The sequence below is a fragment of the Deinococcus sp. Marseille-Q6407 genome (assembly GCF_946848805.1).
In the GTDB taxonomy this organism is placed as follows: domain Bacteria; phylum Deinococcota; class Deinococci; order Deinococcales; family Deinococcaceae; genus Deinococcus.
This window is the reverse complement of sequence record NZ_CAMPFU010000003.1, coordinates 342501-397366: the sequence shown is the minus strand read 5'-3', so window position 1 is coordinate 397366 and position 54866 is coordinate 342501. Positions and strand designations below refer to the sequence as shown.

The following is a 54866-nucleotide window of genomic DNA, read 5'->3' as shown; positions in this document are numbered from 1 at the left end:
ACCGCCTGATCAGCGCCATCAACCGGCTGCTGGTGCGAATTGACGCGCAGCAGACCCGCGAAAAGGCGCTGCTGGGCCAGATCGTGCATGAGCTGGGCGCCCCGCTGACGGTGCTCAAGGCCACCCTGGACCGCGCCGGCGAACGCAGCGGCGACCCCGAAATCCAGAAGGCGGCCCTGGTCACCGATGAGCTGACCTTCACCACCCAGGACCTGATGCAGCTGGCCCGAGGTGACCTGGACATGAAGCTGGTGTGGCACCTGATTCATGCCGGCACCCTACGCGACCGGCTGGAGCGGCTGGTGCCCGGCACCGAGTACGCCGGCGACTGGAGCGGCATGATTCTGTGCGACCCCGACCGCCTGACCCAGGCCCTGCGGAACCTGCTGGCCAACGCCCGCCGGGCCGCCGGGCCGGACGGCCGGGTCACCCTGACGCTGGAAGCGGTGGGGGATCAGTTGCAGTTCACGGTGAATGACAGCGGGCCCGGCCTACCGGACGACCTGGGCGAGAGTATTTTTGACCCGTTTGTCAGCGGCAGCGGGTCCAGCGGGCTGGGTCTGAGTGTGAGCCGGCAGATTGCGGCGCTGCACGGCGGGCAGCTGACTGGCGGCAATGGCCCGGCCGGAGGCGCCGAGTTCCGCCTCAGCATCCCTGACGCCCTGCTGGATAGTGGCGACGACGATGATGACTGGGCTGAGGACGACGAGCCCGAAGCCACCCCCGTTTCGGCGCTGCACTGACCGGCGCCGGCCTGGCGTGGCCGGCTGGCAGCGCACGCTTCTTTCTGTACCTACTTCCTCTATGCTGCGGGCGTGAGCCTGTTCGACTCTGGCCCTGTTCCTGGCCCGGCTGCCGCTGACCCCTTCGGTGCCGAACTGCTGGCGCTGCTGACCCTGCGCCTGACTCCCGGCCTGGGCCCGCGCCGGCTGGAAGCGGTGCGGCGGCACTTCGGCTCGGCGCAGCAGGCGCTGGCGGCACCCTCCGGCGCCCTGCGGGAGGTGGAAGGGCTGGACCGCCGCAGCGCTGCGGCCATCGGCACGGCGGTCCCAGCCGAAGCGGCCGAGCAGGAACTGGAGAAGGTGGCCGCCGCCCGGCAGCAGGGCAAGGACATCACGCTATTGGGGCGCGGTCTGCCGGGGTATCCGCCTGCGCTGGAAGCCCTGGGCGACCCGCCACCGGTGCTGTGGGTGCGCGGGACACTGCCAGAGCTGCCGGCTGTGCCGCCGTCGGTGGGGATAGTGGGCACCCGCAGCGCCAGCCCTCACGCCCTGAGCCTGACCCGCCAGATTGCCGCCGAGCTGGCTGGCGCCGGACTGGTGGTGGTCAGCGGTCTGGCCCGCGGCGTGGACACAGCGGCTCACAGCGCTGCGGTGGACGCTGGCGGCCTCAGCCTGGGCGTGGTGGGGCACGCGGTGGACCGGGTCTACCCGGCCGAGAACGTGGACCTGGCCCGCCGGCTCACGCTGATCAGCGAGTACCCGCTGGGCACCGGGCCCAAGGCACACCATTTCCCCCAGCGCAACCGCCTGATTGCGGCCCTCTCGGCCGGCGTGCTGGTGGTGGAAGGCGAGCTGAAGTCAGGGTCGCTGATTACTGCCACCCACGCGCTGGAGTGCGGGCGCACCGTGTTCGCGGTGCCGGGCCGCGCCGGCGACCTGCGGGCTGCTGGCCCCCACCGCCTGCTGCGCGAGGGCGCCGTGCTGACCGAAACCGCCGGCGACATCCTGACCGAGCTGGGCTGGTCAGTCGCTCAGCCTGTGGCCGCGGAGGCGCCTGACCTGCCCCCGGAACAGGCCGCCGTCTACGCCGCCCTCAGCGAACCGCGCACGCTGGACGACCTGGCTGCCCTGACTGGCCTGAGCCTGCCGGAACTGCAAACCGCCCTGATGATGCTGCAACTCTCCGGCCTGGCCGAGGAAAGCGGCGGCCGTTGGCTGCGGCGCTGAGTTTGTTTCCCTGGCCCAGCAGCCTTCAGCAGAACTGCGGCGCCGTCAGGAACAGCAGCAAGCTGGACCCCAGCAAGAACGGGGTCAGGATGGGATGAAAGGTGCGCCGCTGCGGCAGGTGCCGGCTGAGCAGCGGAGGCAGGCCGTCCACAAACAGCAACAAGCCTGACAGGAGCTGCAGGCTCTTGCAGCTGGGCAAAAAACGGGACAGCCAGGGGAGCAGATACAGTTCCAACAGCAGCAGCGCAAAAACGGCCAGGCCAGCCGCCACATACTCGGCCGTGCGGCTGTGCGGCTGCCTGGCTGCTCCGAGTCTTGTGCCATGGTTCAGCTCACCACTGGCGCTCAGCCCATCCGGTGCCGGTACACCAGCTGCCCGCCCAGCAGGCCGCCGGCCAGCGCCAGCCCCAGGCCCGCTCCGCTCAGCGCTTTGCCCAGGCCACGCTTGCCTTGCTTGCGGGCCAGCAGCGAGCCGGCACTCAGCAAAAAAGCGGTTTCGTTCAGGGCGCCGTGAATCAGGCCGGTGCGGCGGGCCTGGCCGCGGGCGGTGGCCCACTCAGTCCAGCCGGCCGCCACGGTGCCCACGGCACCCACGGTGCTCAGCAGCAGCACGGTGTCGGCCGCCTTCTCGTACTGCTCGCGTTCCTGTTCGTCCTGGGCCAGCGGGGCAAAGTCCAGCAGGGCTGTGATCATCCAGCCGCCCAGCGGCAGATGCACCAGCGCCGGGTGCAGCGGGTGGCCCAGCCACTCACCGCGCAGGGCGTCCACCACGCCCTCAGGCAGCAGGTCCAGGCCGCCGTTCAGCAGGTTCTGTAGTTCTACCGAGAGTTCGTTGACGGTCTGGTGTTCGGAAAGCATGTCTTCGATCTGGTTGCTGGGCTTGGGGTCTGCGAAGGACAGGTTCATGGTGTTCACCTCTGGAAAGGAAAGTGGGTAAAGAAAGCGGGAAAAAAGAAACTCGGCTGTGCCCGCAGTCTAGCCAGCCCCGCCTGAGAACGGACCCGGCCGCAGCTTGCCGGATGCTTTACACTCTGGGGTTGATGACGTTTCCTTCCTCCCGCCCCGCGCCCCACTCCGGGCAGGCGCCGCGCAGTCAGCCGCAGCCGGGCCACCGCTACGACGTGGCCGTGATTGGGGCCGGCCTGGCCGGCAGTGAACTGGCCCTGCGGCTGGCCCAGGCCGGGCAGGACGTGCTGCTGGTCACCCAGGCTCTTGACCATGTGGGCAACCTCTACGCGCCGACGCTGGCCGGCGCCGACCTGCCCCAGAGCAGCCGGCTGGGCCAGCTGGCCGCCGACCTGCCGGAAGACGCCGACAGCTGGACTTTTCACCGCCGCCTCAAGACCCTTCTGGAAAGTACTGACGGCCTGCACCTGCTGCAAAGCACTATTACGGCCCTGGATGAGGAAGAAGAAGACGGCCCGGACGGGGCAGGCAGCCTGATTCGGCTCAGCAGCTGGGAAGGTCCGGCCCTGACGGCCCACCGCGCCGTGCTGGCGGTGGGGGCTTTCCTGAAGGGACGTTTGCTGGTGGGCGACACCCTGGAAGATGCTGGCCGCCTCTCGGAAGTCGCCTACGATTTTCTGGCGGATGATCTGGCCCGCAGCGGAGTGTACCTGACCGGCGCGGCGCAGGAGGCTGCTGCCGTGGAAGGCGCGCCGCCTTACGAGGTGCGTTTTCTGACCCTGGCCGACAGTGAGCTGGACGGCTTCCGGGTAGAGCGTTTCAGCGGGGTGTATGCGCTGGGCCGCTGCACCGCACAGGGAGATTCCTACCGCCGGGTGCTGAAAGATGCGGCGCAGCTGGCCGCCGAGCTGACCGGGCAGCCCGGCCGGGCCTCGGCAGGGGAGAGCGCATGATTTACCGCCTGGGTGATTTTCAGTTTCCGTCGGCCCCCGAGCAACTGTATCCGGAGACACCGCAGCGGCCCTGGGTGCTGGAAGTGGGCTTCGGTGACGGCCGGTTCTGGCCGCACTACGCCCGCACCTTTGCCGAGGTGCCCAATTACCTGGGCGTGGAACTCAGCGGGGTGTCGCTGCTCAAGGCGAACCGCTGGCTCAAAGCGGCTGGCCTGACGAATGCCGTGCTGACCAAGCTGCCTGCCGAGGTGCTGGTGCGCGAGGTGATTCCCCACGGGGCGCTGGACGAGATCGTGGTGAATTTCCCCGACCCCTGGCCCAAGGCCGGCCACGAAGACCACCGGCTGCTGCGCGCTCCTTTTTTCCAGCTGGCCGCCAGCCGCCTGAAACCCGGCGGGGCCGTTCTGCTGACCACCGACCACGACGAATACTTCGAGTTTGCCTGCGAGCAGGCGGCGGCCAGCGGGGTGATGCGCACCGAGCTGACTCAGCCGCCGGCCGCTGCGCTGGAAACCAAATACGCCCTGAAGTGGCGCGACCTGGGCCTCAGCCCCCGGCACGCCCGCTTTGTGCCCACCGCCCACCCGGCCGTGCCCAGTAGCGGCTACGCGCCTTTCCCCGCCGACCCGGAGGACCCCGCCGTGCCCCACAGCATCGTTCAGCTGCCTGACAGCTTTGACCCCCAGACCTTCAGTAAGCACACGGCCGTTCACCCGCGCGGCGCCTGGACCGTGGTGCTGCTGGACCTGTACGCCAGCCTGCGCCGCAGCGACCACGGCCGCAGCTGGGTGGCGCTAGCCCACGTGGAGGAGGGCGGCCTGACCCAGGAAGTTCTGATTGATGTCACTGCCCGCGAGGACGGCAGCACCCTGGTGCGCCTGAGCCGCTTCAGTGGGCCGATCATCACGCCCGGCGTGAAAGCGGCTGTCGGCGTGCTGACCGATGTTCTGGCGGGCCTGGGCGCCGAGGTGAGGCACCGAGGCTACTAGAGCATTTGGCAAAAAGCTGGCACCGCTTTTTGGCGAGCGAAGCGAGTACAAAACAAAGAAGCAGAACGAACTTGCAAAGCTGCGGAGCAGAGAATGGAGTGGGTGGCGGCGCCCTTCCGACGCACGCATAATTTGGAGAACTGCTCTAGCCCCTGGCCAGCTTCTCTCAGGCTTGCCGGATGAGGTGCAGCTGCGGCGCCGCCGGCAGCCGGCTGAGGTCCAGCTCGGTCCAGTGGCTGTGCGCGGTGACCACCGGCACGCCCAACCGCGCGGCCATCGCCAGAGCGTACCGGTCGCCCAGCGAGAGGCCCGACTGTGGGCCTAGGCTGGCCAGCTGCGCGGCCCGCTCAGCGTCCTCGCCCTGGCCCACGTCGATATGAATGAGCTTTTTCAGGCGGGCGGCCACCAGGTCGGGTTCGTGAACATCGGCGCGGCGCGACAGCTGGGTGAGCATTTCGGTCCAGGTGACGGCGTGCATGGCCGAACTTTCCAGCAGTTCGGCCACACTGTCGGCGCCTTCCCGGTTGAGGATATAGCTGAGCAGCGAGCTGGCGTCCAGCACACAGCGGGTGGGTGTCATGTCCAGCATTGTAGACTGCCCGTCTGCCATGACTCTTTCAGCGACAGACCCTCGGTTCGGCCAGCAACCCATGAAGCTGCTGTTGCCGGCGCTGCGCCGCGCACTCCTGGCGGATGGAGAAGTCACCTGCCAGGTCCCCGACCCGGACCTGGGCGTGGGCCTGTACGCCGGCGAAAGCGGTCCAGTCGGGCGGCACCGGCCCTGGGGGGTCTGGACCGACCTGGCCGATGTGCTGGACGCACACCTGTTGATCGGTGAGCGGCAGCCTGGCGGGCAGCGGCACCTCACTTTTCGCCGCCGCGCCGGACGGCTGGAGACGGCACAGGACTACGGCGCAGAGAGTGAATTTGCCCGGGTAGACAAGCTGGAAGACCCGGTCTTTTTGCTGACTCTGGTCGAGGCGCTGCGGCGGGTGGGCCCCCCGGAGGCCGGCCGGGTGCTGGCGCTGGGCACCGGCAGCGGCCGCGAGCTGGACGCCTTGGCGCTGGCCTTTCCGGGCCGCCGGCTGGACGTGCTGGGGCTGGACCTGGACGCTTCGGCGCTGGCGGCCGCGCAGGCCCGGCACCCGGACTTCGCCTTTCTTCAGCAGGACATCGGCGCCCTGCCGCCGGAGCTGGGCCGCTTCGATCTGGTGCTGGCGCTCAGTGTGCTGCAAAGCCCCCGGGTAGGGTTGGACGCGGTACTGCGCTCGCTGCACCGCTCGCACCTGACCTCTGGCGGCGGGCTGGTGCTGGGTTTTCCCAACGCCCGCTACAGCGGCGGCGAACTCAGCTATGGCGCGCGGCTGCGCAATTTCGAGCGGCCTGACCTCAGCCTGCTGATGGCGGACGTGGCCCAGGCCCGGCGCTACCTGAACAAACACGGCTACAAGGTCTTCGTGACCGGCAAGTACGAGGTGCTGGTCACGGCCCTGCCGGCGGCAGCCCGCACCCCGACTGGGCTGGAACTGTAACGGCTGGAGCTGGCTTCAAAAGAACCAGGCCGCCGGGGTTTTCTTCCGGCAGCCTGGCAAATGCCCAGGGGGCTTACTGCTTGATGTCTTCCATGTTTTCCTGCAGCTCGTCCAGCTTCTTCTGCTGGTCGGCTTTGGGGTCCAGGCCGTTGGCGTCGGTTTCGCCGGTCGCGCCCTGCATGCCTTCGCTGATTTCCTTCTGCTGATCGGTATCGACGTAGCCGCTGGTGCTGGTCTCGTTGTCTTTGTTGGTCATGCTTCAGTCTGTGCCCTGAAGCGGCGCCGGTGCTGAGGAGCGGCCCAAACCGGCGTTAATGCTGCGCGCTGATGGCGGTAGCGGCGGCCGTAGCCGCTGTATGCTCGGCGTCGGCCCAGCCCACCTGCACCGCCTCGCCGGCCAGCCGCGCCATGATGGGCTGCTCGACCAGGGGATCACCCGTCACGAAATAGGTGACCTGTGGCGCACAGCCGCCGGCCTCTGCGGGTGCCAGCAGGCCGCGTTCCCGCAGCACCCGGGCAGTTTGCCGGGCTACGGCCTCGCCGCTGTCGATCAGGGTGAATTGCTCCTTGAATTCGCGGCGGATGCTGCCAGCCAGAAAAGGGTAATGGGTGCAGCCCAGCACCAGCTGGTCGGCGCCGGCCTCGGCCAGCGGGCGCAGCAGCAGCCGCAGCAGGGCGCGGGCGTCGGGGCTGTCGGCCTCGCCGCGTTCGACCAGTGGCACCAGTTCGGGGCTGGTGGTCAGCATGACCTGCACGCCGCGCGGCGCGGCCCACTCGGCCACCGACTGCTGCAGTTTGGAGCCGCGCAGGGTGGCGGGGGTCGCCATTACCCCGATCACGCCGCTTTGGGTATTCAGCGCCGCCGGTTTGACGGCTGGCACCAGCCCCACGATGGGCCAGTCGGGAAAGACATGACGCAGGTGCTGCAAACCGTAAGCCGAAGCGGTGTTGCAGGCCACCACCAGCGCCTTGCAGCCTTGGCCGTGCAGCCAGCGGGCCGCCGCCTCGGTCAGTATGCGGATGTCGTCGTCGCTGCGGGTGCCGTACGGCATGTGCGCGGTGTCGGCGAGGTAACAGAAACGCTCGTGTGGCAGGGCGCGGCGCAGTTCGGCCAGCACGCTTAGCCCGCCCACCCCGCTGTCGAATACCCCGATAGGCGCCGCCTCATTCACCGCGCCATCATAGCGCCCGGCCCCGGCCTGCTCCTGTGTCAACTGTGTCTGTGCTGTCACGGCCCTGGGTCAGGCGCCGTGAACCCGCGCCCGCTTCTCGGCTTCGATGGCCCGCTGCAGTTCTCCGATCTGCCGCAGCAGCTGCATCTGCTCGCCCGGCTGCGCAGCGGCCAGCTGGGACTTGAGCAGCTGCACCTCGCTGCGCAGCGACTCGATGCTGAGGCCCACCTGGATATCGTCTACGGCGGCGGCAGCGTAGGCCTGATGCTTGCTCTCGTACTCCTGGTGGCCGGCCCGCGAAATGTTGCCGCTCTGGCGCGTCTCGAACATCAGCCGGATCAGCTGCTGCTCTTCCGGCTGGCCCCGGAAGACGCTCATGATTTCCTCGGTGCTCTCGGCACCCTCGGCCGCCAGCATCACTTTGCGGACCAGTTCGTTGCGCCAGCCCAGGGTACCGTCCAGCTTGGCCAGCAGCCGGGGGTCCACCAGCAGCTGCCGCAGCAGTGCCAGCTCGCGGTCTTCCTCCTGCCCGCCCTGACTCATTCCGGCCAGGTGGGTGTCGGTCAGGGTGCGGCGCTTGGCCTTGGACCCGATCCAGTCGAGCAGCGCGGGTGGGCGAATCTCCAGCAGCTCGCAGACCCGCGCCCGCATCCGGTCGGCGCCCTCGTCTAAGGGGTCGAGGTTCTGCATGCGGGGCAGCAGTTCCAGCAGGATGCGGCGCTTGCCGTCGCGGCTGTCCAGGCCGTGCTTGTCCAGCGCTGCGTGGACGCGGTACTCGATCTCGTCCAGGCCGCCGCTCAGCGCCCGCTGCACGCTGGCCACGTCGCCCTCGCGCAGGGCGTCGGCGGGGTCCTTGCCGCTGGGCACTGAGGTGGCCCGCACCTGAAAGCGGGCACCGACCGTCTGGTCCAGCCCGGACAGGGTGGCCTTGAGCCCGGCCTCGTCGCGGTCGAACATCAGAATCAGCTCGCGGGCGCCCAGCCGTTCCAGCAGCGCGGCATGCTCGGCAGTCAGGGCCGTGCCCAGGCTGGCGACTGCCCCAGTGAAGCCATGCTGGTGCAGCGCAATCACGTCCATATACCCTTCGGCGACAATCAGGGGCTGACCGTCTTTCAGGACGCTGCGGGCACGCTGCAGGCCGTAAAGCAGTTCGCCTTTTTTGAAGGCGTCGGTTTCGGGGGTGTTGAGGTACTTGGGTTTGGAATCGTCCAGCACCCGGCCGCCAAAGCCCACCAGCCGCCCCAGATGGTCGCGGATGGGGAACATCACCCGGTTCCGGAAACGGTCGTAGACTCGGCCCTGCTCGTTGCGGCTCAGCAGGCCGGCGTCCAGCAGTTGCTGCTCGGTCAGGCCGTGGGTGCGGGCATGGCCCAGCAGCCCATCCCAGCCGTCCGGAGCGTAGCCCAGCTCGAATTCCTCAATCATCTGCTCGGTCAGCCCACGGCCCTGAAAATAGGCCAGGGCCGCGCCGTCCAGATGGCTGCGGAAATAATTCAGCGCGAAATCGTTGACGTCGTACAGGTCGCGGCTGACCCGCTCGCCGTAGCGCTGTTCCAGCTGCACGCCGGCCCGCTCGGCCAGCTTGCGCAGGGCGTCGCCGAAATTGAGGTGGTCCATCTCCTGCACGAACTTGAACACGTCGCCGCCGGCCTTGCAGCCAAAGCAGTAGTAATAGCCCTGCTCGGTATCCACCTGAAAGGAGGGGGTCTTCTCCTGGTGAAAAGGGCACAGGCCCTTCATCCGGCCCTTGCCGGCCGGGGTCAGGTTGACATATTCGCCGATCACGTCCGCGATATTCAGCCGCTCGCGCACGTCCTCCTTGGTTCCGATGGTCTGCTCACCTCCCTGGCCGGCAGCCCCGCCAGAGCGGAACCGGGCCGATTCAGCCGCAAAAAGCTCCTGAATGTAACTTCAGGGCCTTTTGCGGCTTGCTCCCTTACCTTACGCCCCGCGGGGCGCTGGGAACCGAAAGCTTGCCCACTTGACAGCCGGGCAGCCGGCGGTTTCCGGAGAGGCTAACCAGTTTCAAAAGAGCCTTGGCTAAATCTGGCAGCCGCATCACTACCCGGCTGAAGGGCTCATTCTTCGGCCCGCAGTCTTAAAAGCAGCTTTGCGCTGTCATCACCCCTTTCAGGAGCTGGAACGGCAAAATAATCCCCATGACGACTGCAAAACTGCAAGGCAAGAAAATCGCCATTCTGGCGGCCGATGGAGTGGAAGACATCGAGCTGGTCAGCCCCCGTCAGGCCATCGAAGAAGCCGGCGGCACCTGTGAACTGATCAGCCTCGAGAGCGGCGAAATTCAGAGCATGGACAGCGACATCACCCCCAAGGCCAAGTACAGCGTCGACAAGACGGTGGCCGATGCCAAGATCAGCGACTACCAGGGCCTGCTGCTGCCCGGCGGCACCGTGAACCCCGACAAGCTGCGCCTGGACAAGAACGCCATGCAGTTCGTGCGTGACGCTTATGACCAGGGTCTGCCGATTGCCGCCATCTGCCACGGCCCTTGGAGCCTCAGCGAAACCGGCATCGCCAAGGGCCTGAAGATGACTTCTTGGCCCAGCCTGCAGCACGAGCTGAAGCTGGAAGGCGCCAACTGGGTGGACGAAGAATGCGTCACCGACAAGGGCGTGGTGACCAGCCGCAACCCGGGTGACCTGCCCGCCTTCAACAAGAAGATTGTTGAAGAATTCGCCGAAGGCAACCACAGCGACCGCCGCTGAGCACCTCCCAGCCTGAACCGCAATCCGCCCCCGCCGGGGCGGGTTTTTTGTTGTGTGCTCTGGACGTCCGGAGCCTCTGGACGGGTCTCGCTCAGCCCCTATCCAGTTGGATACAGTGAGGGCCGTGGACAACCAAAACCTGAAACAGACGCCGCTGCACGCGGCGCACCTGCGGGCCGGCGCCCGGATGGTTCCGTTTGGCGGCTGGGACATGCCGGTGCAGTACGCGGGCCTGAAGGCCGAGCATCAGGCGGTGCGGGAAAACGTGGGCATGTTCGACGTGTCGCACATGGGCGAGTTCCGCTTTACCGGCCCCGGCGCGCTGGCTTTCCTGCAGTACGTGACGCCCAACGATGTCAGCAAGCTCCGGCCCGGCCGCGCCCAGTACAATTGGCTGCCCGGCGCCGAGGGCGGGCTGGTGGACGACATCTTTATCTACCAGGCTGGCGAGCAGGAGTACCTGATGGTGGTCAATGCCGGCAACATCGTCAAGGACTGGGCGCACCTGCAGGCGCTGGCCGGCGACTACGACGTGCAGATGACCGACGAGTCGGAGCAGTGGGTGCTGCTGGCGGTGCAGGGCCCCAAAGCGGCTGAGACGCTGAATGAGCTAACCGACGCCGACCTGCTGGCAGCCAAACGCAACTCCTTTTTCCCCGGACGGCTGCTGGACCATGACGTGTTCTTTGCCCGCACCGGCTACACCGGCGAGGACGGCTTTGAGGTGTTCGTGAAAGCGGCCGAAGGCGAAGCTGTCTGGGAAGCCCTGCTGGAACGGGGCGTCACGCCCGCCGGCCTGGGCGCCCGTGACACCCTGCGGCTGGAAGCCGGCTTCCCGCTCTACGGCCACGAGTTCAGTGACACCATTCACCCGCTGAGCAGCACCTACAGCTGGGTGGTCAAGGACAAACCCTATCTGGGCCGCGCTAACATGGATCAGGCTCCCCGCCAGAAACTGATCGGTCTGAAACTGGAAAAAATCCCCGTGCGGGAAGGCTACCCGGTCTACCAGGGTGATCGGCAGGTCGGTGTGGTAACCAGCGGCAGCACCAGTCCCACCCTGGGCCACCCCATCGCAATGGCCCTGGTGGACGCGGAGGCCGCCGGCGCCGAACAGTTCGAGGTGGAAGTGCGCGGCAAGCGCCATCCGGCCGAGCGCACCGAGCTTCCCTTTCACAAGGCCAAATAAGCTCCTCAAAAGACGCGCCCAGCCGGCCGGGCAGTACACCCGGCCAGCTCCTGGCGCAGAGATAGACCAGAATCTTTCCCGCCCCCCTTTTTTCCAAGGAGACCCTGACATGACCAACCCCACCGAACTGAAGTACGCTCCCTCGCACGAATGGCTGGCCCAGGATGGCAAGGTCGGCATCACCCAGCACGCTCAGGACCAGCTGGGCGACGTGGTGTACGTGGAACTGCCCGAAGTGGGCCGCGAAGTGGAAGCCGGCGAAGCCGTGGCCGTGGTGGAATCGGTCAAGACCGCTTCCGACATCTATGCTCCGGCCAGTGGCACCATCAAAGCCGTGAACGAAGAGCTAGAAGGCAGCCCTGAGCTGGTGAACGAGGCTCCCTTTGAAGGCGGCTGGCTGTTTCAGATCGAAGTGACGGCTGAAGGCGACAACCTGATGGACGCCGACGCCTACGCTGCCGAAAACGGCTGATTCCGCAGGCAGGACCTGGGGCCGCTCGCTGGCCCCGGCGCCTGTTTCGCTGGCCTCGCTGTGGGCTGAGCAGACACTTCTGCCTTTCTCCCTGGCATAATCTGCCGGCCCCACTTTCCCGCCCCCTCCTGCACGCTGCGCTGCGGCGGCGCAGGTGCTGAGGAGTCCCCATGATCCGACTGAATGACCTTCTCCAGACCGACGATTTTATCCGCCGTCATATCGGCCCGAGTGAAACCGAGCAGGCCGAGATGCTGGGTACGCTGGGCCTGTCCAGCCTGGACGAGCTGACCGACACCACCCTGCCCGATCCCATCAAGTTCAGCGGCGAGCTGCAGGTGGGCGAGCCGGTGCCTGAAGCTCAAGCTCTGGCCAACCTGAAAGCCGTGGCCGCCAAGAATAAGGTGTTCCGCTCCTACATCGGTATGGGGTACTTCGGCACGCACGTTCCGCCGGTGATTCTGCGCAACATGCTGGAAAACCCCGGCTGGTACACCGCCTACACGCCCTACCAGGCCGAGATTTCGCAGGGGCGGCTGGAAATGCTGCTCAACTTTCAGCAGACAGTGCAGGACATGACCGGGATGCCCATCAGCAACGCCTCGCTGCTGGACGAGGCCACCGCTGCCGCCGAAGCGATGACCCTGGCCAAGCGTCAGAGCAAGAACAAGGGCAGCAACGTCTTTTTCGTGGCCGACAACGTGCATCCGCAGACGCTGGACGTGGTGAAGACCCGCGCCGAGTACTTCGGGTTCGAGGTGCAGACGGGCGGCGCGGGCGCCATCCCCGAGGGAGCCTTCGGGGCGCTGGTGGGTTACCCCGGCACCCACGGCGAAGTCCTGAACCTCGCGCCGATTGCGGAGAAGGCCCACGCCCAGGGCGCGGCACTCATCGTCGCCACTGACCTGCTGGCCTGCGCCCTGCTGACCCCTCCCGGCGAGCAAGGCGCGGACATCGTGGTGGGCAGCGCCCAGCGTTTCGGCGTGCCGATGGGCTTCGGTGGGCCGCACGCGGCGTTCCTGGCCTGCCAGAAGGGCTTCGAGCGCTCTATGCCGGGCCGCGTCATCGGCGTGAGCAAGGACGCGCGCGGCAACACCGCCCTGCGGATGGCGATGCAGACCCGCGAGCAGCACATCCGCCGCGAGAAGGCCACCTCTAACATCTGCACCGCGCAGGCGCTGCTGGCGAACATGGCCGCCGCCTACGCCGTGTGGCACGGGCCAGAAGGCATCCGGACCATTGCCGAGCGCGTCCACCGCATGACTGGGATTCTGGCGAAGGCGCTGAACGACGCTGGCATCAAGACGAATGAGACGTTCTTCGATACGCTGAGTTTTGAAGTCAAATATTGGGAAGATGTCATCACACGCCAACAGGAAAAGAAAATCAATTTCCGCGTTCAAAAGACTGGTGACATCAAAGACCATACGCTCGGCTGGTTCTGTATCAGCCTCGACGAAACCGTCACTCCGCAAGACCTCGCCGACATCATCGAAGTGGTGACGGGCAAGCAAGTGGATGTGCAGAAGCTAGATGCCGACGCGGTGGACGGCATCCCCGCCCCCCTCAAGCGCCAGTCGGACTTCCTCACCCACCCGGTCTTCAACACGCACCACTCCGAGCACGCCATGTTGCGTTACCTCAAGGGGCTGGAGAACAAGGATTACAGCCTCACGCACGGCATGATTCCGCTGGGGAGCTGCACCATGAAGCTCAACGCCACCACCGAGATGATTCCGGTGACGTGGCCCGAGTTCGGCGGCCTGCACCCCTTCGCGCCCGAGTCGCAGACGCAGGGCTACGCCGAGATGCTGGCCGAGCTGGAGCGCTGGCTGGCCGACATCACCGGCTACGACGCCGTGTCCATGCAGCCCAACTCCGGGGCGCAGGGCGAGTACGCGGGCCTGCTGACCATCCGCAAGTATCAGGCGGCGCAGGGCCAGGGCCACCGCGACGTGTGCCTGATTCCGGCCAGCGCCCACGGCACCAACCCGGCCAGCGCCGCCATGATGGGCATGCGGGTGGTGGTGGTCAAAACCGACGAGCAGGGCAACATCGACTTTGAAGACCTGAAAGCCCAGGCTGAAAAGCACTCGGACAACCTCAGTGCCCTGATGATCACCTACCCCTCCACCCACGGCGTGTACGAGGACAATGTCCGCGACGTGTGCGGCCTGATTCACCAGCACGGCGGGCAGGTGTACCTCGACGGCGCCAACATGAACGCGATGGTCGGGGTCGCCAAGCCGGGTCTGATCGGCGGCGACGTGAGCCACCTCAACCTGCACAAGACCTTCGCCATTCCCCACGGCGGCGGCGGCCCTGGCATGGGCCCGATTGGGGTGAAGTCGCACCTGGCTCCTTATCTGCCCGGGCATGATGTGGCGCCCACCAGCGACAGCAAGACTGGTGCAGTGAGCGCGGCGCCCTACGGCAGTGCCTCGATCCTGCCGATCAGCTACCTGTATATCCGTCTGCTGGGCAGCCGTGGCCTGCGCCAGAGCACCCAGGTCGCCATTCTGAACGCCAACTACATCGCCAAGCGGCTGGAGGGCGCCTACCCGGTGCTGTACACCGGTAAGAATGGCCGGGTGGCCCACGAATGCATCATTGACATCCGTCCGCTGAAGGCCGATACCGGCGTGACCGAGGAAGACATCGCCAAGCGCCTGATGGACTACGGCTTCCACGCGCCCACCATGAGCTTCCCGGTGCCTGGTACCCTGATGATCGAGCCCACCGAGTCCGAGCCGAAAGCCGAGCTGGACCGTTTTGTGGACGCCATGCTGAACATCCGCCGCGAGATTCAGGAGATTCAGGACGGCACCATCAGCCACGGCGACAGCCCGCTGCACCACGCCCCGCACACCCAGAGCGACCTGATAGCCGACGAGTGGGACCGGGCCTACAGCCGCGCCACCGCCGCGTTCCCCAGCCGCTACCAGCGCCAGCAGAAGTTCTGGCCGGCCGTGAACCGGGTGGACAACGTGTTTGGTGACCGCAACTTCGTGTGCTCCTGCCCGCCCACCGAGGAATACGCCGAGTTCGAATTCAGCGAGTAAGGCCAAGGGATGTCAAGAGGAACGGGGCGCCGTGGAGGGCGCCCCGTTCGCTAGAGCGTCCTTTACGCTTCCTACTCTTATCTCTCCCTTGGCCGCTTTCTCATCTCCGCCTGACAGGCGGCGTCTAGGCTACAGGCATGACCAACAACGAAGCCGGACAGATTGACAACCGTATCCAGGAAGACCTCAAGACCCGCCTGCAGGAAAAAGGCGACCATATGCAGGTGCAGGACAAGAACGGCGAACACGTGGGCACCGTGGACAGCTTCGACGGCGAACAGCTCAAGCTGACCAAGGACGACAGCACCGACGGCCAGCACCACTTCGTGCAGCTGAGCCAGGTGGAAAGCATGGACAACGTGGCCGTGTATCTGAACGTGACCCGCGAAGACGTGCTGAAGTAAGCCCACTCAGCTCAGGATGTCCCGGCGTCTCCCTATACAGGGGAGGCGCTTTTTTTCATGCGGCCTTGCCCTATGCTGAACGCGTGAAACGACTGCTTTTTCCGGTGTCTCTGCTGGGAGTGTCCCTCACGGCCTGTACACCCGCGACCACCGCGCCCGACCTCAGCGGGTCGACGCTGGAGCCGGGCCAGGAATGGATCATGCTGACCCCCGCCGAAGCGGGCGGTCCGGTGCAGCTGTCGCGCCAGCTGACGGTGGGCCAGCGCGACCTGCAGGCCGACGGCACGGTCGCCTATCAGTCGGTCCCACGCCGCACCGCGACCGGCAACACCCAGGACCTGTTTTCCTTTGTTCCGCGCGGCGAGAACCGCTCGGTGATCGTGGCCGGCCGCGCAGAAACCACCTTTGACCTGCGGTTTTTCGACTTCTGCGTGGTCCGCAGCACCTCGGCCGGGGTGAACGATGCCCAGAGCGGCGTATATGTGCAGACCGCCTCGCAGGACGCGCTGTGGACCAACCGGGCCTATCAGTCTTATGTGAACACCGGCGTGGCGGCGGGCCTCAAGCCCTGTACCCTGACGCGTGTGAAGTAAGCGGCAGAGGTAGGCGTAGGCCGGCACTTGCGGGCACAGCAACAAAAGTGCCCCGGCGCTCAGGCCGGGGCGCGGGCAGTTACGCGCTGGCTCAGCCCTGCGCGGGTGAGACCACTTCCACTGCCGTCAGGGTTTCCAGCACCCGGTAGGTGTGCTGCGTGCCGCGCGGCACCAGGTAGGAATCACCCGGTTGCAGGGTCAGCGTCTCGCCATCTACGGTCAGCTCGGCGCGGCCGCTGATCACGTAACCCAGGGTCTCGTAATCGTTGGCGTGGGGTTCCTTGTCGGCGGTGTCGCTGGGCTGCTCGTTGTGCCACAGGCGCATGGAGCTGTTCTCGCCTTTTGCCAGATGATGCTCGCCATCTTTGCCATGCCGGGTTTCGTCGCGGCTCACTTTGTACTGGGTCATGCCGTAGTCTGGGCCGCTGGGGCCTGGCTCCGGATGAGTCGGCGTTGAGGGAGCGCTCAGGCCGGCCAGGTGCCCGCGGCTTTTTGCTCCGGCTTGGCCGGGTCAGGATTTTATCTCAGGGCTCCGTGCAGGCCGCTGCCGGCAGGTTGCTCTGGGCCCAGTCACCAATGGCGTCGATCACGCACTGAAGTTCCCGGCCCGCCGGGGTCAGGCCGTACACGCTGCGGCCCAGCCGGGTGGGGCCTTCCTCCTGGCGCTTGCAGACGATGCCCAGGGTTTCGAGGTGTTCCAGCCGATGGGTCAGGGTGGCGCTGTTGCAGCCGCCCACGGCGCGGGCCAGCTCATTGAAGCCCATCTCGCGCGACAGCAGCATGCGGATGATGTGCAGCACCCATTTTTCCTGCAGGATGGAAATGGCGCGGTACACCGGGCAGAAGTCCGACGGCGGTTCGGCGGTAGCAGCAGGAGAAGGAGGAGTCATACCGGCTATTCTAACGCACTCGGCAAATTACCCTGAGAAATCTTCTAGTTGACAAAATAAATCAACCGGCTTAGGCTGACCTCCATGACGCAGACCCAGCCCCACCCCACCGATGCTGCCGCTCAGGCCGCGACCGCCCAGGCCATCCGCGAAGTGTTCGAAAGCCGCCGCTCTATCCGGCAGTTCCTGCCTGAAGCGATTCCCGAAGCCGACCTGCGCGAGATGCTGCGGCTGGCCAGCCTGGCCCCCAGCGCCTGGAACGCCCAGACCTGGCGCTTTGCGGTGGTGCAGGACCCGGCCATCAAGGAACAGCTGCAGGCGGTGGCCTACGGACAGGCCCAAGTGGGCAACGCACCGGCTGTGATCGTGGTGTATTCCGATATGGAAGACACCCTGCAGCACATTGAGGAAACGTCTCACCCGGGCATGGGTGACGCCGGCCGCACCCAGCAGCGCCAGACTTTCGACGGCACTTTTGGTGCACAGGACGTGGCGCAGCGCGGGCAGTGGGGACTGGCTCAGGCGTACATCGCCTTTGGCTTCCTGATGCTGGCCGCCCGTGGCCTGGGCTACGACGGCGTGCCGATGCTGGGCTTCGACCCGGCCAAGCTGCGTGAACTGCTGGACCTGCCGGGCCACGTGCAGTTCGCGGGGATTTTCCCGGTGGGCAAGCGTGCCAACGACGGCTTTTCCCACCACCGTCACAGCATTGACCGGATTACCCTCTGGAAGTAACCAGTCACTTTTGATGCTCCTGCTTCGGCGGGAGTTTTTTTTGGCCCTCGCCGCCTGCCAGGCTGTACGCCACTTGGCGGATTCTTTGCCGGCGCCCAGCGCATAAGCTGAGAAGCCATGACTGCGCCTGCTCCTCCTTCCCCCCCTGCCGCTGCTGCCCGCCGCCCGGCGGCCCTGATTTTTATTCTGATCGTGGCCCTGATTGACGTGATCGGCATCGGCCTGATCATTCCGGTGCTGCCGGGACTGGTCAAATCGCTGGCCGGTTCGGATGCGGCCGGCGCCCGGATGATCGGGGTATTGACCGCCGCCTACGCGGTGATGCAGTTTCTGATGGCCCCGGTGCTGGGCCGGCTGAGTGACCGTTTCGGGCGCCGGCCGGTGCTGCTGGCCGCCACCGCCGGCATGGCCGTGGATTATCTGGTGCTGTACTTTGCGCCCACGGTGTGGTGGTTGCTGGCCGGCCGACTGATTGCCGGAGCCACCGGCGCCAGCATGACCGTGATCAACGCCTATATCGCCGACGTTTCGCCGCAGGAGCAGCGGGCCGCCAATTTCGGCAAGGTGGGCGCCATGTTCGGGCTGGGCTTTATTCTGGGCCCGGCGCTGGGCGGGCTGCTGGGCGAATACGGTCCCCGCACGCCTTTTCTCTTTGCCGCCGGCATCTCGGCTCTCAGCTGGCTCTACGGGTTTTTTATCCTGCCCGAGTCGCTGCCGCCCGAAAAGCGCAGCCGGGACTGGCAGTGGGCTGACCTCAACCCGCTGCGGCCGCTGGCGGCCCTGACCGTCTACCCGGCGGTGCGGAACCTCACCGGCGTATTTATTCTGGTGGGCCTCGCCATGCAGGTGATTTTCAGCACCTGGGTGCTGTACACCGAAACCGTGCTGGGCTGGACACCGGGGCAAAACGGCGTGGCACTGGCCCACTGGCCGTTTCGGGGCTGCTGGGCGCGGCGGTGCAGGGCGTGCTGGTGGGCCGCTTTATTGCCGCTTGGGGTGAACGCCGCACCATTCTCTGGGGGCTGATCTTCGCGCTGGGCGAGTTCGTATTGCTTAGCGTGGCGACCACCTCGCCGGTGCTGTGGCTCTCGCTGATCATCGGGTCTTTCGGCGGGCTGGCGCAGCCGGCCATTCAGGGCTATATCTCGCGGCAGGTGGCCGACACCGAGCAGGGCCGGGTGCAGGGCGCCATCGCCAGCCTGAACAGCCTGGTGGGGATCGCCGGTCCGCTGCTGGCAACCAGCGTGTTCGCGGCTTTCACGGCGCCCAGCGCCCCGCTGCATTTTCCCGGCGCAGCTTTTGCGATGGGAGCGGTGTTCATGGTGCTGGGGCTGCTGCTGTGCGGGCCCTGGAAAAGAACGACGCCCTGGGCTTGGGGCCCCGGAACCGCTGATACGGGGCCACTACACTAACCGGGCGCGGCAATGCTGGCCCGGGGGCAGGCCGGTGAGGGCGAAGCGCTTCTCTTTTTCCCCGGCGGCGCAGGCGTACACTGCCCCTTATGGACTGGCTCCGTGATCCCAATCTGGCCCCCATCGCCGCCAAGGTGGAAGCGGGCGAACGTCTCAGTTTCGAAGAAGGCATGTACCTGTATCAGACCCGCGACCTGAACGGGCTGATGCGGCTGGCTGACCTGCAAAAGCAGCGGCTGCACGGCGACAAGGTGTACTTCGTGCATTCGATGCGGCTGGAATTCACCAACATCTGTTATGTGGGCTGCACTTTCTGCGCTTTTGCCGCGCACAAGGGTGAAGCCCGCGCCTGGGACTACTCGCCCGAGGAAGTGGTGCAGGAGGTGGGCCGCCGTTATATGCCCGGGATCACCGAGCTGCATATGAGCAGCGGGCACCACCCCAACCGCCCCTGGGAGTATTACCCGGCGATGGTGCGCGGCCTGCGGGAAGCCTACCCGGAATTACAGGTCAAGGCCTTTACGGCCGCCGAGATCAAGCACCTCTCGCGCATCTCCAAAAAGCCCACCCTGGAAGTGCTGCGCGAGCTGCAGGACGCTGGCCTGAGCGCCATGCCGGGCGGCGGCGCCGAGATTTTCGCCGAGCGGGTGCGCCGTCAGGTCGCCAAGAACAAGGTGAAGTCGGACGAGTGGCTCAAGATTCACTCCGAGGCGCACAGCCTGGGCATGCGCACCAACGCCACCATGCTGTACGGCCATATCGAAACCCTGGAAGAGCGGCTGGACCACATGCACCGCCTGCGCGAGCTGCAGGACGACAGCCTGGAGCGCTTTGGGGGCGGCTTCCACGCGTTTATTCCGCTGGCCTTCCAGCCGCTGGGCAACACCCTGGCGCAGAACCTGGGCAAGACCGAATACACCACCGGCCTGGACGACCTGCGCAATCTCGCGGTGGCCCGCATCTACCTGGACAACTTCCCCCACATCAAGGGCTACTGGGTGATGATCGGCTCAGAGCTGACCCAGGTGTCGCTGGACTGGGGCGTGTCGGACATTGACGGCACCATCCAGGAAGAACACATCGCCCACGCCGCCGGGGCTACCTCCCCGATGCGGCTGAGCGAGGAAGGCCTGATCCGGATGATTCAGCGGGCCGGCCGCCTGCCGGTGCTGCGAGACGCCTACTACAACGAGCTGGAATCCTTCCCGGTCCACACCGAAGCTGCCGACTGAGCCGTGCCTGGGCAGAGTGAGAACGGTAGCGCAGAGGAGGTGGAAATGAAAGTGCAGCGTTCACCGCAGCTGTGGCGCCGGGGGCTGGCTGCGCTGGGCCTGCTCCTGTTGCTGGCGCCTGCCTGGCTGCCGCAGGTGATGCTGGCCTGGCTGGCGCTGAACCATCCGCAGGAGGCTTCGTATTCCGTTGTGATGCACTTCGGCTCGCTGGGGCCGCTGACGCTGCTGGGGCTGGGCTGCCTGACCTCCGCCCTTTTCGCGAGCAGAAATCAGCGCTGATGTCCCGCCCGTTGGCCCTCTGGCTGCTGGGCGCCCTGCTGACCCTGCCCGCTGCCTGGCTGCTGTTCGGAAATGTCTGGTTTGTCGGAGCGCGCCTGCTGCGGCCTCTCTTGGCGGTGCTGGCGCCAGCGCTGATGCTGGTGGGCAGCGGCTGAGCGCTGTGGCAGAGCGTGGCCGCGTGGCGCGGTGGGCGGGGGCTAGGTTACGTCGTCAACTGGGCCGGGCTGGCCTGGCTGTCTTTGCCGTTCGTGCTGCTTGATTCTTTCCTGTGGCTGGCCGGTTCTGGCGATTTCGGCTTCAGCGTGTCGGGCGAGGGCTGGACCTTCTATTCCCCCAGCACTCTTGCCGGCAAGTGGCTCGCCGCTGCCGAACTGCTCACGCTCTGGCTGGGGCCAGGGCTGGCGCTGCTGTGGTGGGGGCGTCGGCTGCGCGCTGGGCTGGAGGCATGACGCAGACACTCCAGCCTGGACGGGTGGCCTAAGCTTGCTGCCGGACGTGGTGGTACCGACGGGTGCGCCGGCGCGTTTTATGGTGGCTACATTGGCTCAGGTACGCCGCTGAAGGTGCATAGTGGGGAAGTTATGCCTTCTGCCTCTGGCCCTCAGTCTCCTGATTCTGCCCGCCTTTACCGCGCCGGCTGGATTCATTTCACCAACGTGGCGCCAATCCTCGACCCACTTGTTTTGCCGCCCACCGTCTCGGCGATCACCGGCGTGCCCACCCAGATGAATGCGGCGCTGCTGGAAGGCCGGGTGGATATTGCCAACATCAGCGTGGCCGAGTTTATCCGCCACGCCGACCAGCTCTCGGCCCTGCCGGATTTCAGCGTGAGCGTGCTGGGGCAGGTGTACTCGGTGAACCTGTTTCACACCGCGCCGCTGCCGCAGCTGCGCCGGATTGCCCTGACCGCCCAGAGTGCCACCAGCGTGGCCCTGCTGGAAGTGCTGCTGCGCGAGTGGGGCCTGACACCGGAACTGACCCGCGCCGAGGGCACTGCCCAGGAGTTGCTGAGCCAGGGTTACGACGGGGTGCTGCGTATCGGTGACAGCGCCCTGCGCGAGTGGTACGAGGTGGTGGGCCCGCTGGGCGAGGACACCAGCATGACCCGGTTGCCGCACCAGGGCGGCGGCATTCACGTCACCGATCTGTCGGAGGAGTGGTACCGCCTGACCGGGCAGCCGTTCGTCTTTGCCGTGTGGGCTTACCGCAAGGACACCCCACCCCCGCCTGAACTGCTGCAGGCGATGCGGGAAGCTCGCCGCCAGGGCCTGGGTGAACTGGGCCTGATCTCGCAGCGCCATGCCCAGCAGCTGGCGCTGCCCCGGCGGGTGGTGCAGCACTACCTCTGGAACTTCCGTTACCACCTGGAAGAACCGGACCGCCGTGGCCTGGCCCGCTTTGCCGAGCTGCTGGCGCCGGATCATCCCCCGCTGGAATGGGGACCGGGCGCCGGCAGCAGATGATAATTGTGTGCTGAATATTTAACCCAGTTCAAGTTTCCCGTAAGCTTGGGTGACATGAACGACATTCTCTGGGGTATAGGGGGCATCGTGGGCCTCCTGGCTATCGGCTGGCTGCTGTCGGCCAACCGCCGTGCCATCAACTGGCGCACCGTGCTGGGCGCACTCGCTATTCAGTTTCTGCTGGCCTTTATGGTGCTGTTCTGGGCACCCGGCAAGCAGGCGCTGCAGTGGATTTCCGACGGCGTGCAGAAGATCATCGGCAATGCCTACGAAGGCATCAACTTCCTGTTCGGCAACCTGACCAACGGCGCCGCCTCCGACAGCGTGGGCTTTATTTTCGCTTTCAACGTGCTGCCGATCATTATCTTCTTCAGCTCCCTGATCGCGGTGCTGTATTACCTGGGCATCATGCAGTGGGTTATCCGGCTGCTGGGCGGCGCCCTGAGCCGGCTGCTGGGCACCAGCGAGGGTGAGAGCCTCTCGGCCACCGCCAACATCTTCGTGGGCCAGACCGAAGCGCCGCTGGTGGTCAAGCCTTACCTGGCCGGCATGACCCGCTCGGAGCTGTTCGCGGTGATGGTGGGCGGCCTCGCCAGCGTGGCGGGCAGTACCTTGGCCGGATACGCCGGCCTGGGCGTGCGCCTGGATTACCTGATCGCCGCGTCTTTCATGGCGGCCCCCGCCGGGCTGCTGATGGCCAAATTGCTGTTCCCTGAAACCGAAAAGACCCAGGACTACAGCGGCCACACCGCCGTCGCCGCCGTGACCCCAGAAGGCGCCGTGACCGTGGAGCAGCCGCCTGCCGGCACCGGCCGCGAGGTGGAAGGCATGGGCGCCGACGCCACCCCCAACGACCGCAACGTAGCTCAGGACGGCGACACCAACGTGATCGACGCTGCCGCCCGTGGCGCCTCGGAAGGGCTGTCGCTGGCGCTGAACGTGGGCGCCATGCTGCTGGCCTTTATCGGCCTGATCGCGCTGCTGAACCTGATTCTGGGCGGCATCGGCGGGCTGTTCGGGTATCAGGGCCTGACCATTCAGCTGATTCTGGGCTGGCTGTTCTCGCCCTTCGCCCTCTTGATCGGGGTGCCCTGGTCCGAAGCGGTGCAGGCCGGCAGCTTCCTGGGCCAGAAGCTGGTCACCAACGAGTTCGTGGCCTTTGTGGACTTTGCCAAGGCCCTCAAGGAAGGCGGCATCTCGCCCAAGATGGAAGCCATCGTGACCTTCGCGCTGTGCGGCTTTGCCAACCTCAGCTCGCTGGGCATCCTGCTGGGCGGCCTGGGCGGCATGGCCCCCTCCCGCCGGCCCGACATCGCGCAGCTGGGCCTGCGGGCCATTGCGGCCGGCGTGCTGGCCAACATGATGAGCGGCACCATCGCCGGCATGCTGGTGGCACTGACTGGCGCCCAGTAATCAGCTGAACCTATCAGCTCCGGGACATTCCGGCGCCGCTTCCTGCTGAGGAGGCGGCGCCGGTTTCTAGTTTTGGAGCAGAGGAACCCTTATAGCCCTGACGGGCCGCATCCAAGAGGTGTCTCCGGGCGGGCCCCGGAACCCTGCCCGCCGCCGGGTGCGGTACAGTTGCACACGTGAGCGCCCCAAAGCCCCATGCGCCAGATTCTGCCGGCCCTGACCGGCCGGTTTCCGAAACCGGACAGCCCGACGCCCGCGAAGCCATCACCCCCGAGCCTTCCAGAGGCACCCAGCCGCCCCGCCGGGGACGCCGCGGGCGGGCGCAGAAGGCGGCGGGAGGCGCCAGCGATAGCGGCGGCCCCAAATCGGTGCGGCAGAACACCCTGATCGTGATGGCCGGCACGCTGGGCTCGCGGCTTTCGGGCGTGCTGCGCCAGCAGATCATCAACCTGTTCGACAACACCACCATGGACGCTTTTACCATGGCGGTCAAGGTGCCCAACCTGCTGCGCGAGCTGCTGGCCGAGGGCGCACTGGTCAACTCGTTTATTCCGGTGTACAAGTCGCTCAGCACCGTGGAGCGCCGCCGGCTGGCCCAGGCCTTCAGCGGCGTAATGATCGCCGTGAACCTGCTGCTGACCGCCCTGGGCGTGCTGGGCGCGCCCTGGGTGGTGGACCTGCTGCTGGCCAAGAACTCCAATGTGGACCCGGTGCTGACCCTGTACATGACCCGGCTGGTGATGCCGTTCCTGATGCTGATCAGCCTTTCCAGCGTGGCGATGGGCCTGCTGAACGCCGACGAACACTTCAAGGAAAGCAGTTTTGCGCCGGTGGCTTTTAATATTGCTAGCATTATCGCGCTGGTGCTGTTGCCGCAGCAGGCCACCTGGCTGGCGGTGGGTTGGCTGATCGGCGGATTGGCACAGCTGGTGGTGCAGCTGCCGGCCCTCAACCGCTTCGGGCTGCTGCCGCGCCCGGCCCTGGTGGGACACCCGGCGCTGGGGCGGGTGCTGCGGCAGATGGCGCCCTTTACCCTGACCGCCGGCACCCGGCAGATTCTGAACATCTATGTCTCGCGCCTGCTCAGCAACGCGCAGCTGTTCCCGGCCGGCACCCAGGCTGGCTACACCAACGCCGAGGCCCTGTTCACCATGGCGAACGGGCTGTTCGTGGTGTCGCCGGCGCTGGCGCTGTTTCCGCGTTTCTCGCAGCTGGCGGCCGAGGAGAACTGGACTTCCTTCCGGGCGCTGACCCTGCAGGCGATGCGCTCCACCACCTTTATGGCGGCCCCGGTCAGCGCGCTGCTGGTGGCGCTGGCCCCCTACGCCGCCAGCATCTTCAACCTGACCGGCGCAGTACCTGAAACCCGGCTGGCGGCCACCTCTGGCATTCTGGCCGGCTGGGCGCTGGCGCTGGTGCCCTGGGCGCTGGTCACCATTTTGCTGCGCACCTTTTACGCCCGCGAGCGCACCCGCGACGCGGTGGTGGTCAGCGCCACCGGCTTTGTGCTGGAAGTGGTGCTGTACAACGCCTTGGTGCCCTTGATCGGGTTCTGGGGGTTCGGAGTCAGCACTGCCGTCAGCGGGGTGCTGATGACGGCCGCGCTGCTGTACCTCTACCGTCGCGCCGTGCCGCTGCCACTGGATTCGCTGATGAGCCACCTGAGCCGGGTGCTGCCGCTGGCGGTGCTGGCCGGCGCCCTGGCCTGGATCATTGCCCGCTTTCTGCCGGTGCCGGGGCCACTGCTGCCCAGCTTGGTGACGCTGGCGGTGGCCGGTGGCCTGGGTCTGGTCGCTTACTTGGCCGGCGCCCTGTTGTTGCGGCTGCCCGAAGTGGACGGCGTGCTGCGGCGCTTCCGGCGCGGCTGAATCCAGGGAGCAGCCAGCGGGGAGCTGCAGCGGTGTGCCCGGCTCCCCGCTGGCTGGCCGCTGGTCGCTGCAGCTAGGCAGCCGTGTGGCGCTTGGGCCTGGGATGGACCACCTCGCTCAGGTCGTAGCCGGCCCGCTCGGCCATGTCGTACAGGCCGCGCCGGAAGGTGCTTTCGCGTGCCAGCACTTCCTCAAACTCCTGGTCACTGATCACGTCCAGACCGGCCTCGCGCAAAGGCTCCAGGCTCAGCGGTGGGAGCGGCTGGGTGCCGCGCGGCTGCACCAGATGGTAAGACCAGTTCAGGCCGCTCAGCGTCTCGTAAAGTGCCGGCAGATTGCCAGGTGGGGGCGGGTCTTTCACGGCCTGTAGCAGCAACAGGGCGTCGCCCAACGCCGGCAGGGCGTAGTTGAGGTCCAGCTCGGTGTGGCTGTCGTGCAGGCGGTGCAGGTACATGGCGGTGTGATGTTTGGTTTCCAGCTGAATCAGCGCCGGTTCCAGCTCGTTGAGCAGGCCGCCGGCCCCGTCGGGATGCTGCCGCAGCGCCCGCAGCACCAGCGCATGTGGCCCCGGCCCCCAGCGGTACACCCGCAGCGCCAGCGCCCGGCGGTGACTGTGCAGGTCGGCCAGCGGCGCTAAAAAGGTGATGGTAAATGTCAGGATAAAAAAACCGTTGAGCGATTCCAGCGTGCTGAACAGCCGCGCCGCCGGAGTCTGGGCCAGCAGGTCTCCGTAGCCCAGGGTGGTCAGGGTATAGCCGGTGTAGTAGGCCACGTCGGCCAGACCGGGCGCCCGGCCACTGTCGGCCCACAGCAGCCAGTCCGGCTGGGACCAGAAAATCAGGGTCCAGCCCACCCAGGTCAGCAGGCACCACATCAGGTAACTGACCAGCACCAGCGCCGAGCCGGACCAGTCCAGCACCCGCCGGTCTCCGCTGAGGCGGTAGAGCAGCCGCAGCGGCGCATACGCAGCCCGGTGGGTCCAGGCGGTCAGCCGGCCCTCGCCGCCCTGCAGGCTGGTGGTCAGCACATCGTCCAGCACGAACCCGATCAGCAGCACACCCGGCAGCCACAGCCAAGGCTGCACCGCTTGCAGGGTCACAGGCGGGCTCCGGGGCAGTGGGCGGGGGCAAGCGGCATGGATTTAGTGTGCCGGACAGATGCGCTGCTGTCCGCTGGCTCATCCTTTATGGTTGCTTCCCGGTTCAGCCGGGTGGCCGCTGGCTCAGGCGCTGGTTTTCCTCGCGCAGGCCCTCGTAATCCAGCAGCAGGTAGGCGGCCCAGGCCAGGCGCTCGCGCAGGCGGTAACGCAGGCTGGCGCTGGGCCACAGTGGGCTGGGGTTGGCATTGGCGGTAAAGCCCATGTCGCGGGCCATCGCCAGGGCGCGCGGCGCATGAACATAGTCGGTCACCACCGTGATGGCGGCGTGCGGCGGCAGCAGCCGGGCCGCGTAGTTGAGGTTCTGGGCAGTGGTGCGGCTGCGTTCTTCGGCCCGGAGCGCCCGGGCCGGCACCCCCTTATGTTTCAGGTAGCTGACGCCCACGCCGCCTTCGGTGTAGGGGTCGCCCTCCTGGCGGCCGCCGGTCACCACAATGGTGTGAATACCGCCGGCCCGGTAGAGCTCCAGCGCGTGGTCCAGCCTCACCTGAAAGGCTGGGCTGGGTCGCCCCGCGTACTGCGCCGCGCCCAGCACCACCAGCGTGGGGTGGGGCCGCTCCTCGGGCACCCGCAGCGGCCAGAGAAAAAAAGCGGCCACTGCCAGGGCCAGCAGGGCGAGTCCACGGAGAAAGCGGCCGAACATGGCGCCCAGCATAGGCCAAAATCTCCGCGCTGGCGGCTGCTTCTGTGCTCTAGGGCCCAGAAGGTGCGCCGGCGGCATGTGTCACCGGAGGGGCGTGATAGCCTCCTAGCCAGATCAGCCTGCCTGGAGCACATCTCACAGCAAGTCGCCGCCAAGGGGGCAAGGGAGAACCAATTTTCATGTCAAACACACTGGTCATCGTGGAATCGCCTGCCAAAGCCAAAACCATCGCCAAATACCTCGGCAAGGGCTACGCGGTGGAATCCAGCATCGGGCATATCCGTGACCTGCCGCGCAGCGCCGCCGATATCCCCGAAGCCTACAAAAAAGAAGCCTGGGCGCGGCTGGGCCTGAACGTGGACGACGATTTCCGGCCGCTGTACGTGGTGTCGCCCGAGAAGAAAAAGCACGTGGCGCACCTGCGGCGGCTGGCTGCCCAGGCCGACGAGATCATCCTGGCGACCGACGATGACCGCGAGGGCGAGAGCATCGCCTGGCACCTTTATCAGGAGCTGAAGCCCAAGGTGCCGGTGCGCCGGATGGTCTTTCACGAGATCACCAAGGACGCCATCCAGAAAGCGATTGACCATCCCCGCGAGATCGACACCAACCTGGTAGAAGCCCAGGAGACCCGCCGCGCCCTGGACCGGCTGTACGGCTACGAGGTCAGCCCGGTGCTGTGGAAGAAGGTGGCGCCTAAACTGAGCGCCGGCCGGGTGCAGTCGGTGGCGACCCGGATGCTGGTCGAGCGCGAGCGCGAGCGGATGCTGTTCGTGAGCGGAGAGTGGTGGGACTTGCTGGTCACCGCCGAAAAAGGTGGGCAGCCTTTCCCGGCGCGGCTGGTGGAGGTGGCCGGCGAGCGCCTGGCCGGCGGCAAGGACTTTGACCCGGCGACCGGCAGGCTGAAAAAAGGCTCGGAGGCCCGGCTGCTCACCGAGGCCGAAGCGGGCGCCCTGGCGGCCGGCCTGCGCGGCGGCACGCTGACGGTGGTCAGCGCCGAGGAAAAACCGTTTAGCCAGCGCCCGCCGGCGCCCTTTATCACGTCTACCCTGCAGCAAGAGGGCGGGCGCAAGCTGGGCATGTCGGCCACGCGCACCATGCGGGCCGCCCAGAAGCTGTACGAGGGCGGCTACATCACCTACATGCGTACCGATTCCACCACGCTGAGTGGTGAGGCGATCAGTGCGGCCCGCAAGCAGGCCACCCAGATGTACGGCGCCGACCATGTGGCCGACAAACCACGGGTGTACGCCAAGAAAAGCAAAAACGCCCAGGAAGCCCACGAGGCGATTCGCCCGGCGGGCAGCTCCTTCCGTACCCCCGAACAGCTGCGCCGCGAGCTGGACGGCGACGAGTGGCGGCTGTACGATCTGATCTGGAAGCGCACTGTGGCCTCGCAGATGGCCGACGCCCGTGGCCTGAGCCTGCGGGTGCGGCTGAGCGGCAAGTCGGACGGTCAGGACGTGTTGCTGGCCGCTTCGGGGCGCACCATCAGCTTTGCGGGTTTCCTGCGGGCCTACGTGGAGGGGCACGACGACCCCGCCGCCGCGCTGGGCGACCGTGAAACCCACCTGCCGCCGCTGCATGAGGGCGACCGCGCCGGGGTGCAGGACGCGAAGCCCGAGGAGCACCAGACCCAGCCGCCGGCCCGCTTTACCGAGGCTAGCCTGGTGCAGGCGCTGGAAGCGGCGGGCATCGGCCGGCCCAGCACCTATGCCAGCATCATCGGCACCATTCAGGACCGTGGATACGCCCAGAAAAAGGGCCAGGCGCTGATTCCCAGCTGGACCGCGTTTGCCACCTCGGCGCTGCTGGAACACCACTTCGGGCAGCTGGTGGACTATGACTTCACCGCCCGGATGGAAGAGGACCTCGACGAGATCGCCGGCGGCCGCGAGCACCGGGTGCCTTACCTGCAACGCTTTTATCTGGGCAAGGGGGGCGGGGAGGAAACGGCGGAAGCGCCGGCCTTTGGCCTGCGGCCCTTGATCGAAACCAAAATGGGCGAAATTGACGCGCGCGGCATCGCCACCATCGATGTGCCCCGGCTGCGCGGCAGTGGCATCGAGCTGCGGGTGGGGCGCTACGGCCCCTATATGCAGCGCGGCGAGACCAAGGCCAATCTGCCCGAGGACCTGGTGCCCGACGAGCTGACCCTGGAAAAAGCAGAAGAACTGCTGGCCCAGCCCAGCGGCGACAACGAACTGGGCACCGACCCGGAGAGCGGACAACTGGTGTTCGCCCGCGCCGGGCGCTACGGCCCTTACGTGACTCTGGGCGGCGAGGACGGCAAGCCGCTCAAGACGGCCAGCCTGTTCCCTTCCGATTCGCTGGCCACCATGACGCTGGAGCGGGCGCTGGAACTGCTGAGCCTGCCCCGGCTGGTGGGGGTGAGCGACGGCGAGGAAGTCTGGGCGCACAACGGCCGCTACGGGCCTTACCTCAAGCGGGGGAGTGAGTCGCGCAGCCTGACCAGTCACGACCAGCTGTTTGACGTGACGCTGGCGCAGGCCGAGGAGTTGTTCCGGCAGCCTAAATACGGCGGTCGCGGCCAGGCGGCGGCTCCGCTGGCGGTGTACCAGAACGAGGGCCATCCCGACATTCAGCTGAAAAAAGGCCGCTATGGCCCCTACCTCACCGACGGCGAGAAGAACGCCACTCTGCGCCAGGGCGAAAGCGCCGAGACGCTCAGCGCCGAGCAGGCTCTGGCGATCATGCAGGAGCGCGGCAAGGAACCCAAGAGCAAGGCGGGTGCGGCCCGGAAAGGTGGGTCCAAAGCGGCGCCCAAGAAGACCGCCGCCAAGAAACCGGCTGCCAAGAAGCCAGCGGCCAAGAAAACGTCAGCCAAGAAAGCAGCCGCTAAAAAGCCCGTCGCTGCCCCGGCCAAAAAGGCCCCCATCACCTGGGACCGCCTCAAGCCCTACCTGAGTGTGCTGTCGCCCCAGGAACGCGCCTTGGTCACCGCCACCCGCGAGGGCGGCCGCAAGGTGGAGGATGTGGCCCCCGAGCTGGGCCTAGACGTCAAGCAGGCCAAGGGCATGAACCTGCAGGCCAGCAAGAAGCTGAACCAGGCCGCCCGCGCCGACGGCATCGTCTAGGGCGGAAAGGTTGCGGGGCATGGCGCTCAATATCCAGGCGTTGGTGCTGCCTATCAGCGAAGCGGAGCTGGAAGCTGAGGGGAGGGAAGGGTTCGGAAGCTGCCGACCTTCCCTGCCGGCCGCTGCCGGGCTGGGCAGCCATGGGTGAACGCCCGGTGCCGCCTCAGCTGCGGCCCCGGCGCGAGCCCAAGCAGGCCCGCAGCCGTCAGATGGTGGCCCGCATTCTGGCGGCGGCGGCCAAGGAATTCGCCGCCGTGGGCACCGAACAGGCCACCACCAACAGCATCGCGGCGCGGGCGGGGGTGTCGCCGGGCTCTCTTTACCAATTTTTCCCCGGCAAGGCGGCGCTGCTGGCCGCGCTGCAACTGGAATGGACCGAGCGACTGCGCCTGGAACTGGGCGGGGCGCTGCAGCAGGTGCGCGGGGCCAGCGCCGGCGAGATGGTAGACGCCGTGCTGGACACCCATGCCCGGCTCAACTCCCAGCCGCCGGGCCTGCTGGCGGTGCTGATTTTCAGCAGTTCAGGGGTGGCGGGGTCGCTGGACCTGCGCCGCTCCACCGCGCAGGAGCTGGAAGCCCTGCTGAGCCTGCGTGCCCCCTCTCTCTCTGCCGAGCGCCGTTACGCCGCCGTCAACGTGATTATTCACCTGGCCAACGGGCTGTATTTTCTGCGCAATACCTCTGGCGCTGCTGACCCAGTGGTGCGCGGCGAGGTGCGGGCGGCGCTGGTGGCCTACTTGGAAAGCCTGCTGGAAAACTGAAGTTTTGCGAGTGCCCCGGGGCCTTTCTCCCGTCCCTGGTGCCCCCAAACGCGAGTTTCTGCACGCATAATGGGGTTCTACCCGCTGATAGACACTGTTTTGCGCCTCTCTGGTAAGGAGAGGCGGGAGGACTCACATATGGAACTTCAGGAACATCCCCTGTTCGGACTTAAAGGCCAAGTGGCCCTGATTACTGGCGGTGGCAGCGGCCTGGGCCTGCAAATGGCCGAGGCCCTCACCGAGATGGGCGCCAGCGTGGTGCTGTGTGCCCGCAAGCTGGAACGCTGCGAGGCCGCCGCCGCCGCGCTGCGTGAACGTGGTGCTCAGGCGGTTGCCGTAGCCTGCAACGTGACCGACCCGGCCAGCGTGCAGAACGCCGTGCAGACGGCCGTGGACACCTTTGGGCGGCTGGACATTCTGATCAACAATGCCGGCACCACCTGGGCCGCTCCGGTCGAGGACATGACGCTGGAGCAGTGGAACAAGGTCGTGGACACCAACCTGACCGGCGTGTTTCTCTGCTCGCAGGCGGCCGGCCGGGTGATGCTGCAGCAGGGCAGCGGCGCCATCATCAACATCACTTCGGTGGCGGGGCTGCGCGGCACGCCCAGCAACTTTCCGGTGATTGGCTACAGCGCCAGCAAGGGCGGCGTGGTGAGCTTTACCCGCAACCTGGCCTGGAAATGGGGCCCCAAGGGTATCCGCGTGAACGCCATTGCGCCCGGCTGGTTCCCCAGCGACATGTCGCGGGTGCTGCTGCAGCGCCACGAGAAAGAGTTCCTGGCGGCCATTCCGCTGGGCCGCTTCGGCGGCGAAAACGACCTCAAGGGCGCGGCCATCTTTCTGGCGTCGCCGGCCTCGGCCTACATGACCGGGCAGGTGCTGGTGGTGGACGGGGGTCAGACCGCATGACCGCAGTTCCTGGCCGCGCCACACCAGGAACGGTGCCGGGCGCGGCAGCGCTGGCCGCTTTCGGTGTCTCGGAGCGGGCGCTGGAACTGCTGACCCGCCTGACCCGTTTCATGGAAGAGCGCATTTATCCCAGCGAAGCAGCGGTGCAGGCCGAAACCGACCGTGGCGACCGCTGGGCGCACCTGGAGCTGCTGGAAGACCTCAAGCGGGCGGCGCAGGCCCAGGGCCTCTGGAACCTGTTTCTGCCGCCGTCGAGCGATCCGCAGGGCCGTTTCGGCGCCGGGCTGTCTAACCTGGACTACGCTCCGCTGGCCGAGCAGATGGGCCGGGTCTGGTGGGCGCCCGAGGTATTCAACTGCTCGGCGCCCGACACCGGCAACATGGAGGTGCTGGCCCGTTACGGCAGCCCTGAGCAGCAGGAGCAGTGGCTGGTGCCGCTGCTGAACGGCGAGATTCATTCGGGTTTCTGCATGACCGAGCCGGAAGTGGCCAGCAGCGACGCCACCAATATCCAGGCCAGCATCCGGCGCGAGGGTGACGAGTATGTCATCAATGGGCGCAAGTGGTGGACCAGCGGCGCTGGCGACCCCCGCTGCCGGGTGGCGATTTTCATGGGGCGCACCGACCCGGACGCCGAGCGCTGGCGCCAGCAGAGCATGATTCTGGTGCCGCTGGACGCGCCGGGCGTGACCCGCGAGCGGATGCTGACTGTGTTTGGCTACGACGACGCCCCGCACGGCCACGCCGAGTTCAGCTTTCAGGACGTGCGGGTGCCGGCGAGCAACCTGATTCTGGGCGAGGGGCGCGGCTTCGAGATTGCCCAGGGGCGGCTGGGGCCGGGGCGCATTCACCACTGCATGCGCCTGATCGGTCAGGCCGAGCGCGCCCTGGAACTGATGGTGGCCCGCGCCGCCGAGCGCACCGCTTTCGGCAAGCCGCTGGCCGCGCACCAGCATGTGCGCGAACTGATTGCGCAGAGCCGCATGGAGATAGACCAGGCCCGGCTGCTGACCTTACAGGCCGCCCAGATGATGGACACCGTGGGCAACAAGGCGGCCCGCGGCGAGATTGCCGCCATCAAGGTGGTGGCGCCCAACGTGGCCCTGAAGGTGATTGACCGGGCCATTCAGGTCTACGGCGGTGCGGGCGTCTCGCAGGACACCCCGCTGGCGCAGATGTACGCCCAGGCCCGCACCCTGCGGCTGGCCGATGGCCCCGACATCGTGCACACCGAAACTGTTGCCAAGGCCGAATTGGCCCGCCAAGGCATCGACCTGCGGGCAGGCCGTGGAGGTCAGGCATGACCGGGGCAGCCAAAGCGCGTTCCGAAACCGTGCCGGTCCGCTCCGGTGAGAAACTGCCGCTGGACCGCCTGCGGGACCTGCTGGCTGACCTGCCCGGCGACTGGGTGGCCCTGGAGGTTGAGCAGTTCCCGGGCGGCTACTCCAACCTCACCTATCTGCTGCAGGCGGGTGAACAGGCTTACGTGCTGCGCCGGGCCCCACGTGGCCAGGTGGTGCGCGGCGCCCACGACATGACCCGCGAGTACCGGCTGCTGGAGCGCCTCGCCCCCGTGCTGCCGGCCGCACCCCGCCCGCTGTTGCTGATTGAGGACCCGGAAGTGCTGGGTGCTCCCTTTTACGTGATGGAGCGCCGCCAGGGAGTGGTGATGCGCGCTGCCCTGCCGCCCGAATATGCCGGGCAGCCGGAGGCCCCCGCGCAGATGACCCGGGCGCTGATAGACACGCTGGTGCAGTTGCAGGCGGTGGACCTGACGGCCGCCGGGCTGGCCGACCTGGGACAGCCGGAAGGCTTCAACCGCCGGCAGATCGAAGGCTGGGCCGGCCGCTGGCGCCGCGCCCGTGAGGCGCTGGAAGGCAGCGGGGCACTGGCCCCGGTGGGGGAGCTGGGCGATGAGCGGCTGATTGGCTGGCTGCTAGAGCACCAGCCGGCCGAGTCGGCGCATACCCTGGTGCACAACGATTTCAAGCTGGACAACCTGATGCTGGACCCCCAGGACCCGGGCCGGGTGACGGCGCTGTTGGACTGGGAAATGACCACCCTGGGCGATCCGCTGGCCGACTTGGGGCTGCTGCTCACCTACTGGACCCTGCCCGGTGCCCAGGCCGAGCAGCCTGGTTTCCCGGACCGCGACGGGCTGGTGGCCCTCTACGCCGAACGCAGCGGGCGCAACGTGAGCGGCCTGCTGTGGTACGAACTGCTGGGCGACTTCAAGCTGGCGGTAATTGCCCTGCAGATCTTCGTGCGCTATCAGCGCGGCCAGACCCGCGACCCCCGCTTTGCCGCTCTGGCCGAGCAGGCATCGTTTCTGATTCGCCGGGCGCTGGCCCGCGCCGAAGCGGCGTAAGCCCCGGGGCCGGCCAGGGGAGACCGGCGGAGAGCAGTATGGTGGGGGCCGATGCCCAGCCCCGCCCCCCCCCCCCCCCCCCTACCCCTGCCCCGCCTCGCTGCCGCCCAGCCGGATTCCTGGGTCACGCTGCCCGAAAGCCAGCTGCCGTTCAGCCAGAGCGTGCTGCGGCTGACGCAGCGGCTGCCCGGTCAACGGGCCGGCGCGGCCGGCGAGTGGCTGCTGTGCCTGTCGGGCGAAGCGGTCGTTGACCTGCCGCAGGGCCAGTGGGTGCAGCTGCGGGCGGGTGAGACCCTGCGGTTGCCAGCGGCGGCCGGCTGGCAGGCACTGCCGGTGGCCGGTGAAGTGGTGCTGCTGCGCACTGTTCCTCTTGCTGCTGCGCCCCTCGATGCCGCGTCTTTTGGCGCCGGCCCTCTTTAGGCAATCTGAAGGCACCGAAGTATGGCTTCTCTGACACAGAGTCGTCACAGGGCGCTGCGGATAATGACGCATGACTCTGATCCTGCTGGCCGTGCTCGCTATTCCCGCCGCTGCTGCTGTGCAGCAGGCTGCCCGGCTGCGTGCCCAGCCGGTGCGGGTGCGGGCCGAACGTCGCCGCCGCTGAGCGCGGCTTTCCTGTCTCGCTTCTTTTCAACATTCTTCTTCTGCCGCCCACACGTCCAGCGCCTGCGGGCGGTGACCTTTTGCGGAGCGCCGCTTCATGCCCGGCATAGCGCTTCCCGGCTCTTTTGTGGCCCGGCGGCGGTGCTACAGTGGCCCACATGACGGCTGAGGTCTTGCAGAAAGCCGCTGCGGGCGAACGCCTGAGCGCAGAAGAAATCGAGTCGCTGTACCATCTGCCGCTGCCGCAAGTGGCAGCGGTGGCGCACGGCCTGCGGATGCAGCGCAGCGACCCCCAGGTGGTCAGCTTCCTGATTGACCGCAACATCAACTACACCAACATCTGCCGGGTGGGCTGCAACTTCTGCGCCTTTTACCGCACCCGCCGCCAGAGTGACTCCTACACCCTCGACTACGAGGAGATCTCGGCCAAGATCCGCGAACTGGAAGCGGTGGGCGGCACCCGGATCCTGATGCAGGGCGGCGTGAACCCAGAACTGCCGCTGGAGTACTACACCGGGCTGCTGCGGCACATCAAAGCCAATCACCCCACCATCCGCATCGACGCCTTCAGCCCTGAAGAAGTGCTGTTTTTCGAGCAGAACTTTGGCCTGACTCTGGATGAGCTGCTCGACACCCTGATCGAAGCGGGCCTGGATGGCCTGCCCGGTGCCGGTGGCGAGATTCTGGTGGACGAGGTGCGTGCGAAGGCGGCCCCGGCCCGCATCCGGTCGGCCGACTGGTTCCGCATTCTGGACGCTGCGCAGCGCAAGGGCCTCTACACCATCTCCACCATGGTGTTCGGCTTCGGGGAAAATTACCGGCAGCGCGCCGAGCATCTGGTGTCTATCCGGGATCAGCAGGACAAGGCGCTGCGCGAGTACGGTGGCAACGGCTTTTCCGGCTTTGCGATGTGGTCGCTGCAGACCGAGAACACCCGCCTGCACGGCAAGGCTCCCGGCGGCAGCGCGCACGAATACCTGCAGAACCTCGCCATTTCGCGCCTGGCGCTGGACAATCAGCCCAATATCCAGGCGTCCTGGCCGGCGCAGGGCTTCAAGGTGGCGCAGGCCTCGTTGTACTACGGCGCCAACGACATGGGCAGCACCATGCTGGAAGAAAACGTGGTGAGCGCTGCCGGCGGCCACGACCGGCACTCGGCCACCGTGCGCGAACTGATCCGCATCATTGACGACGCGGGCTTTACTCCGGCCATTCGCAACAGCCGCTTCCAGGTGATCAAGTACCCGGATGTGCAGGCCCTCCTGGGCCGCAGCGAGCAGAACATTGAAGGCGAGCGGGCGGTGGGTTCCAGCGGCCTGACGCCGGCCATGCCGGTCTAAAGGGAAAGGCCCTCCGGCGGCCCTGGGTGGCAAAGAGCCTTAGACTGAAACGCGTGAGAGTTGCTTTTCTGACTACCCCTCAGGGCCGCTACGCCGACTACTGGCGGTCCTTCTTGACTGCCCTGGGCGTAGAACTGGCCCAGCCCCAGGCCCCGTTCGATGCCTGGCTGGAAGCTGGCCGTCTCAGCCTGCCGCACGAGCCGCTGCCGGTGCAGCTGGCCCTGGGCGAGATTCTCAGCCTGGGCACGCAGGTGGACGCTGTGCTGGTGCCCGCACAGCCGCCGGTGCGTGACGACGCCTGGGCCGGTGCCTTTGCCGAGCTGCTGCCCCAGCGCATTGCTGGCCTCCCCACCCTGATCGCCGTGCCCGACGAGCCCGAGCAGCTGGCCGCCGCCGCTGCCGACCTGGGCCAGCGCCTGGTGGGCAACGCCGGCGTGGTGCGCCGCGCCCTGGAGCAGGTCCGGCCGCTGGGCCTGCCGGAGCGCCGTGAGGACTGGCCCCCACTGCAGATGGGCTCGCATATCAGCGTAGGCGTGGTCGGCCCGCGCAGCCTGCTGGCCCACCCCGAACTGAATCAGGGCCTGTGGCAGGCGCTTGGCCGCTCTGGGCTGTTCCCGGTGCTGGCACACACTCTGCCGGCTTCGCAGGTTGCGTCCCGGGGCCAGCGCCTGGACGACAGCCACGCGCTGCCCGGCGACCGCTGGCTGTATGGCGCGGCGCGGTTGATGGAAGGCAAAGGCGCGGTGCGGGGTCTGGTGCTGGTGGCCCCGGCGCAGGACGCCGGTATGCAGGCGGCACTGGACCGGGTGGCGGCTGAACTGCACAAGCCGGTGCTGCGCCTGACGGTGGATGCCGGCCAGACCGAGTGGCCCGAGCTGGCCGCTTTTGCGGCCCGGCTGGGCGCCACCCGCCCGCAGGCCGACTGACCCAGCCTCCTGCTCCGGTTCGGCTTTAGGCCTGCTGGGCGGCGCGGCGGGCCAGTTCGCGCCGCAGGTTGTTCACCGCCAGCCGGGTCACCCGCTCGGCCTCGCGCTGAATGGCTGGGCCGCCCAGCAGGGTGGCTGGCCCGCTCACCGTGCCGCTCGCCTGCCAGTGAACGGCCGTCTGCTGCCCGTCGCTGGCACCCAGCGTCACTGTCAGCAGCAACTCGGCGCGGTGGCCCAGGGCCGCCCCAGACAGCCGAATCCGGTACTCGTTTGCCGGGCCGGGGCGGCTGACCTGCAGCGCAAGCGGTACCTCGCCGCGGAGCCGCTGCCAGTTCAGCGGTACGGTCAGCCGGGCTTCACCGTTGCCAGCCGCTTCGGCCTGCTGCACGCCCGGCACACAGTGCCCCAGGGCCACCGGGTCGCTCAGCAGGGCCGCCGTAAGTGCGGGCGCAGCGGGAAACTGCTCGTCGCCGGCAAATTCAAGTCGGGTCATGGCCGCACCATAGCCGCTTTATAGCCAGAAAGTCTCCCGCGCCGCTCAAGGCAGGGGAGACTTTCCGATTCTTTGGGGGAAGGGCGGCTTAGCTCAGCGAGAAACGTTGATGTTCATGCTGGCCGAGCGCAGGTCGGGAGCGCGGTGCAGGGCCTTGGTGGTGTAAAGGGTCCGGCCGTTGCCGTCAAAGACCTTGGCCCGCACCACGTAGGTGCTCTGGGCGTTGAGGCGCTGGCTGCTGTACTGCACGTTGTAGGGAGTGGACAGCTTGGTGGTGGGGAAATCAACCTTGAGGTACACCGAGCGGGTCGCGCCCTGGCGGTCAAGTTCCTCAATGGTCACCTGCACCCGGCTGCCGGCCGGCAGACGCACGCTGCTGGGAGCCACGACCCGGCCCTGCAGGTGGCGCCAGCCGTTCGGCAGGTCGCTGGGTACGGCAATAGCTTTGGCCTGACCGGCGGTGGCGCTGGTCACGGGGGTCCGGGCAGGCGCAGCGGTGGCCGGACGGACCGGAGCCGTCTGGCGCACGTCGCCGGGGCGGGTGATGGTCACGTTGCCGATGGTGGTGGTCTGGGCCAGCGCGGCGCTACCCAGCAGGGTTGCAATCAGGGCGATCTGAACTTTCATGCTGCCCACCATAGTCCATTTGCCGGTTTCAGAGCGTGCCTGGTACACGTCCGGCCAGCGGGCCAGGAGGAGACCGAGGACCATTCAGCAAAAAACCGCCGGCCCGACGGGGCAGGCGGCCTTTGTGGCGGAGCTGAACTTCAGAAGCGCATGTCGATCTTCAGCTTGGCGGCCACGTCGCGGGGCAGCGGCTGACGGGCGTCGGACATGTACAGCATCTTGCCGTTGGCGTCGAACACTTTGGCCTGCACCACGTAATCGTACTTGGCCATGTTCATGCGGGCCGGGTTGTAGTTGACGTAGTACTGGGTGGGCAACGACTCGGCGCCGAAGTCCACCAGCAGGTGCGGGATGTGGCGGCCGGTGCTGCGGTTCACAGCTTCAATAGCCACCTGCACTTTGCTGCCGGCCGGCAGGGTGACGGCCTTGGAACCGAAGATATCGCCGCTGAGGTGACGCCAGCCGGCGGGCAGGTCGCTGGGTGCGGTGGTCGCCGTGGCATTGGCCGCAGCGCTGGTCGTGGTACTGGTGGTGTTGGTCTCGCTGCTGACCGGGTTTGCCTTCGGAGCAGACGTGGACACACTGGGAGCAGTCACTGGCGACATAGCCGGTTTGGGCGTGGCCTGGGTGGCTGGGGCGGTGCGGGGAGCAGGCACAGCGGGGGTGGTGCTGCGCACCGGAGCGGGCTTGGCCGCCGGCTGAGCCACCGGGGCGGTGGTGCGGGGGGCAGGTGCAGCCTGGCTCTGGCTGGGGGCAGCGGCCGGCTTGGCGGTGGTGGTGCGGGGTGCCGCGCTGGTCGAGCTGGGCTTGGCCGAGCTGGGCGGGGTCACCGGCGCTACGTTACGGACCGGAGCAGCCTGAACCGGGGCAACCGGCTGGGTACGGGTGGCCGGAGCCGTTTCGGTGCTGGTGCTGGACTGTACCGGCGCTTCGGCCTGGGCAGGTTCGGCGGCCTGGGTATCATTTTCGATGACCGGGTCAGCAACCGTTTCGGCGGGGGCAGCAGGCACAGCTTTGGTCAGGGTGACTTCGCCGATGGTGGTGGTGGCGGTCGTCTGGGCCAGGCCGGAACCGGCCAGCAGCGCGGTCAAGAGTGTGATCTGGTATTTCATATGCTCCACTTTAGAAAAGTTTGACCCAGCAAAATAGTGACTCCTCCGCAGTATGAAGGCCGCTTTAATTTTTCTTCATCTTTATACTGTTTCAGCTGGAGATCACCTATCAGTCTGGCGCTCTGGCGGCTGTTTTTCCTTTAAGCTGGGCGGCATGAGTGTGCCCCTGACCGACCACTGCGCTGCCCTGCAACATCTGGGCCGTGATCCGGTAATGGCCGCTCTGATCGCGGAGCACGGTGATCTGCTGGTGCTGGCGCCGGTCAGTGACCCTTTTGCCCGGCTGATTCGGTCGGTGGTGGGCCAGCAGCTGAGTGTCAAGGCGGCCCGCAGTATCTATACCCGGCTGGAAGAGCGGCTGGGCGTGGTGGACGCCGCCAGCCTGCTGGCCGCCTCGCCGGACGAGCTGCGGGCGCTGGGGCTGTCCTGGGCCAAGGTGGCTTCGGTGCAGGACATTGCGCGGGCCAGCGCCGAGGGCCAGGTGGATTTCGCCGCTCTGGCCGGGCACAGCGACGAACAGCTGATGGCCGAACTGCTGCCTCTGCGCGGGGTGGGCCGCTGGACGGCCGAGATGTTCATGATGTTCGCGCTGGCCCACCCCGACGTGTTCAGTTTTGGCGACCTGGCGCTGCGCAAGGGCCTGGAGCGCCACTACCCTGGCCAAGACCATGCGGCCGTGGTGCAGGGCTGGGCGCCCTACCGCACCCTGGCGGCCCGCTACCTCTGGGCCGACCAGAATGCCAACCCCGGCATCGCCGCCGCGCCGCTCTGAGGCTGGGGGCCACGGCGCGGCAGCGGCGCTACACTGCCCCACATGCCCGACACTGCCGCCGGTCCCCAGGTTCCCGCCGCCTTCAGCCGTATCTTGCCGGCTGCCCGCTGGGAGCCGGTGGCGCTGGGCGAGTCGCAGGCGGAGGTCTGGCGCTCCACCCGGCATGTCCTGAAAATCCAGCCGCATCTGCACCCGGCCCTGACCGCGCTGGCCGACGAGCGCGAGCGGCTGCGCTGGCTGGCCGGGCGGGTGCCGGTGCCGGCGGTGCTGGGCTACTGGGCCGACAGCACCCACGAGTATCTGGCGATGGAGCGGGTTCCCGGCATTCCCATGAGCCACCCCGACGCCACGCTGCACGCCGAGCGGATGGCCAGCCTGCTGGCGCGGGCGCTGCGGGGCCTGCACAGCCTGCCGGCCCGTGATTGCCCTTTTACCATGACCCTGCCGGTCAGCCTGCGCCTGGCACGTGAGCGGGTGGAAGCGGGGCTGATCGACGGCTCCGACTTTGACCCGGAGCGTCAGGTCCAGTCGGCGGTGGACCTGCTGGTGTGGCTGGTCCGCAACCGCCCCCAGACCGAGGACGTGGTGGTCACGCACGGGGATGCCTGCCTGCCCAATTTCATCGTGCAGGGCGAGTATGTGGAAGGTTTGGTGGACGTGGGCCGCGCCGGGCTGGCCGACCGCCACGCGGACTTGGCGCTGGCCTCGCGGTCCATCCGCCGCAACCTGGGCGCGAAATGGGTGGACCCTTTCCTGGACACCTACGGCCGCGACCTGGTGGACGAGGGCAAGCTGGAATATTACGTGGCGCTGGACGAACTGGCGTAACCGGAGCAAAAAGCAAAAAGAATAAGGCAGAAGGCGAGACATTCCCCAGCCTTCTGCCCTGTTCTTTTTGCGCTTTACTTCTCGAAGCTACCGGCCTGAATCACGACCAGGTTCTCCGGGTTGATGTACTTCACGAACGCGGCCTGCGCTTGCGCAGGGGTGACGGCGGCAATCCGCTTTTCCCAGTCCTGGCTGAAGGCGAAGGTGCGGCCCAGGTCGGCCTGGCTCAGCAGCACGCCGGCCAGGCTGGCGTCGTTGCTGTATGCCGTGCGGGTTTCTTCCAGCAGGCCGGCCTTGGCGTTGTTGATCTCGGCCTCGGTGAAGCCATCGGTGGCCACCCGGCGGAATTCTTCCTGGATGGCGGCCGAGAGTTTCTCGCGCACGCCGGGGTTGTAAATGGCGTAGGCGGTCAGGGCACCCTGCTCGTCACGGCTGGACACCAGGGTGCCGGCGCCCACGCCGTAGCTGTAGCCCTCGCGCTGGCGCACCCGGTTCCACAGCCTTGAATCGGTGCCGCCGCCGAACACCCGCATGGCGACTTCCAAGGCGGCAGCGTCGGGCTGGTCGTCGCGCAGGGCGAAGCTCTGCATGGACAGATACACGGCGTTGGCCTTGTCAGGCAGGTTGATGGTGCGGGCCGTGCCGGCCGGCCGGGTCAGCGGCGGCACGATGCGCTGGTACGGCGCCGGGCTGGCCCAGCCCCCCAGCAGCCCCGGCACGGCCACCCGGACCGTCTGGGGATCAAAGTCGCCCACCACGCTCAGCTGCGCCCGTCCGGCGCCCACCACGGAGGTGTAGTAGTCGCGCACGTCCCTGGCAGTCACGGCCCGCACGTCTTCCAGTTCCTCGTCCAGGGTGGGCGCGTAGAACAGGTCACCGCGCCGGGTGCCTTCCGGCATGAAGATGCGGCCCAGTTCACGGCCCGCCACGCTACCGGGGTCGCCGCGCCCGTTTTCCAGGCCCGTCAGCGCCTGGGTCTGGAGTTCCTTGAACTCGCTTTCGGGGAAGGTCGGCTCGCGCAGCACCCGCCGCAGCAGCTCCAGCGCTTCGGGCAGGTGCTGGCGGTCGGTGTTCAGGTTGACCACCAGGTTTTCGGCGCCGCCCGACACGCTCAGGTTGGCGTTGAGGGCTTCTAGACGGTCGCGCAGCTGCTGGCGGGTCAGGTCACGGCTGCCACGGGTCAGCAGGTCGCTCAGGAAATCGGGAGCGGCGCCGGCCTTGCGCACGGTTTCGGGGTTGCCGTAGTCCAGCGACAGCATCAGCTGCACCCGGTCACCACGGGTGTCCTTGGGCAGCAGGGCCACGGACGCGCCGCCAATCTGCTCGCGGATGACCCGCTTTTCCAGGGCGGCCGGGGTCACGTCCAGCTGCTCGCCGGCGTTCAGTGCCTCGCCGCCCACGAAGTCGCGCAGCAGTTCCTGAGCGCTGGGCGCCGGAGCAATCTCCACCCGGTCAGGCTGCGGGGTGGGCACAAAGCGGCCCAGGGTGCGGTTGCTGGACTTGAGGTAGGTGCGGGCCACCCGCTGCACGTCGGCGGCCGTGACCTTGGTGACAGCGTCGCGCCGTTCTAGCAGCAGGCGCCAGTCACCGGCGGCAATCGCCTCGCTCAGGGCAATGCCCACCTGCGCCGGCTGGGTCATCAGCTGCTGGTGCTGGGTCGCCAGCCGCTGCTTGGCGCGGGCCACTTCCTCGTCGGTAAAGGCTTTCGCGCCGGCCTGTTCCAGGGTGTTCAGCAGCGTGGTCTGGGCCTGATCCGGGTTGCCCGCTTTATCCAGCAGTGCCAGCCCGATCAAGAGGCCCGGTTCGCCGCCGGTCAGCGGAAAAGTGGCCGCGGTGCTGGCCTGTCCACTTTGGACCAGAGCCGCGTACAGCCGGCCACTGGGCTCGTCGCCCAGCAGCTCGTTCAGCACCAGCAGCGCCGGATAGTCGGGGTGGCGCACGCTGGGTACGTGGTAGGCCGCAAACAGCGCCTGCACATCGCCGGCGCGGCGCACGGTAACGTTGCGTTCGCCGTCCTGGGCCGGCTCGCGGGTGTAGTGCGGCGGCAGGGTGCGGGCCGGGGCAGGAATGGCACCGAACTCGCGGGCCAGCAGCGGCAGCGCCTGGGCCGGGTCGAAGTTGCCGGCCAGCGTCACCACAGCGTTGTCGGGCTGGTAATAGGTGCGGTAGAAGTTCTGCAGGCGGTCAATCGGCACATTTTCCACGTCCGAGCGGTTGCCGATGGTGGAGTTGCCGTAATTGTGCCAGTCGTAGGCCACCGACTGCACTTCCTTGAGGGTCAGGCCGATGGGGCTGTTCTCGCCGGACTCGAACTCGTTGCGGACCACCGTCATCTCGGTTTTCAGGTCGTCACCGCTGATACGCGAGTTCACCATCCGGTCGGCTTCCATCCGCACGGCCCATTCCAGATTGTCGCCGGTATTGGTCAGCGTCTCGAAGTAGTTGGTGCGGTCCAGGCTGGTGGTGCCGTTGAAGTCGGCGCCGCGCTTGCCCAGCGCTTCCATGATGTTGCCGCTGGTCGGCGTGCCCTTGAACACCAGGTGTTCCAGCAGGTGCGCCATGCCGGTTTCGCCGTAGTTCTCGTTCACGCTGCCCACCAGATAGGTCACGTTCAGCGTAAAGGTGCCGGCTGAAGGGTCGGGAAACAGCAGCACGCGCAGGCCATTGCTGAGGCGGTATTCCTGAATGCCCTCGGCCTGGGTCACGAAAGTCACGCCGGCCGGCAGACCCGCCGGCTGAGCGGCAGACTTCTGTGGCTGGGCCGCAGGCTGCCCGGGTTGCACCGGCTGGACCCGGGGCGGCTTGCCCGGCTGCACCTCGCCGGAGCGGGTGCCCGGTTCATCGCGCAGGGGGGGCATCTTGGAAGGCGCGGTGGCGGCCGGAGCCTGAGCAGCTGGAGCCTGAGCAGCTGGAGCCGGAGTGGCTGGGGTCTGTGCCGCCGGGGCGCTGCGCTGCGGCAGGGCCGGAACGACGACCTGGCCGCCCGGCGCTGGCAGCGGTGCAGGCTGCCCGCCGCCGGCCACCCCGGCCAGCGCCGCACTGCCCAGACTGAGACCTAAGGTCCACAACAACAAGCGTGATTTGTATGGCATCACTTCAGCATACAGGACGCCACAGGGCTGGGCAGCGTCCCGGAGAGGGAGGCGGGTTTTGGGCGAGCCTTAAGTTGCCGCCGGCTTTTCCCCGGGTGCCCTGCCGACCCCGGCCCAGCAGCGGCCCGGCCAGGCTCCCTTGCTATGCTGGCGGGTATGCCCAGAACATTTGAAGAGAAGCTGCACGAGTACGCCCGCGTCCTGGTGGAGACCGGCGCTGGCCTGCAGCCCGGCGGCAAATTGCAGATCAACGCGCCCATAGAAGCGGCGCCGCTGGTGCGCGAGATCGTGCAGGAGGCTTACCGCCTCGGAGCGCTGGACGTGCGGGTGGACTGGCGCGATGACCAGTTAGAGCGGCTGCGCTACGTGGAAGGCAGCCGCGAGGCCGCGCTGTTTATCCCCGACTGGGCGATGGAGCAGGCCGAGCGGATGGTGGACGACGGCTACGCCCGCATCGGCATTCGCGGAGACGACCCCAACCTGCTCTCGGGCGTGGACGGCAGCCTGATTGCCGAACGCACCAAGCGCGGCGCGCAGTTGAGCGAAAAAGTCTCGGCAGCCGTGAGCGGCCACCTGATCGACTGGACCCTCGGCGCGATGAGCACCCCGGCCTGGGCCCGCAGCGTGTACCCGGACCTGCCGGAAGCTGAGGGCGTGGCGCGGCTGTGGGAAGACATCTTTACCGTCTCGCGCATCAACGAAGATGACCCGGTGGCGGCCTGGGAAGCGCACGTGGACCGGCTGGCCCGCCTGACCGCGTACCTCAACGGGCAGCAGTTCAGCGCGGTGCATATTCGCAACGCCGAAGGCACCGACCTGACGGTGGGCCTGGCCGACGGCCACGTCTGGGACGGCGGCGCCCTAACCGGCCCCACCGGCAACCGCACCGTGCCCAACATGCCCACCGACGAGGTCTTTACTGCGCCGCACCGCGACCGGGTGAGCGGCGTGGCCGTGGCCAGCAAACCGCTTTCGGTCCGGGGCACCCTGATCAGTGGCATCCGCATGACCTTCAAGGACGGCAAAGCGGTGGAAGTCAGCGCCGAGACCGGCGAAGAGACCCTGCGCCAGCTGGTTGAAACCGACGAGGGCGCCTCGCACCTGGGTGAAGTGGCGCTGGTACCGGCCTCGGCGCCGGTGGCCCAGACCGGCAGCCTGTTTAACATGACCCTGTTTGACGAGAATGCCGCCTCGCACATTGCGATGGGCCGCTGCTACCCCACCAACGTGCAGGGCGGCGGCGACGCCGAGCGGTTGGCGGCGGCCGGCGGCAACCGCTCGCTGATTCACGTGGACTGGATGATCGGCAGTCCCACTTCGGATGTGGACGGCCTGACCGCCGGCGGCGAGCGCGTTCCCCTGATGCGTCAGGGTGAATGGGTGGTGGACGCCGCCAAATAAACCCGCGCCGGGGCCGGGCCGCGTGTCAGGCGCGTGCCCGGCGGCTTTCGACCTCGGCCACGATCCGGTCAATCACCTGCTGCGCGCTCAGCTCGCCGGTATCGATCATCAGGGCGTCGGCCGCCGGGGCGCTCTGGGCCGCGTCGCGGGCGTCACGCTCGACCAGTGCGGCTTCAATGGCGTCCAGCTCCTCGGGGCGCTCGGCGCTGCGTCGCTGGGCCCGCACCCGTGGGTGCGCGGTCAGGTAGAACTTGGCCTGTGCCTGCGGAAACACGTTGGTGCCCATGTCGCGGCCCTCGGCCACGAAGGGCGCCGGCAGGGCCCGCAGCTGTTCGTCCACCCAGGCCCGCACTTCCGGCAGCGCGGCGTAGGCACTGACCCCTTCGTCCACCCGGGTGGCGTGCAGGGCTTCGGTCAGCTCCCGCTCTCCGCGCCACACCCGGTTGCCCTCGGCGCGGGGGTCCAGGCGCGGTGGCTGGGCCTGCAAATGCTCCAGCACCCGTAGGTCGCCGCCTTCCAGAGCAGCTTCCAGGCCGCACAGCGTCACGGCGCGGTAGAGCAGTCCTGAGCTGATATACGGGATGCCCAGAGTGCGCGCCACGCCCGATGCCACCGTGCTTTTGCCGCTTGCCGCTACGCCGTCAATCGTGATAATCACGCTCCTCAGTGTAGTGGCTTGGGAGATGTAGTGGCTGGGCGGTGTGGCGGTTGGAACCGGGGGACGGGGGAGCAAGCCGGCCCCCGGTTCCAACCGCCCCTTAGCCTGGCCCGCTAGACTGCTCCCATGCGCCTGCTGCTGCTGGAAGACGACGCCCGCATCGCCGAGCCTACCCGTGAGGCCCTGGCCGAAGCCGGCTATGACGTGACCTGGGTGCAGACCGGCGACGACGCCCTGGAAGCGGCAGTGATGGGCGACTATCCGCTGGCGGTGCTCGACGTGATGGTGCCTGGCGAGCTGGACGGCTTCGGGGTGGCGGCGCAGATGCGCGAAGCGGGGCTCGATACCGCCATCCTGTTCCTGACCGCCCGCACCGAGGTGGCCGACCGGGTTCACGGCCTGGACATCGGCGGTGACGCTTATCTCACCAAGCCGTTCGCCATGCCCGAACTGCTGGCGACCCTGCGGGCCCTGACCCGGCGCGAGCGCGGCCAGAGTGCGCCGGTGCTGCATTTCGGTGAGGGGCGCGGCACCCTGGATACGGTGGCCCGCACCGTGACCTGGGACGGCGAGGAGGTGGCGGTCACCGGCCGCGAGTACGCTCTGCTTGAAGCGCTGACGCTGTCCCCGGAGCGCTGGTTTACCCGCGAGGACCTGCTGGACCGGGTCTGGGGCGCCGACTTCGACGGTGAAGCCCGCATTGTGGACGTGTACGTGCGTTATGTGCGCCGCAAGCTGGCCCCCGAAGCCATCCGCTCCGAGCGCGGGCGGGGGTACCGGGTCGAGGCATGAGCCGCCGGGTGCAGGAGCCATGCCACAAATGCGCCTGAGCCTGCGCGCCCGCCTGACCCTCTGGGCGGCGCTGGCCACCGGGCTGGCTGCCATGCTGGTGGCCGGGGGCATCTACCTGACGGTGCGGCAATTTCTGTACCTCTCTGAAAAAGAACAGCTGCTCAGCAGTGTATTGATCGTGCAGTCGCGGGTCGAGCGCGAGGTGGACCGCGCCGGCGGCGCCGAGGGAATGCAGTGGTTGTGGCTGGACCTGTCACAGATTGCGAACGAGAATGTGCAGACCCAGAACCTGGAGCTGCGGCTGGCGGCGCAGGTGAGCGGGCAGTGGGTCTACAACCAGACCGCTCATTTCCCGAAAGGGCTGGCGCTGGACCTGCCGGTCAATCTCTACCAGATTCAGAATCAGGACAAGCTGGTGGCGGTGCGGGAACTGCGGACCTCCGGCCCCCCGCTGCTGCTGACTGTGATGACCGATACCGGGTCGCTGGGCCGGGCCAACAAGGCTTTTCAGCGGGCTTTTTGGATGCTGCTGCCGCTGGCGCTGCTGCTGGCGCTGGTGGTGGGCTGGACCGTGTCGGGCCGGCTGCTGGCCCCGGTGCGGCAATTGGAGGTGGCTGCCCGCGAGGTGGGCGAAAGCGGTGACCTGCGCCGCCCGCTGCCGCTCACCGAGCAGGGCGACGAACTGGGCATGCTGGCCCGCGCCCTGCAAGGGACCTTCGCGCAGCTGGCCGAAGCCCGTGAGCGCGAGCAGGACTTTGCCCGCGCCGCCGCGCACGACCTGCGTTCTCCGCTGGCGGCCCTCACGGCGCGGGTGCAGGGCAGTCTCAGCCGGCCCCGCGACGCCGAGCGCTACCGCCAGGACCTGCGCGAAATCGGCACCGATCTGGAGCGGCTCTCGGACCTGACCACCCACCTGCTGCTGCTCTCGCGTGACCCCTCGTCGGTTGCGCGGCAGCCGGTGGCCCTGCACCCGCTGGCGGCCGACGCCGTGGACCGCGCCCGCGAACTCGACGAACTGGCCGATGTGGACCTGCAGGTGGCCCCCAGCGGCCGGGGCCTCTGGACCGAGGGCGACCCGGTGCTGCTGGGGCAGGCGGTCTGGAATCTGGTGGTCAACGCCATGAAGTATGGTGGCGGCACGCCGGTGCAGGTGCTCTTGGAAGGCGAGAACGGCGAAGCCAGAATCACCGTGCAGGACGAAGGCCCTGGCGTCTCGCCCGAGGTGCTGGCGCGGCTGGGGCAGGCTTTTTACCGGCCCGATTCTTCCCGCCAGGGCCAGGCGGCGGGCGGTGGACACGGGCTGGGGCTGGCGCTGGCGCAGCGGGCGGCCGAGGTCCACGGTGGCCGCCTGGAACTGCAAAGCACAGAAGGCGCCGGCTTTACGGCGCGGCTGGTGCTGCCGGCCACGCCGCCGCCAGACCCGGAAAGAAACGAGCTGGAAAGAAACGGGCCGGGCTGAGGTGCCGTCCCTGCTGGGCAGGGGGCTTCTGGCTTCAGACCTTTACACTGTCCCCCATGACCGCTTCCGCTTCCGCGCAGTACCAAGCCCTGATTCTCGGCGGGGGTGATCCGGGTGACCCGTTTGCCGCCGCCCACGGGGTGCCGGTCAAGGCGCTGGTGCCGGTGGCCGGCGAGCCGATGGCGCTGCACGTGCTGCGGACGGTCCGGGATAGTGGCCGGGTGGGCCGGGTCGCCTACATCGGCCCGACCACCTCCGAGATGGACGCCCTGATCGATTTGAAACTGCCCGACACCGGCCGCCTGATTGATAATCTCTCGTCTGGCCTGGAAGCGCTGGGGGATCAGGCCGGCCGGGCGCTGGTCCTGACCGCCGACATTCCGATGCTCTCGCCCGCGCAGCTGAACGATGTGCTGGACCAGGCCGCACTCCTGCCCGGCGCGGGGCTGCTGTATCCGGTGGTGCCGCGTCAGGCCTGCGAGGCCGCCTATCCCGGCGTCAAGCGCACCTTCGTGCGGGTCAAAGACGGCACTTTTACCGGCGGCAACCTGTTTCTGTTTGATCCCCAGCTGGTCGGGCGCTTCCTGCCCAAGCTGCGGGCGGTGCTGGACGCCCGTAAAGCGCCGCTCAAACTGGCAGCTTTGATCGGTCCCGGGGTCCTGCTGCGGTTGCTGACCGGTCAGCTGACGGTGCGCCGGCTGGAGGAGGCGGTCAGCCGCCTGCTGGGGGTCGAAGCCCGGGCCATCATCACCCCACACGCCGCCGTGGGCACCGACGTGGACAAGGACTCAGACCTGGCCTTGGCCGAAGCTGAGCTGGCCCGCCGCGCCTGACCCTGGCGGGGGCAGCCTGCTTGCTGGTGTTGCGGTAATCCTGACCAGCAAAGTCGGGATTTAATGCGCCTGGACAGCATTCCTCCCCGGCTGGCCGCCCTTGTCATCTCATCAACTGCGCGGCATACTGCCCCTATGCCTCACGTCATCACTTCCCCCTGCATCGGTGTCAAGGACCAAGCCTGCACCGAAGTCTGCCCCGTCGAGTGCATCTACGACGGCGGTGATCAGTTCCTGATTCACCCCGATGAATGCATCGACTGCGGCGCCTGCGTGCCCGCCTGCCCGGTCAACGCCATCTACCCCGAAGAGGACGTGCCCGAAGAAGAAACGCCTTTTATCGCCAAGAACGCTGAATTCTTCGGCGTCTGAACATATCCGCTGCCGGAAATGCCGGCGGCCCAAGCTCTAGAAAACGGCCCGGAAGGCAGAATCTTCCGGGCCGTTTTCTAGATTGCGTTGCCTTATCAGCGGGCGCTGCCACCCAGAATATCTTCGATGCGGGCCACCACATCGGCACTCAGTTTCACGCCGCCGGCCTTGACGGTGTCCTCGATCTGGCTCACCTTGGTGGCGCCAGTAATCACGCTGCTGACGCCCTTTTGCCGCAGAATCCAGGCCAGGGCCAGCTGGGCGCGGGTCAGGCCCAGATCGTCGGCGATGGGCTTGAGGTCGCGCACCCGCTGCACGTTTTCATCGGTCAGGAACTTCTTGGCCCAGTTCTCGTTCTCGCCCAGGCGGGCACCTTCCGGCACGCCGTTGTCGTACTTGCCGGTCAGCAGGCCCATCGCCAGCGGGCTCCACACCACCAGGCCCACGCCGGCATCCTCGGTGTAGGGCAGGATTTCGTTTTCCACCCGCTCACGGGCAATCATGGAGTATTCAGGCTGTTCCACCACCGGCGCGTGTAGGCCGTGGGCGCGGGCAAATTCCACCGCCTGCGCAATCCGGGCCGCCGGCCACATCGAGGTGCCCCAGTAAAGGGCCTTGCCGTCGCGGATCACCTGGTCAAAGGCCATCACGATTTCTTCCATCGGTACGCTGGGGTCGTAGCGGTGCGCGAAGTAGATATCCAGGTAATCGGTGCCCAGGCGCTGCAGGCTCTTGTCGATGCTTTCCAGCACGTGCTTACGGCTGAGGCCCTGGTCGTTCACGTCGTCGCTCATGGGCCAGTAGACCTTGCTGGACAGCACCAGGGTGTGGCGGGGCAGTTCGCCCAGCACGGCGCCCATCATCTCCTCGCTCTTGCCCTTGGCATACACGTCGGCCTGGTCAAAGAAGTTGACGCCCGAGTCGTACGCCCGGTGAACGATGTCGCGCACCGTCTGCTGCTCGTGCACGCTGTGCCCGTAGGTCACCCAGCCGCCCAGCGCCACTTCCGAGACCTTCAGACCACTCTTACCCAGTTTGCGGTAATCCATACCCTCTACTCTAAGGCCCAGGTACACGTCTGATCGTCAGCCTGCTCCCGGAGCTGGCCCCGGCGGTCCGGACTGGGCAGGAAACCTCTAAGAAACATAAAAAAAGAGCAGCGCCCGCGCAGGCTGCTCTTTGTTGAACTGGGTTGGTAAGACTGGCGCGTGGCCTCTGCTGTGTGTGATGCCCTCAGGTGTGCTTGGGGCTGGGGCGGGTGCCACTTTCCAGCGGGATATTGGCCGACAGCACCATCTTGTCGCCCATCTGTTCCACCTCAATCGAGCTTTCGCCGGCCGGGAAGTGCTTGCGCACCACTTCCAGCAGGTCGGCCCGCAGCGCGTCGATTTTGCCCGGCGATACGTTGGCGCGGTCATAGGCCAGTACCAGCTCCAGCCGGTCGCGCAGGGCTTCCTTGCTGCGGTCCTCGCGGCTCTTGAACCACCCGAACATCAGCCGCCTCCCAGCAGCCGGCGCAATTTGGCCCAGAAGCCGCCGGCCGGTTCCTCGTCGTAAACCGGGAAGGGCACGTCCTCGCCGCGAATGCGCCGCGCCGTGTCCATAAAGGCCTGCCCCGCTTTGGAGGTGCCCAGCACCGCCGGCTCGCCCACGTTGGTCGAAACGATGATACCGTCATCTTCGGGAATGATGCCGATCGGCTTGACGTTGAGGATGTTCACCATATCGGCTTCGCTCAGCATGTTGCCGCTGGCAACCATGGCCGGCCGCAGGCGGTTGATCACCAGCCGGATTTCGCCCACCTGGTGTGCTTCCAGCAGCCCGATGATCCGGTCGGCGTCACGCACGCTGGAGACTTCCGGGTTCACCACGACCAGGGCGCCCTGCGCCGGCGCGGCGGCCGTCTTGAAACCGGACTCGATCCCGGCCGGGCTGTCCACCAGAATCCGGTCGAAGCCTTCCTCGTTCAGCAGGCGGTCAATCACCTGCTTGAACACTTCCGGGTCCAGCGCGTCCTTGTCGCGGGTCTGTGAGGCTGGCATCAGGTAGAGGTTTTCCACCCGCTTGTCGCGGATCAGCGCCTGGTTCAGTTTGCACTTGCCTTCCAGCACGTCGATCAGGTCAAAAACCACCCGGCTTTCCAGGCCCATCACCACGTCCAGGTTACGCAGGCCCACGTCCACGTCGATAACGGCGGTCTTTTCGCCCTGTTTGGCCAGGGCCGCACCGATGTTGGCGGTGGTGGTGGTCTTGCCGACCCCCCCCTTGCCCGAGGTCACTACGATGACTTTGGCGTCCATGGTTTCAAATTGTAGCGTGAACCCCGTCCCCTGACACCCTAAAGGGCCCGGCAGCCGAAAACCGCCGCAGCCGCTGCGAGTGGGCCGGGCGGTTTTCAGTTCTGGAAAAGGGGAAAGTGAGGTGAGGGAGACTCAGGCTTTCAGGCCGCTGGATGGGCTGGTATCCCGCTGCGGCAGCTGACCGTGCTTGGCCAGCCGCACTCCGGCCGAGAGCCCGGCCTGGGCGCCCAGCTGCCAGGCCACTTTCAGCATGAATAGGACGGCTTCCTGGTCCCCGGCTTCCATCAGGTCAGCCAGATGCTCGGGCAGGCCGTCGGGCAGCGTCATCTCGGACAGCTGGTCGCCGTAGTCCTTTTCAACCTGGGCGAACCACTCAGCATAAGCGTTACTCATACCGAGCAATCTATCAAAGCCTCACTCAAGTTATGTGACAAAAAAGCCAGAGTTCACCCAGAGTTATCGGTGCAACGCTTTGCGATGGGGGCCGCGTTTCCCGCTTCCCCAGCGGTGCTAAGCTGCCCGCATGACGGCAGAACTGTTTCCAGCGGCGACCCAGCCCGCCGAGCCTAAGGCCATCACCATCAGCGATTTCGGTGCCCAGAAGGCCCAGAGCATTCTGGCCGGCAGCGGCAAGACGGACGCAGGGGTGCGCGTATTTATCAAGAGCGGTGGGTGTAGCGGCTATCAGTACGGCATGGCCATTGACGACCGCGAACTTGAGGGCGACACCATCGTGTACGACCGTGGCGTAAAGCTGCTGGTAGATCAGGCCAGCCTGGCCCTGCTGCGCGGCAGCGAGGTGGACTTTGTCGAGAACCTGATGGGCGGCGGCTTTACGGTCCATAACCCTAATGCCACCAGCTCCTGCGGCTGCGGCCACTCCTTCCGCACCGACGGCGTCACTGCCCCGGAAGGAGAAGGCGGCTCCTGCCACAGCTGAGACCCTCAGCGGCGGAGTCTGCTTGTGGGTTCCGCCCTTCTCTCTATGCTTTGTCTATGAGCGTGTTTGAACTGGGCGTATGCCCATGAGGGTCCTGGGCGTGGACCCTGGACTGGCGAATCTGGGCCTCGGCGTGGTGGAAGGAGATGTTCGCCGCGCCGCCTGCCTGCATCAGGAGTGCGTGACCACCCCCAGCTCACAGGAGATGGGCCAGCGCCTGCTGACTCTGCATCAGCATGTATCAGCTGTATTGGATGAATTTCAGCCGGACGTCGTTGCCATGGAAGACCAGATTCTGCGCCGTCAGGCAGACGTGGCCTTTAAGGTGGGGCAGGCATACGGCGTGGTGCAGCTCACCTGTGGGCAGCGTGGGCTGCCGGTCTACGGTTATGGCCCCATGCAGGTCAAGAAAGCCTTAGTGGGTACCGGCCGGGCCGAAAAGGCACAGGTCATCTATATGGTCAAAGCCAATCTGGGGCTGCGTGCGCTGGCAAACAACCACGCCGCCGATGCTCTGGCGCTGGCCCTGACCCACCTGGCCTCTGCTCCGCTGGCCAGCCGTGGTGCCCTGGAAGTGGCACTGCAGGCCGCCGAACGCCGCAGTCGCCGCTAAGCCTGGCGTGAGCAACGTTTCCAGCCACTACTCTGAGGGCAGAGGAACCAGCCCATGACGGGTGAAACCCTCACCCAGCTCTGGCTGACCCTGGCGCTCTGCAGTCTGCTGACCGCCGGATGGCTCTGGTTCTTTATCCGGCATGACCGTCACCCCGAACCGCTCTGGTTGCTGGCGCGGACCTTCGGCTGGGGCGTCTTTGCCTGGCTAATATCGGCCACTTTCGAAGCCAGCTTCGAGCGCTGGTGGAGTTTGCCCCTGCTTCTGACATTGCTGGCAGCGATTACCGAAGAGGGCTTCAAGCTGGTGGCTGCCGGAAGTGCACTGGCCGAACCCGCTTTCGACGAGCCGATGGATGGTCTGGTTTACGCGGTCACGGCAGCGCTAGGCTTTGCATACGCTGAGAACCTCACCTACGCTCTGGGCTTTGGCAGCGGCGTGGCGGCTTGGCACATGCTGGTTACTACGCTGGCCCATGCCCTGTTCAGTGCGCCACAGGGGTACGCGCTGGGCCGCTATTACCTGTTTGGCCGCAGCTGGTGGCGCTCATGGGGGTTGGGGCTCAGCATTCTGCTGCACTTTGCCTTTAACACTCTGCTGTTGGATGAAGCTGGCTGGGTGCAGCTGCTCTTTCTGCTGTCCTTGTTGCTGTTGATGGCTCTGATGGCTCGGCAGTATTACCGACAGTTTCAGGCTTATGCTCAGGCCAAAACTCAGTAGTTTCCCGTTTCTGTCGGCATTCTTGTCGTTTTCTCGGCGCCCTTTGCCATAGGGGTTGACACACTGGAGTAGGACTTGTATAGTTTCTGAGCCTCAGTTGAGGCGGGCAGCATGACAAACGAAGAGCAATGCGAGAACAAGAGCATTAATCCTGTTTTAAACACCGAGTCGCACCTGTAAGGTGCAGATGAAGTTTTGAAATCTTGATGGGTCAAGATACTAAGGGCCCACGGTGGATGCCTTGGCACTGGAGCCGATGAAGGACGCGATTACCTGCGAAAAGCCTGGATGAGCCGGAGATAGGCGTTGATCCCAGGATGTCCGAATGGGGAAACCCACCCGCAAGGGTACTTCTGCTTGCAGAAGAGGGAACTCAGGGAACTGAAACATCTCAGTACCTGAAGGAAGAGAAAGAGAATTCGATTCCGTGAGTAGCGGCGAGCGAAACCGGAAGAGCCCAAACCGAAACGTTTACGTTTCGGGGTTGTAGGACCAGTTTTTAAGATTCAGATCGTTTACCTGAAGCTGCTGGAAAGCGGCACCACAGAAGGTGATAGTCCTGTAAGGGAAAAGTGATCTGACTGTACTGGCACCTGAGTAGGTCGTTGTTCGTGAAACGATGACTGAATCCGCGCGGACCACCGCGCAAGGCTAAATACTCCCAGTGACCGATAGCGCATAGTACCGTGAGGGAAAGGTGAAAAGAACCTCGGAAGAGGAGTGAAAGAGAACCTGAAACCGTGGGCTTACAAGCAGTCATGGCTCCTTATGTGAGTTATGGCGTGCCTATTGAAGCATGAGCCGGCGA

Annotated in this window: 58 protein-coding genes and 1 rRNA gene (2 of these 59 cut by a window edge); 40 read left to right on the top strand and 19 right to left on the bottom strand. The window is 66.7% G+C overall.

Annotated features, from left to right (window positions below; translation table 11 throughout):
• Together OCI36_RS09095 and dprA are read left to right on the top strand one after the other, a co-directional pair.
• Positions 1-743: the 3' portion of a sensor histidine kinase gene (locus tag OCI36_RS09095; RefSeq protein ID WP_261664759.1), read on the top strand. Its footprint begins 661 nt before the window's first position; 743 of the gene's 1404 nt are visible here — the last part of the coding sequence; the start codon falls outside the window, past its left edge; the stop codon is at positions 741-743.
• 72 nt (positions 744-815) lie between these two features.
• Entirely contained in the window at positions 816-1949 is a 1134-nt protein-coding gene (dprA, locus tag OCI36_RS09090) for a DNA-processing protein DprA (RefSeq protein WP_261664758.1), read from the top strand.
• 25 nt (positions 1950-1974) lie between these two features.
• Here dprA and OCI36_RS09085 read toward each other — a convergent pair whose 3' ends face one another.
• Positions 1975-2100: a hypothetical protein gene (locus OCI36_RS09085; RefSeq protein WP_261664757.1), complete on the bottom strand. Its 126-nt coding sequence runs from the start codon at positions 2098-2100 to the stop codon at positions 1975-1977.
• Positions 2101-2294: 194 nt separating this feature from the next.
• Entirely contained in the window at positions 2295-2855 is a 561-nt protein-coding gene (locus tag OCI36_RS09080) for a DUF2231 domain-containing protein (RefSeq protein WP_261664756.1), read from the bottom strand.
• Between the two features lie 134 nt (positions 2856-2989).
• Between OCI36_RS09080 and OCI36_RS09075 the strand changes: the two genes are divergently transcribed.
• On the top strand, positions 2990-3808 hold the full coding sequence (locus tag OCI36_RS09075) for an FAD-dependent oxidoreductase (RefSeq protein WP_261664755.1): 819 nt from the start codon (positions 2990-2992) through the stop codon (positions 3806-3808).
• Entirely contained in the window at positions 3805-4797 is a 993-nt protein-coding gene (locus tag OCI36_RS09070) for a tRNA (guanine(46)-N(7))-methyltransferase TrmB (protein ID WP_261664754.1), read from the top strand. Before OCI36_RS09075 ends, OCI36_RS09070 begins: the two co-directional genes overlap by 4 nt.
• A gap of 166 nt (positions 4798-4963) precedes the next feature.
• Here the strand turns inward: OCI36_RS09070 and OCI36_RS09065 are convergent, their stop codons facing one another.
• Positions 4964-5377, bottom strand: coding sequence for a PIN domain-containing protein (locus OCI36_RS09065; protein ID WP_261664753.1), 414 nt, complete (start codon positions 5375-5377; stop codon positions 4964-4966).
• A gap of 28 nt (positions 5378-5405) precedes the next feature.
• Here OCI36_RS09065 and OCI36_RS09060 point away from each other — a divergent pair, with 28 nt between their 5' ends.
• Complete coding sequence (locus OCI36_RS09060) at positions 5406-6329, top strand: class I SAM-dependent methyltransferase (protein WP_261664752.1); 924 nt, start codon at positions 5406-5408, stop codon at positions 6327-6329.
• 73 nt (positions 6330-6402) lie between these two features.
• Here the strand turns inward: OCI36_RS09060 and OCI36_RS09055 are convergent, their stop codons facing one another.
• Genes OCI36_RS09055 through dnaG form a run of 3 tightly spaced genes read right to left on the bottom strand, consistent with a single transcriptional unit; the run spans position 6403 to position 9313 of the window.
• On the bottom strand, positions 6403-6585 hold the full coding sequence (locus OCI36_RS09055) for a hypothetical protein (RefSeq protein ID WP_261664751.1): 183 nt from the start codon (positions 6583-6585) through the stop codon (positions 6403-6405).
• Positions 6586-6640: 55 nt separating this feature from the next.
• Positions 6641-7561: a glutamate racemase gene (gene murI, locus OCI36_RS09050; RefSeq protein ID WP_261664750.1), complete on the bottom strand. Its 921-nt coding sequence runs from the start codon at positions 7559-7561 to the stop codon at positions 6641-6643.
• Positions 7562-7570: 9 nt separating this feature from the next.
• Complete coding sequence (dnaG, locus tag OCI36_RS09045) at positions 7571-9313, bottom strand: DNA primase (protein WP_261664749.1); 1743 nt, start codon at positions 9311-9313, stop codon at positions 7571-7573.
• A gap of 347 nt (positions 9314-9660) precedes the next feature.
• On the opposite strand from dnaG, the gene OCI36_RS09040 reads away from it, so the two are divergent.
• The 6 genes from OCI36_RS09040 (at position 9661) to OCI36_RS09015 (ending at position 15947) form a co-directional block, all read left to right on the top strand.
• Positions 9661-10227: a type 1 glutamine amidotransferase domain-containing protein gene (locus OCI36_RS09040; protein WP_261664748.1), complete on the top strand. Its 567-nt coding sequence runs from the start codon at positions 9661-9663 to the stop codon at positions 10225-10227.
• 187 nt (positions 10228-10414) lie between these two features.
• The gene (gene gcvT / locus OCI36_RS09035) at positions 10415-11416 is read left to right on the top strand and encodes a glycine cleavage system aminomethyltransferase GcvT (RefSeq protein WP_409996734.1); all 1002 of its coding nucleotides are present in this window, start codon (positions 10415-10417) and stop codon (positions 11414-11416) included.
• A gap of 109 nt (positions 11417-11525) precedes the next feature.
• Positions 11526-11888, top strand: a complete 363-nt coding sequence (gcvH, locus tag OCI36_RS09030) for a glycine cleavage system protein GcvH (protein ID WP_261664746.1) — start codon at positions 11526-11528, stop codon at positions 11886-11888.
• A gap of 170 nt (positions 11889-12058) precedes the next feature.
• Positions 12059-14950, top strand: a complete 2892-nt coding sequence (gene gcvP, locus OCI36_RS09025; protein WP_261664745.1) for an aminomethyl-transferring glycine dehydrogenase — start codon at positions 12059-12061, stop codon at positions 14948-14950.
• Positions 14951-15087: 137 nt separating this feature from the next.
• The gene (locus OCI36_RS09020) at positions 15088-15354 is read left to right on the top strand and encodes a DUF2171 domain-containing protein (protein ID WP_261664744.1); all 267 of its coding nucleotides are present in this window, start codon (positions 15088-15090) and stop codon (positions 15352-15354) included.
• A gap of 83 nt (positions 15355-15437) precedes the next feature.
• Positions 15438-15947 (top strand): hypothetical protein, encoded by a 510-nt coding sequence (locus OCI36_RS09015; protein WP_261664743.1) that lies wholly within the window; start codon positions 15438-15440, stop codon positions 15945-15947.
• Positions 15948-16038: 91 nt separating this feature from the next.
• On the opposite strand, the gene OCI36_RS09010 is transcribed toward OCI36_RS09015, so the two are convergent.
• Both OCI36_RS09010 and OCI36_RS09005 read right to left on the bottom strand, forming a co-directional pair.
• Entirely contained in the window at positions 16039-16356 is a 318-nt protein-coding gene (locus OCI36_RS09010) for a cupin domain-containing protein (protein ID WP_261664742.1), read from the bottom strand.
• A gap of 115 nt (positions 16357-16471) precedes the next feature.
• Positions 16472-16837, bottom strand: coding sequence for a winged helix-turn-helix transcriptional regulator (locus OCI36_RS09005; RefSeq protein WP_261664741.1), 366 nt, complete (start codon positions 16835-16837; stop codon positions 16472-16474).
• An 84-nt stretch (positions 16838-16921) separates the two neighbouring features.
• Between OCI36_RS09005 and OCI36_RS09000 the strand changes: the two genes are divergently transcribed.
• The 10 genes from OCI36_RS09000 to murJ all read left to right on the top strand — a co-directional run bounded on the left by OCI36_RS09000 (position 16922) and on the right by murJ (position 25239).
• Complete coding sequence (locus OCI36_RS09000; RefSeq protein WP_261664740.1) at positions 16922-17572, top strand: nitroreductase family protein; 651 nt, start codon at positions 16922-16924, stop codon at positions 17570-17572.
• A gap of 117 nt (positions 17573-17689) precedes the next feature.
• Positions 17690-18598, top strand: a complete 909-nt coding sequence (locus OCI36_RS08995) for an MFS transporter (protein WP_261664739.1) — start codon at positions 17690-17692, stop codon at positions 18596-18598.
• Positions 18538-18984 carry an MFS transporter gene (locus OCI36_RS08990; RefSeq protein ID WP_261664738.1) on the top strand — a complete coding sequence of 149 codons (447 nt, stop codon included), beginning with the start codon at positions 18538-18540 and terminating at the stop codon, positions 18982-18984. Before OCI36_RS08995 ends, OCI36_RS08990 begins: the two co-directional genes overlap by 61 nt.
• A gap of 89 nt (positions 18985-19073) precedes the next feature.
• Positions 19074-20216 (top strand): aminofutalosine synthase MqnE, encoded by a 1143-nt coding sequence (mqnE, locus tag OCI36_RS08985; RefSeq protein WP_261664737.1) that lies wholly within the window; start codon positions 19074-19076, stop codon positions 20214-20216.
• Between the two features lie 45 nt (positions 20217-20261).
• Positions 20262-20495 carry a hypothetical protein gene (locus OCI36_RS08980; RefSeq protein ID WP_261664736.1) on the top strand — a complete coding sequence of 78 codons (234 nt, stop codon included), beginning with the start codon at positions 20262-20264 and terminating at the stop codon, positions 20493-20495.
• On the top strand, positions 20495-20650 hold the full coding sequence (locus tag OCI36_RS08975) for a hypothetical protein (protein WP_261664735.1): 156 nt from the start codon (positions 20495-20497) through the stop codon (positions 20648-20650). Before OCI36_RS08980 ends, OCI36_RS08975 begins: the two co-directional genes overlap by 1 nt.
• A 15-nt stretch (positions 20651-20665) precedes the next feature.
• Complete coding sequence (locus tag OCI36_RS08970; protein WP_261664734.1) at positions 20666-20944, top strand: hypothetical protein; 279 nt, start codon at positions 20666-20668, stop codon at positions 20942-20944.
• A gap of 132 nt (positions 20945-21076) precedes the next feature.
• Positions 21077-21958 (top strand): menaquinone biosynthetic enzyme MqnA/MqnD family protein, encoded by an 882-nt coding sequence (locus OCI36_RS08965; RefSeq protein ID WP_261664733.1) that lies wholly within the window; start codon positions 21077-21079, stop codon positions 21956-21958.
• Between the two features lie 54 nt (positions 21959-22012).
• On the top strand, positions 22013-23371 hold the full coding sequence (locus tag OCI36_RS08960) for a NupC/NupG family nucleoside CNT transporter (protein ID WP_261664732.1): 1359 nt from the start codon (positions 22013-22015) through the stop codon (positions 23369-23371).
• A 176-nt stretch (positions 23372-23547) separates the two neighbouring features.
• Positions 23548-25239, top strand: coding sequence for a murein biosynthesis integral membrane protein MurJ (gene murJ, locus OCI36_RS08955; RefSeq protein ID WP_261664731.1), 1692 nt, complete (start codon positions 23548-23550; stop codon positions 25237-25239).
• 73 nt (positions 25240-25312) lie between these two features.
• Here murJ and OCI36_RS08950 read toward each other — a convergent pair whose 3' ends face one another.
• Together OCI36_RS08950 and OCI36_RS08945 are read right to left on the bottom strand one after the other, a co-directional pair.
• The gene (locus OCI36_RS08950) at positions 25313-26338 is read right to left on the bottom strand and encodes a potassium channel family protein (protein ID WP_261664730.1); all 1026 of its coding nucleotides are present in this window, start codon (positions 26336-26338) and stop codon (positions 25313-25315) included.
• 103 nt (positions 26339-26441) lie between these two features.
• Entirely contained in the window at positions 26442-27038 is a 597-nt protein-coding gene (locus OCI36_RS08945; protein ID WP_261664729.1) for a YdcF family protein, read from the bottom strand.
• Between the two features lie 179 nt (positions 27039-27217).
• Between OCI36_RS08945 and topA the strand changes: the two genes are divergently transcribed.
• The 8 genes from topA to OCI36_RS08905 all read left to right on the top strand — a co-directional run bounded on the left by topA (position 27218) and on the right by OCI36_RS08905 (position 37046).
• Complete coding sequence (gene topA, locus OCI36_RS08940; RefSeq protein ID WP_261664728.1) at positions 27218-30136, top strand: type I DNA topoisomerase; 2919 nt, start codon at positions 27218-27220, stop codon at positions 30134-30136.
• Positions 30137-30276: 140 nt separating this feature from the next.
• Positions 30277-30897 carry a TetR/AcrR family transcriptional regulator gene (locus tag OCI36_RS08935; protein ID WP_261664727.1) on the top strand — a complete coding sequence of 207 codons (621 nt, stop codon included), beginning with the start codon at positions 30277-30279 and terminating at the stop codon, positions 30895-30897.
• A gap of 138 nt (positions 30898-31035) precedes the next feature.
• Entirely contained in the window at positions 31036-31809 is a 774-nt protein-coding gene (locus OCI36_RS08930) for a glucose 1-dehydrogenase (RefSeq protein ID WP_261664726.1), read from the top strand.
• Positions 31806-33113 (top strand): acyl-CoA dehydrogenase family protein, encoded by a 1308-nt coding sequence (locus OCI36_RS08925; RefSeq protein WP_409996731.1) that lies wholly within the window; start codon positions 31806-31808, stop codon positions 33111-33113. The genes OCI36_RS08930 and OCI36_RS08925 overlap by 4 nt, the downstream gene beginning before the upstream one ends.
• Positions 33110-34177, top strand: a complete 1068-nt coding sequence (locus OCI36_RS08920; RefSeq protein ID WP_261664725.1) for a phosphotransferase family protein — start codon at positions 33110-33112, stop codon at positions 34175-34177. The genes OCI36_RS08925 and OCI36_RS08920 overlap by 4 nt, the downstream gene beginning before the upstream one ends.
• A gap of 51 nt (positions 34178-34228) precedes the next feature.
• Positions 34229-34597 (top strand): hypothetical protein, encoded by a 369-nt coding sequence (locus OCI36_RS08915; protein ID WP_261664724.1) that lies wholly within the window; start codon positions 34229-34231, stop codon positions 34595-34597.
• Between the two features lie 341 nt (positions 34598-34938).
• Positions 34939-36120, top strand: coding sequence for a cyclic dehypoxanthinyl futalosine synthase (gene mqnC, locus OCI36_RS08910; RefSeq protein ID WP_261664723.1), 1182 nt, complete (start codon positions 34939-34941; stop codon positions 36118-36120).
• 53 nt (positions 36121-36173) lie between these two features.
• A complete protein-coding gene (locus OCI36_RS08905) occupies positions 36174-37046 on the top strand; it encodes a hypothetical protein (RefSeq protein ID WP_261664722.1) in 873 nt (290 codons plus the stop codon).
• A 25-nt stretch (positions 37047-37071) separates the two neighbouring features.
• Here OCI36_RS08905 and OCI36_RS08900 read toward each other — a convergent pair whose 3' ends face one another.
• The 3 genes from OCI36_RS08900 to OCI36_RS08890 form a co-directional block, all read right to left on the bottom strand.
• Positions 37072-37539, bottom strand: coding sequence for a CoxG family protein (locus OCI36_RS08900; protein WP_261664721.1), 468 nt, complete (start codon positions 37537-37539; stop codon positions 37072-37074).
• Between the two features lie 93 nt (positions 37540-37632).
• Complete coding sequence (locus OCI36_RS08895; protein ID WP_261664720.1) at positions 37633-38166, bottom strand: YbaY family lipoprotein; 534 nt, start codon at positions 38164-38166, stop codon at positions 37633-37635.
• A 140-nt stretch (positions 38167-38306) separates the two neighbouring features.
• Positions 38307-39278: a YbaY family lipoprotein gene (locus OCI36_RS08890; RefSeq protein WP_261664719.1), complete on the bottom strand. Its 972-nt coding sequence runs from the start codon at positions 39276-39278 to the stop codon at positions 38307-38309.
• 154 nt (positions 39279-39432) lie between these two features.
• On the opposite strand from OCI36_RS08890, the gene OCI36_RS08885 reads away from it, so the two are divergent.
• Both OCI36_RS08885 and OCI36_RS08880 read left to right on the top strand, forming a co-directional pair.
• On the top strand, positions 39433-40050 hold the full coding sequence (locus OCI36_RS08885) for a DNA-3-methyladenine glycosylase family protein (protein ID WP_261664718.1): 618 nt from the start codon (positions 39433-39435) through the stop codon (positions 40048-40050).
• 42 nt (positions 40051-40092) lie between these two features.
• The gene (locus OCI36_RS08880) at positions 40093-40878 is read left to right on the top strand and encodes an APH(3') family aminoglycoside O-phosphotransferase (protein ID WP_261664717.1); all 786 of its coding nucleotides are present in this window, start codon (positions 40093-40095) and stop codon (positions 40876-40878) included.
• Positions 40879-40952: 74 nt separating this feature from the next.
• On the opposite strand, the gene OCI36_RS08875 is transcribed toward OCI36_RS08880, so the two are convergent.
• Positions 40953-43970 (bottom strand): M16 family metallopeptidase, encoded by a 3018-nt coding sequence (locus OCI36_RS08875; protein ID WP_261664716.1) that lies wholly within the window; start codon positions 43968-43970, stop codon positions 40953-40955.
• A gap of 156 nt (positions 43971-44126) precedes the next feature.
• Here OCI36_RS08875 and OCI36_RS08870 point away from each other — a divergent pair, with 156 nt between their 5' ends.
• Positions 44127-45371, top strand: coding sequence for an aminopeptidase (locus OCI36_RS08870; RefSeq protein ID WP_261664715.1), 1245 nt, complete (start codon positions 44127-44129; stop codon positions 45369-45371).
• 25 nt (positions 45372-45396) lie between these two features.
• Here OCI36_RS08870 and cmk read toward each other — a convergent pair whose 3' ends face one another.
• Positions 45397-46029 carry a (d)CMP kinase gene (gene cmk, locus OCI36_RS08865; protein ID WP_261664714.1) on the bottom strand — a complete coding sequence of 211 codons (633 nt, stop codon included), beginning with the start codon at positions 46027-46029 and terminating at the stop codon, positions 45397-45399.
• 126 nt (positions 46030-46155) lie between these two features.
• Here cmk and OCI36_RS08860 point away from each other — a divergent pair, with 126 nt between their 5' ends.
• From OCI36_RS08860 to OCI36_RS08845, 4 genes are all read left to right on the top strand, one after another.
• Positions 46156-46821: a response regulator transcription factor gene (locus tag OCI36_RS08860; protein ID WP_261664713.1), complete on the top strand. Its 666-nt coding sequence runs from the start codon at positions 46156-46158 to the stop codon at positions 46819-46821.
• Between the two features lie 19 nt (positions 46822-46840).
• Positions 46841-48280 (top strand): HAMP domain-containing sensor histidine kinase, encoded by a 1440-nt coding sequence (locus OCI36_RS08855; RefSeq protein WP_315941267.1) that lies wholly within the window; start codon positions 46841-46843, stop codon positions 48278-48280.
• Positions 48281-48336: 56 nt separating this feature from the next.
• Positions 48337-49113: an NTP transferase domain-containing protein gene (locus OCI36_RS08850; protein WP_261664712.1), complete on the top strand. Its 777-nt coding sequence runs from the start codon at positions 48337-48339 to the stop codon at positions 49111-49113.
• Positions 49114-49248: 135 nt separating this feature from the next.
• Positions 49249-49485, top strand: coding sequence for a ferredoxin (locus OCI36_RS08845; RefSeq protein WP_261664711.1), 237 nt, complete (start codon positions 49249-49251; stop codon positions 49483-49485).
• Positions 49486-49580: 95 nt separating this feature from the next.
• On the opposite strand, the gene OCI36_RS08840 is transcribed toward OCI36_RS08845, so the two are convergent.
• The 4 genes from OCI36_RS08840 to OCI36_RS08825 all read right to left on the bottom strand — a co-directional run bounded on the left by OCI36_RS08840 (position 49581) and on the right by OCI36_RS08825 (position 52178).
• Positions 49581-50534 (bottom strand): aldo/keto reductase family protein, encoded by a 954-nt coding sequence (locus OCI36_RS08840; RefSeq protein WP_261664710.1) that lies wholly within the window; start codon positions 50532-50534, stop codon positions 49581-49583.
• Between the two features lie 184 nt (positions 50535-50718).
• Positions 50719-50979 (bottom strand): cell division topological specificity factor MinE, encoded by a 261-nt coding sequence (gene minE, locus OCI36_RS08835; protein WP_261664709.1) that lies wholly within the window; start codon positions 50977-50979, stop codon positions 50719-50721.
• Positions 50979-51785, bottom strand: coding sequence for a septum site-determining protein MinD (minD, locus tag OCI36_RS08830; protein ID WP_261664708.1), 807 nt, complete (start codon positions 51783-51785; stop codon positions 50979-50981). The genes minE and minD overlap by 1 nt, the downstream gene beginning before the upstream one ends.
• 132 nt (positions 51786-51917) lie before the next feature.
• On the bottom strand, positions 51918-52178 hold the full coding sequence (locus OCI36_RS08825) for a DdrH (RefSeq protein WP_261664707.1): 261 nt from the start codon (positions 52176-52178) through the stop codon (positions 51918-51920).
• Positions 52179-52308: 130 nt separating this feature from the next.
• Between OCI36_RS08825 and OCI36_RS08820 the strand changes: the two genes are divergently transcribed.
• The 4 genes from OCI36_RS08820 to OCI36_RS08805 form a co-directional block, all read left to right on the top strand.
• Entirely contained in the window at positions 52309-52725 is a 417-nt protein-coding gene (locus OCI36_RS08820) for a HesB/IscA family protein (RefSeq protein ID WP_261664706.1), read from the top strand.
• 85 nt (positions 52726-52810) lie between these two features.
• The gene (gene ruvC, locus OCI36_RS08815) at positions 52811-53338 is read left to right on the top strand and encodes a crossover junction endodeoxyribonuclease RuvC (protein ID WP_261664897.1); all 528 of its coding nucleotides are present in this window, start codon (positions 52811-52813) and stop codon (positions 53336-53338) included.
• Positions 53339-53392: 54 nt separating this feature from the next.
• Positions 53393-54058, top strand: coding sequence for a PrsW family intramembrane metalloprotease (locus OCI36_RS08810; RefSeq protein WP_261664705.1), 666 nt, complete (start codon positions 53393-53395; stop codon positions 54056-54058).
• A 209-nt stretch (positions 54059-54267) separates the two neighbouring features.
• Positions 54268-54866, top strand: a 23S ribosomal RNA gene (locus OCI36_RS08805); it runs 2279 nt beyond the window's last position.

Coding starts and splice junctions, on each gene's coding strand:
- OCI36_RS09080 (WP_261664756.1), bottom strand. CDS start 2,855: ATGAACCTGTCCTTCGCAGACCCCAAGCCCAGCAACCAGATCGAAGAC.
- OCI36_RS09075 (WP_261664755.1), top strand. CDS start 2,990: ATGACGTTTCCTTCCTCCCGCCCCGCGCCCCACTCCGGGCAGGCGCCG.
- OCI36_RS09070 (WP_261664754.1), top strand. CDS start 3,805: ATGATTTACCGCCTGGGTGATTTTCAGTTTCCGTCGGCCCCCGAGCAA.
- OCI36_RS09065 (WP_261664753.1), bottom strand. CDS start 5,377: ATGACACCCACCCGCTGTGTGCTGGACGCCAGCTCGCTGCTCAGCTAT.
- OCI36_RS09060 (WP_261664752.1), top strand. CDS start 5,406: ATGACTCTTTCAGCGACAGACCCTCGGTTCGGCCAGCAACCCATGAAG.
- OCI36_RS09055 (WP_261664751.1), bottom strand. CDS start 6,585: ATGACCAACAAAGACAACGAGACCAGCACCAGCGGCTACGTCGATACC.
- OCI36_RS09040 (WP_261664748.1), top strand. CDS start 9,661: ATGACGACTGCAAAACTGCAAGGCAAGAAAATCGCCATTCTGGCGGCC.
- gcvT (WP_409996734.1), top strand. CDS start 10,415: ATGGTTCCGTTTGGCGGCTGGGACATGCCGGTGCAGTACGCGGGCCTG.
- gcvH (WP_261664746.1), top strand. CDS start 11,526: ATGACCAACCCCACCGAACTGAAGTACGCTCCCTCGCACGAATGGCTG.
- gcvP (WP_261664745.1), top strand. CDS start 12,059: ATGATCCGACTGAATGACCTTCTCCAGACCGACGATTTTATCCGCCGT.
- OCI36_RS09020 (WP_261664744.1), top strand. CDS start 15,088: ATGACCAACAACGAAGCCGGACAGATTGACAACCGTATCCAGGAAGAC.
- OCI36_RS09010 (WP_261664742.1), bottom strand. CDS start 16,356: ATGACCCAGTACAAAGTGAGCCGCGACGAAACCCGGCATGGCAAAGAT.
- OCI36_RS09005 (WP_261664741.1), bottom strand. CDS start 16,837: ATGACTCCTCCTTCTCCTGCTGCTACCGCCGAACCGCCGTCGGACTTC.
- OCI36_RS09000 (WP_261664740.1), top strand. CDS start 16,922: ATGACGCAGACCCAGCCCCACCCCACCGATGCTGCCGCTCAGGCCGCG.
- OCI36_RS08995 (WP_261664739.1), top strand. CDS start 17,690: ATGACTGCGCCTGCTCCTCCTTCCCCCCCTGCCGCTGCTGCCCGCCGC.
- mqnE (WP_261664737.1), top strand. CDS start 19,074: ATGGACTGGCTCCGTGATCCCAATCTGGCCCCCATCGCCGCCAAGGTG.
- OCI36_RS08980 (WP_261664736.1), top strand. CDS start 20,262: ATGAAAGTGCAGCGTTCACCGCAGCTGTGGCGCCGGGGGCTGGCTGCG.
- OCI36_RS08975 (WP_261664735.1), top strand. CDS start 20,495: ATGTCCCGCCCGTTGGCCCTCTGGCTGCTGGGCGCCCTGCTGACCCTG.
- OCI36_RS08965 (WP_261664733.1), top strand. CDS start 21,077: ATGCCTTCTGCCTCTGGCCCTCAGTCTCCTGATTCTGCCCGCCTTTAC.
- OCI36_RS08960 (WP_261664732.1), top strand. CDS start 22,013: ATGAACGACATTCTCTGGGGTATAGGGGGCATCGTGGGCCTCCTGGCT.
- OCI36_RS08945 (WP_261664729.1), bottom strand. CDS start 27,038: ATGTTCGGCCGCTTTCTCCGTGGACTCGCCCTGCTGGCCCTGGCAGTG.
- topA (WP_261664728.1), top strand. CDS start 27,218: ATGTCAAACACACTGGTCATCGTGGAATCGCCTGCCAAAGCCAAAACC.
- OCI36_RS08935 (WP_261664727.1), top strand. CDS start 30,277: ATGGGTGAACGCCCGGTGCCGCCTCAGCTGCGGCCCCGGCGCGAGCCC.
- OCI36_RS08930 (WP_261664726.1), top strand. CDS start 31,036: ATGGAACTTCAGGAACATCCCCTGTTCGGACTTAAAGGCCAAGTGGCC.
- OCI36_RS08925 (WP_409996731.1), top strand. CDS start 31,806: ATGACCGCAGTTCCTGGCCGCGCCACACCAGGAACGGTGCCGGGCGCG.
- OCI36_RS08920 (WP_261664725.1), top strand. CDS start 33,110: ATGACCGGGGCAGCCAAAGCGCGTTCCGAAACCGTGCCGGTCCGCTCC.
- OCI36_RS08915 (WP_261664724.1), top strand. CDS start 34,229: ATGCCCAGCCCCGCCCCCCCCCCCCCCCCCCTACCCCTGCCCCGCCTC.
- mqnC (WP_261664723.1), top strand. CDS start 34,939: ATGACGGCTGAGGTCTTGCAGAAAGCCGCTGCGGGCGAACGCCTGAGC.
- OCI36_RS08900 (WP_261664721.1), bottom strand. CDS start 37,539: ATGACCCGACTTGAATTTGCCGGCGACGAGCAGTTTCCCGCTGCGCCC.
- OCI36_RS08895 (WP_261664720.1), bottom strand. CDS start 38,166: ATGAAAGTTCAGATCGCCCTGATTGCAACCCTGCTGGGTAGCGCCGCG.
- OCI36_RS08890 (WP_261664719.1), bottom strand. CDS start 39,278: ATGAAATACCAGATCACACTCTTGACCGCGCTGCTGGCCGGTTCCGGC.
- OCI36_RS08885 (WP_261664718.1), top strand. CDS start 39,433: ATGAGTGTGCCCCTGACCGACCACTGCGCTGCCCTGCAACATCTGGGC.
- OCI36_RS08880 (WP_261664717.1), top strand. CDS start 40,093: ATGCCCGACACTGCCGCCGGTCCCCAGGTTCCCGCCGCCTTCAGCCGT.
- OCI36_RS08875 (WP_261664716.1), bottom strand. CDS start 43,970: ATGCCATACAAATCACGCTTGTTGTTGTGGACCTTAGGTCTCAGTCTG.
- OCI36_RS08870 (WP_261664715.1), top strand. CDS start 44,127: ATGCCCAGAACATTTGAAGAGAAGCTGCACGAGTACGCCCGCGTCCTG.
- OCI36_RS08860 (WP_261664713.1), top strand. CDS start 46,156: ATGCGCCTGCTGCTGCTGGAAGACGACGCCCGCATCGCCGAGCCTACC.
- OCI36_RS08855 (WP_315941267.1), top strand. CDS start 46,841: ATGCCACAAATGCGCCTGAGCCTGCGCGCCCGCCTGACCCTCTGGGCG.
- OCI36_RS08850 (WP_261664712.1), top strand. CDS start 48,337: ATGACCGCTTCCGCTTCCGCGCAGTACCAAGCCCTGATTCTCGGCGGG.
- OCI36_RS08845 (WP_261664711.1), top strand. CDS start 49,249: ATGCCTCACGTCATCACTTCCCCCTGCATCGGTGTCAAGGACCAAGCC.
- OCI36_RS08840 (WP_261664710.1), bottom strand. CDS start 50,534: ATGGATTACCGCAAACTGGGTAAGAGTGGTCTGAAGGTCTCGGAAGTG.
- minE (WP_261664709.1), bottom strand. CDS start 50,979: ATGTTCGGGTGGTTCAAGAGCCGCGAGGACCGCAGCAAGGAAGCCCTG.
- minD (WP_261664708.1), bottom strand. CDS start 51,785: ATGGACGCCAAAGTCATCGTAGTGACCTCGGGCAAGGGGGGGGTCGGC.
- OCI36_RS08825 (WP_261664707.1), bottom strand. CDS start 52,178: ATGAGTAACGCTTATGCTGAGTGGTTCGCCCAGGTTGAAAAGGACTAC.
- OCI36_RS08820 (WP_261664706.1), top strand. CDS start 52,309: ATGACGGCAGAACTGTTTCCAGCGGCGACCCAGCCCGCCGAGCCTAAG.
- ruvC (WP_261664897.1), top strand. CDS start 52,811: ATGAGGGTCCTGGGCGTGGACCCTGGACTGGCGAATCTGGGCCTCGGC.
- OCI36_RS08810 (WP_261664705.1), top strand. CDS start 53,393: ATGACGGGTGAAACCCTCACCCAGCTCTGGCTGACCCTGGCGCTCTGC.